A 55794-nucleotide genomic window follows, 5' to 3' on the forward strand; every position below is an offset into this window, starting at 1 on the left:
TGGATCATGACCACCCAGCTTGACCAACTCGAGGAACGCGTCCGCGGCGCCGTCGTCGACGACGCCGACAACGGCATCTTCCGCTGCCACCGCAGCATGTTCACCGACCCGGCCTTCTTCGAGCTGGAGATGAAGCACATCTTCGAGGGCAACTGGCTGTTCCTGGCCCACGAGAGCCAGATCAGCGAGCCGGGCGACTACTACACCGTGACCATGGGCCGCCAGCCGGTGGTCATCACCCGCGACAAGCAGGGCGAGCTGCACGGCCTGATCAACGCCTGCGCCCACCGCGGCGCCACCCTGTGCCGCCGCAAGCAGGGCAACAAGGGCACCTTCACCTGCCCCTTCCACGGCTGGACCTTCAAGAACGACGGCAAGCTGCTCAAGGCCAAGAACGAGAAGAACGGCGCCTACCCGGAGGGCTTCAAGCAGGAAGGCTCCCACGACCTCAAGCGCCTGCCGCGCTTCGCCAACTACAAGGGCTTCTTGTTCGGCAGCCTGAGCGATGACGTGCTGCCGCTGGAGGAGTACCTGGGCGAGACCACCAAGGTCATCGACAACATCGTCGACCAGGCGCCGGACGGCCTGGAGATCCTGCGCGGCACCTCGTCGTACACCTACAACGGCAACTGGAAGCTGCAGGCCGAGAACGGCGCCGACGGCTACCACGTCAGCTCGGTGCACTGGAACTACGCCTCGACCATGGAGCGTCGCAACTACGACGCCGGCGGCACCAAGGCGGTGGACGCCGATGGCTGGTCGAAGAGCCAGGGCGGCTTCTACTCCTACGAGAACGGCCACATGATGCTTTGGACCCGGCTGCTCAACCCCGAGGTGCGCCCGGTCTACACCCGCAAGGACGAGATCGAGGCCGAGCTCGGCGCGGCGCGGGCCGACTCCATCGTCAACCAGACCCGCAACCTCTGCCTCTACCCCAACGTCTACCTGATGGACCAGTTCTCCACGCAGATCCGCGTGCTGCGCCCACTCTCCGTCGACAAGACCGAGGTCACCATCTACTGCTTCGCGCCCAAGGGCGAGTCCGCGGAGAACCGCCGGGTGCGCATCCGCCAGTACGAGGACTTCTTCAACGTCTCGGGCATGGGCACGCCGGATGACCTCGAGGAATTCCGCGCCTGCCAGGACGGCTACCACGGCGCGCTGGCCGAGTGGAACGACCTCTCGCGCGGCGCCAGGCAGTGGATCGAGGGGGCCGACGAGAATGCCCAGGCGATCGACATGAAGCCGCTGCTCAGCGGGGCCTCCCCGGAAGACGAGGGCCTCTACGTGCTGCACCACAAGCACTGGGTCGAGGAGATGCTGCGCGCCATCGACAAGGAACGCAGCCAGTTTATCGCCACCGCGTCCGCCTGAGGAGAGAGACCATGAGCATCAGCTACCACGATATCCAGGCCTTCTTGTACCGCGAGGCGCGCCTGCTCGACGACCGCCAGTGGGACGCGTGGCTGGAGTGCTACCGCCAGGACGCCGAGTTCTGGATGCCGGCCTGGGACGACGACGACCAGCTGACCCGGGACCCCGAGGCCGAGATCTCGCTGATCTACTACCCGAACCGCGAAGGGCTCGAGGACCGGGTCTACCGGATCAAGACCGAGCGCAGCGGGGCGAGCACGCCGGAGCCGCGCACCACCCACCAGATCACCAACCTCGAGGTGCTGAAGGAGGAAGGCGACACGGTGAAGCTGCGCTTCAACTGGCACACCCTGAGCCACCGCTACAAGAAGACCGACAGCTACTTCGGCAGCGCCTTCTACACCCTGGACGTGTCGGGGGAGTCGCCGCTGATCACCAGAAAAGTCGTGCAACTCAACAACGACTACATCCACCAGGTCATCGACGTCTACCACGTCTGACGACGACGCAAGAGCATGAGCGGGACAGGGACGTCCCCTACAGAGCATCGAGCTCCAACAATAACTGACCCCTGGGAATCATCATGAAAAACGCCAAGAAGACCGCCCTCGCGACAGTGCTGGGCACCGTTACCCTCATGTCGGCATCCGCCGCCATGGCCGACAGCCATCCGGTCAAGGTCGGCCTGATGCTGCCCTACTCCGGCACCTACACGGCCCTGGGCGAGGCCATCACCAACGGCCTGAAGCTGGCCATCGAGCAGAACGGCGGCCAACTCGGCGGCCGTGACGTGGAGTACGTGCAGCTCGACTCCGAGGCCAACCCCTCCAAGGCGCCCCAGAACATGAGCCGCCTGGTCAAGGGCGATGGCGTCGACTTCGTCATCGGCCCAGTCCACTCCGGCGTGGCCATGGGCATGCTGCGGGTGGCCAAGCAGTCCGGCGCCATCACCATCATCCCCAATGCCGGCCTGGAGGCCGCCACCAACCAGCTGTGCATGCCCAACGTCTTCCGGACCTCGTTCAGCATGTGGCAGAACAGCTTCCCCATGGGCAAGGTTGCCCATGACCGGGGGCACCGCGAGGTCGTGACCATCACCTGGGACTACGCCGGTGGCAAGGAGGACGTGGCCGGCTTCAAGGAGGCCTTCGAGGCGGAGGGCGGGGAGATCGTCGAGGAGATCCTGGTGCCCTTCCCGAGCACCGAGTTCCAGAGCTACCTCACCCAGATCGCCAGCATCGCCCCGGACGCCGTCTACACCTTCTTCGCCGGCGGCGGCGGGGTCAGCTTCGTGCGCGACTATGCCGCCGCCGGCCTCAAGGAGAGCATCCCGCTGATGGGCTCGGGCTTCCTCACCGAGGGCAACATCGCGGCCATGGACGGTGCCGGCGAGGGCGTGCTGACCACCATGCACTATGCCGAGACCCTGGACAGCGAGGAGAACAGGGCCTTCGTGTCGGCCTATGAGGACGCCTACGACGTGACCCCCGACACCTACTCGGTGCAGGGCTATGACACCGGCGCCATGCTGGTCCAGGCGCTCGACGCGGTCGGCGGCAATACCGAGGACCGGGACGCCCTGATCGAGGCCCTGGCCAGTGTGGAACTCGAGAGCCCGCGGGGCCTGATGAGCTTCTCCGATTCCCACCACCCGATCCAGAACGTCTACCTGCGCGAGATCCGCGATGGCAAGCACGAGGTGGTCGGCGTCGCCGCCGAGCAGCTCGAGGTGCCGGACGACGCCTGCCAGATGTGAACCGGTGAACGTCTGACTTCCCGGGGCGAGCCAGGCTCGCCCCTTCCATCGCGGAGGAGATCGTCATGGATCTCGCATTCTTTGGTGTGCAGCTCCTCAACGGGCTGCAGTACGGACTGCTGCTGTTCCTGATCGCCAGCGGCCTGACCCTGATCTTCGGCATCATGGGCATCATCAACCTCGCCCACGGGGCCATGTACATGATCGGGGCCTACCTGGTCTGGGACCTGACCCTGCGGCTGGGCAACTTCTGGCTGGCGATCCTCATCGCCATTCCCATCGCCGTCGCGCTGGGGCTGGTCATCGAGCGGCTGTTCCTGGATACGCTCTACAAGCGCGACCACCTCTACCAGGTGCTGCTGACCTTCGGCCTGATCCTGGTGATCAACGAGGCGCAGCGCATCATCTGGGGCGGCGACGTCCACAGCGTGGCGATCCCGGCGCCCTTCGACGCCAGCCTGCAGCTTACCGACAACCTGCAGTACTCGGTCTACCGGCTGTTCGTGATGGGCGTCTGCCTGGCGCTGGCCGGCGTCATCTACTGGGTGATCCGCCATACCCGGCTGGGCATCATCATCCGCGCGGGGGCCGTGAACCGTGACATGGTGGAGGGCCTGGGCATCAACGTGCGCACCCTCTTTACCCTGATCTTCAGCGTCGGCGTGGCACTGACCGCCTTCGCCGGCATGATCGCCGCCCCGCTGACCTCCATCACCCCGGGCATGGGCGACAGCATCCTGATCACCTGTTTCGTCGTCGTGGTCATCGGCGGGATCGGCTCGATCAAGGGCGCCTTCTGGGGCGCCATCCTGATCGGCATGGCCGAGACCTTCGGCTCGGTGCTGATCCCGAGCATCGCCAGCATGGTGATCTACCTGATCATGGCCGCCGTGCTGCTGGTCAAGCCCCGCGGCCTGTTCGCTTGAGGAGAATGAGACATGTTGCATAGATATCCCAAGCGCGTCGCCGTCATCATGCTCGCCCTGCTGGCCATCGTCGCGATCTTCCCGCTCTGGGGCCCGGCGCTGTTCGGCGACCAGTCGGACTTCATCCTGGAGAAGCTGACCCTGATGGTGATCCTGGCGCTCTTCGCCATGAGCCTGGATCTGCTGGTGGGCATCGTCGGCCTGGTCAGCCTGGGCCACGCGCTGTTCTTCGGCCTGGGCGCCTATACCCTGGCGCTGGCCAGCCCCGATTTCGATGCGGCCTCGCTGTGGTGGATGCTGCCGCTGGTCATGCTGGTGGCCGCCGTCGCCGCCCTGGTGGTGGGCTTGCTGGTGATCCGCACCAAGGGCATCTTCTTCATCATGACCACCCTGGCCTTCGGCCAGATGCTCTTCTACCTGATCAGCACCGCGCCGTTCGCCGGCGGCACGGACGGGGTCTTCATCATGTTCCGCCCCACCCTGACGGCAGGGGAGACCAGGCTGCTCGACCTCGACAACCCCCAGACCTTCTTCTACTTCTGCCTGGGGATGCTGGTCGCCGGCTTCCTGTTCCTGCGCTGGCTGACCCGTTCCTACTTCGGCCAGGTGCTCGACGGCATTCACGACAACGAGCACCGCATGCAGGCGCTGGGCTATGCCACCGGCGGCTACAAGCTGGTCGCCTTCGTGATCGCCGGGGTCCTGGCCGCCATCGCCGGCATGCTGGCCGCCATGCAGTACGGCTTCGCCAACCCGGCCCAGCTCGGCTGGCACACCTCGGGGGAGGTGCTGATGATGCTGATCCTCGGCGGCATGGGCACCATCTTCGGCCCGATCCTCGGCGCCTTCGCCTACGAGATCCTGCTCTACGTCTACGAGCACCTGACCGTGCACTGGCCAATCCTGATGGGCCTGACCATCATCGCCGCGGTGTTGGTGCTGCCGCGCGGCATCGCCGGGCTGATCATCGCGCCGCCCTGGGCCCGCAGGAAGCCCACGGCCGTCGAGGAAGAGGAGGGCGTCGCAGCGCACCTCCAGCCCGCTACCATCCCGCAGAAGGAGGGGTAAGCCATGCGCCAAGAACCGATCCTGGCCACCCATGGCCTGACCCGCCGCTTCGGCGGCCTGGTGGCGGTCAACGGCGTCGACTTCGACGTCCGGCCGGGCGAGATCCACGCCATCCTCGGGCCCAACGGCGCGGGCAAGAGCACCCTGATCAACCTGCTGTCGGGGGAGATCCCGCCCTCGGAAGGCGAGGTGCTTTTCCACGGCAAGCCGATCCAGGGCAAGAGCGTGCGCCAGATCGCCCGCATGGGCATCGGCCGCAGCCACCAGAAGACCAACATCTTCCCGCGCCTCAACTGCCTGCAGAACTGCGAGCTGGCCGCCCGCATCCACCTGGGCGGCGTGTTCGGCAGCTGGCGTTCCCGCCAGCGGGCACGCCAGGTCAGCGAACGGGCCCTCGAGGTGCTCGAGACCTGCCACCTGGTCCACCGCGCCCATACCCCGGCCGCCGACATGAGCTACGGCGAGCAGCGCCAGCTGCAGATCGCCATGGTGCTGGCCACGGCGCCGACCCTGATGCTGCTCGACGAACCCATGGCCGGCATGGGCCGCGAGGAGACCGTCCAGGTGACGGAGCTGCTCGAGAGCCTCACCGACCGCTACACCCTGGTGCTGATCGAGCACGACATGGACAGCGTCTTCCGCCTGGCCGACCGCATCACCGTGATGGTGGACGGCTGCGTACTGGAGAGCGGGCCCACCGAGCAGATCCGCGCCAGCGAGAAGGTGCGTGACGTCTATCTCGGGCGCCACCACGAGGAGGCCACGGCATGACGGCACAACAGCAGATCACCCCGCTGATCGATGCCCACGGGCTGCATACCTACTATGGCGAGAGCCACATCCTGCACGGCGTCGACCTCACCCTGATGCCCGGCGAGACGCTGAGCCTGCTGGGGCGCAACGGCATGGGCAAGACCACCACGCTGAAGTCGATCCTGGGCTTCGTGCCGCCGCGGCGTGGCGAGGTGCGCATCAAGGGCGTCCCGGCGGCGAAGCGACGCCCCTGGCAGCTGATCCGCCAGGGCATCGGCTACGTGCCGGAAGGGCGCGGCATCTTCCCGGGGATCAGCGTGCGCGAGCACCTGGTGATGGCCGCCCGGCCCAACGAGCGGGGCGAGTCGCCCTGGACGCTGGAGCGCGTGCTGGACACCTTCCCGCGGCTCGGCCAGCGCATCAACCATGACGGCTCCTTCCTCTCCGGGGGCGAGCAGCAGATGCTCTCCATCGGCCGGGCGCTGACCCTCAACCCGGACCTGATGATCCTGGACGAGGCCACCGAGGGGCTGGCGCCGCTGATCCGCGACGAGATCTGGAAGATCATCCACGAGATCAAGGCCTCGGGCATCGCCACCATCATCGTCGACAAGAACATCGACAACCTGCTGGAGGTGGCCGAGAAGCACATCCTGCTGGTCAAGGGCGAAGTGGTCTACAGCGGCGACGCCCGGGGCCTGAAGGACGATCCCACCATCCTCGACACCCACCTCGGCGTCGCCTGAGGTGTGACGGAGAGACGTTGCATGCGACTTCACAAGGATTGGTCGATACCCGCGATCACCGCCGGCTTCGTGGCGGTGCTGGTCTCCTACTCCGGCCCCCTGGCGATCTTCTTCCAGGCGGCCCAGAGCGCCGAGATCTCGACGGCCATGATGACCTCCTGGGTCTGGGCGATCTCCATCGGCGCCGCCGTTTCGGGGATCGCGCTCAGCCTCTGGCTGAAGGTGCCCGTGGTCACCGCCTGGTCGGCCCCGGGCACGGCGCTGCTGGTCACGCTCTTCCCCGGCCTGTCGCTGAACGAGGCGGTGGGGGCCTACCTCACCGCGGCGGCGGTGATCTTCGTGATCGGCATCACCGGCTCCTTCGACCGCATCATCCAGGCGATCCCGCCGGGCATCGCCAGCGCCATGATGGCGGGCATCCTCTTCCAGTTCGGGGTCGGCGTCTTCGTCTCCCTGGAGTCGGTGCCGGCGCTGACCCTGGGCATGCTCCTGGCCTACCTGGTGTTCAAGCGGCTGACGCCCCGCTACAGCCTGGTGGCGCTGCTGGTGGTCGGCGTGGGCCTGGCCGTGGCCCTCGAGGGGGCCAGCCTGAAGGGGGTGACCGTGCAGCTGGCCCAGCCGACCCTCATCCGCCCCGAGTGGACCTGGAACGCCACCCTGAGCCTGGCCATCCCGCTGGTGCTGGTCAGCCTGACCGGGCAGTTCCTGCCGGGCATGGCGATCATGCGCAGTGCCGGCTACAACACCGCGGCCAGGCCCATCGTCACCGTGACCAGCCTGACCTCCTTCGTCACCGCCTTCTTCGGCGGGATCACCACGGTGATCGCCGCGATCACGGCGGCCATCTGCACCAGCAAGGAGGCCCACGAGGATCCCGACAAGCGCTATGTGGCCGGGGTGGCCAACGGGGTCTTCTACCTGATCGGCGGCACCTTCGCCGGTACCATCGTGCTGCTCTTCACCTCGCTGCCCGGCGAGTTCGTCGCGGTGCTGGCGGGCCTGGCGCTGATCGGTGCCATCACCAGCAACCTCAGCGCCTTCGCCGCCCACAAGGACCACCTGGAGGCCTCGGTGATCACCTTCATCGCCACGGCATCGGGCATGAGCTTCCTGGGGCTGGGGTCGGCCTTCTGGGGGGTGGTGGTCGGCGCGCTGGCCTATGCCCTGCTGCACCGGCCCCTGCCCGGCCTGGGGCGCCGGGCAATGCGGGATCCAGCCCGCAAGACATCCTGACCTCCACCCCCGAAACTTCAACAACAACGCGATCCAGAGGAGTCCGATGATGGACAAGATTCATGTGGCGATGGACGAGAGCGACGCCTCGCAGCGGGCCCTGGTGCTCGGCCAGCAACTGGCTCGGCAGCTGGCGGTACCGCTCTGCGTGACCTCAGTGGTGGCCAGCGAGGAGCGGGTCGAGGCCCGGCGCGCGGCACTGCAGTCGCGCCTGGCGGACCAGCCGGCGGGGGATGATGTCCCCGTCGAGGTGGCGGTCCACGATAGCGCCAAGGACTACCTGGGCCAGCTGGCCGGCCGGGAGGCGGTGGGGCTGTGCATGATGGCCCATGGCCGCCGCCCGGTGCCGGAGATGCTGATCGGCAGCGTCACCGCCGGCGTCGTGCGGCGTGCGGACCGGCCGGTCTACCTGTGCGGGCCGCGCTTCGATGCGAAGGCGCATCAACAGGTAAAAGTGCTGATGGTCTGCGTGGATGGCTCGAAGCTCTCCGAGGCGATCCTGCCCCATGCGGTGGCACTCTCCAAGCGGCTGGACGCCCGCCTGCAGCTGCTGCAGGTCATCGACACCGCGGCCGCCGCGGCGGTGCCGCTGGATGGCGGCCATGCCGACGTGATGGAGTCCGGCTATGTGCATGGCCTGGCGCGGCGCCTGCGCAGCGAGCAGGGCATGGAGGTGGACTGGGAAGTGCTGCACGGCGATCCGGCCGACGCCATCGTCAGCTACCTGGCGGACTGCCAGGACACCATGCTGGCCATGACCACCCACGGCCGCAGCGGGCTCTCCCAGGTGGTGGCCGGCAGCGTCAGCCACGAGGTGCTCCACGAGGCGCGCTGCCCGGTGGCGGTGCTGCGCCCGGCCGACATCGGCTGAGCCGATACCGCCAGAGCTCCTCCGGTATGACGGATGACCCGCCGTGATGGCGGGTCCTGTCTCTCAGGGGCGGCCGGGGTCCCGGCGCGCCTCGTCCCTGACCTCCCCGTCCTTGATTTCATAGTCGCCTTCCAGCACCTGCTGTTCGCGGTAGCGGCCGCCGGCGTCGCGCCCCTCTCGATAGCGGGTCTCGCGGTAGTGGACGCTGCCGTCCACGTCCTCGGCCCGGTCGGCGCGCATCTTCTCCATCTGCTTCTTCATGCGGTGGCGCAGGAAGGGCATCATCGCCCAGCCGATGAGCAGGAAGAACAGCCCCAGCACCATGGCGACGATCATCATGGCGCCGAACAGCAGCCAGGTGAGCAGCAGCTTCAGGCCGCCCAAGGGGCCGTCGGCGCGGGTCTGGCGGGCACGTGTCTGCCACTCTCGGGCGGCGCGCCAGGCGGCATTCTGCTGTGAATCGCGGCGCGGGTCATGGGGATCGGGCATACGGGACTCCGGTGTCTGAAAAGGGGCGCCGGCCCGGCCGGCACCCCGTGAATGACTGTCCCTTGGAAAGCGCGCGGGGCGCTTCGTTCCGAGGAGGGCTCAGGATGCGACCAGCCGCCACAGGGCGGCGGTCAGGATCCCGGCGGTGATCGCCGGCAACGGCTTGCGCAGCACCAGCATCACCCCCGCCGTGGCGACCAGGGCCATCCGGGCCCCGCCGTCGCCGTTCACCGCCATGGGGGTGATCACCGCCACCAGCACCGAGCCGGCCATGGCGTTGATGAAGCGCTCGACCCGCGGGCCGATGGGCACCCGGGCCATCACGAAGACCCCGCCGGCGCGGGTCAAGTAGGTGACCAGCGCCATGATCACGATGGCCAGCAGCACGCCACCGTTCGCGGCCGTCAGGGTCATGGCGCCGTCTCCCTGCCCGCGGGGGGCAGCAGCAGGCCCACCACGCCGCCCGCCAGCGCCCCCACGATCACGTGGGCATGGGGCGGCAGCCAGACCATCGCCGCCAGGGCCGCCAGGGCCGCGGCGCCCCAGGGCAGCAGCACGCCGAGGTCGCGCTTGTCGCCTACCAGCATGGCCAGAAGGAAGCAGCCCATGATGGCATCCAGCCCGAAGCGGTCCGGCTCGCTGATGCCGCTGCCGAAGGCCACGCCGAGGCCGGTGCCGAGCATCCAGGTGGACCACAGGGCCAGGCCCCCGCCGACCAGGATGCCCAGGCGCGCCGCCGTGGTTTCTCCGGTCATGGCCATGGCCCAGTTGGCATCGCTGAGCAGGATCAGGCTGGCGTAGCGACGCCCGCTGGGCAGGTCGCGCAGGTGGGGGTAGAAGGCGGCGCCCATCAGTAGGTGACGGGCATTGATCGCCAGGGTGATGGCCACCAGCGGCAGCAGCGGGATGGTGTCGCCCCATAGCTCCAGGGTCGCGAACTGGGCCGCCCCGGCGAACACCAGGCCGCTCATCAGCAGGGTCTCGGCCGCGGAGAGCCCCTGCTGCAGGGCGGCCACCCCGAAGGCCAGCCCGAAGACGATCACGAACAGCGACAGCGGCGCCATGCGCCGGAAGCCGTCGACGAGATGGCCAAGGGTCGGTCGCGAGGTGTCGGCCCGGGTCATGAGCGCCATAGCTCGGCGACGATCTCGTAGCTTCTCAGCCGGTCCTCGGCGGCGTAGACATCGGTATTGAGCATCAGCTCGTCGGCGCCGGTCAGCTCCAGGAAGCGCTCCAGCCCCTCGCGCACGGTCTCGGGCCCGCCGATCACCGCGGCGCCCAGGAACTGCTCCACCTGGGCCTGCTCCCTGGGTGACCAGTCCAGCGCCTCCACCGGCGGCAGGGCCCTGGTGCGCTGGCCGCGGATCATGCCCAGGAACTTGCGGCGGGCGGTGGAGGCGAGGTAGTCCGCCTGGAGGTCGTTCTCGGCGGCGATCACCGGCAGGCCGACCATGGCGTGGGGCCGGTCCAGCACTGCCGAGGGCCGGAAGTTGTCGCGATAGAGCCTGAGTGCTTCGAACAGCTGGGCCGGGGCGAACTGGGCGGCGAAGGCGAAGGGCAGTCCCTCCCGGGCCGCCAGGCGGGCGCTGAAGTCGCTGGAGCCGAGCAGCCAGAGCGGCACCTTCGTGCCCTGGCCGGGCACCGCCCGCACCCGCTGGCCCGGACGCTCGTCGTCGAGGAAGCCCTGCAGCTCCGCCAGTCGTTGGGGGAAGTCATCGACACCGGCATAGGGGTCGCGGCGCATGGCGGCCATGGTGGGGCCGTCGGAGCCCGGCGCGCGCCCCAGGCCCAGGTCGATGCGCCCGGGGTAGAGAGTCTCCAGGGTGCCGAACTGCTCGGCCACCACCAGCGGCGGGTGGTTGGGCAGCATGATGCCGCCGCTGCCCACCCGGATCCGCTCGGTGGCGCCGGCGATATGGCCGATCAGCACCGCGGTGGCGGCGCTGGCGATGCCCTCGATGCTGTGGTGCTCGGCCAGCCAGTAGCGCGTGAAGCCGAGCCGCTCGGTGAGCCGGGCCAGCGCCACGCTCTCCCGTAAGCTGTCGGCGGCGCTGCCGCCCTCGCGGATCGGGGCCAGGTCGAGCACGGAAAGGGGCGTGTCGGCGAGTCGGGACATGTCGTGGAGCGCTCCGGAAACGATTAACCTGCTGATTTTCTCCTAGCATCGGGGCGGCCGGGGCGGAATGCAATGCCCGAGCCGCCGAGGGGCAGGCCGACTGGCGGGCTGGGCCGGCCGTGGGTCGGCATGATAGCGTCCGGGCTCTCTGGTAGCATGATACTTGTACAAATCCTCGACAAAGGACGCGTCTTCATGGCGAATCACGGAGGACAGCGGGTCTTCGCCGTCTCGGCCCTGATCATCCTGGCACTGGTGGCGGTGGGCGCCGCCTTCCCTGACGGCTTCGCCGCCGCCGCCAGCGCGGCGCTCTCGACCACCACCCGGCTGTTCGGCTGGTTCTACCTCTTCTCGGTGTTCGGTTTCGTGCTCTTCCTGCTGGGCCTGGCCTTCAGCAAGTACGGCAAGATCCGCCTGGGGCCCCAGGACAGCTCGCCGAGCTTCAGCTTCTTCTCCTGGATCAGCATGCTGCTGGCCGCGGGCTTCGGCGTGGGGCTGGTGTTCTACGGCATGGCCGAGCCCATGACCCACTATATCGACCCACCCTACGGCGACGTGCCGGCCGAGAGCGTCGAGTCGGCGCGCTATGCGATCCAGTACAGCTACTTCAACTGGGGCATCCACCAGTGGGCGGCCTTCTCGGTGGTGGGGCTGATCATCGCCTACTTCCAGTTCCGCAAGGGGCAGGCCGGCCTGGTCTCCTCGGTGCTCTCCTCGGTGACCGCCAAGCACCCCAGGGTGCGTCCCTATGCCTCCTGGCTGGATATCTTCGCGGTGGTGGCCACGGTGATGGGGGTGGCCACCTCCCTCGGGCTGGGCGTGCTGCAGATGAACGGCGGGCTCAATGCCGTCTTCGGCCTGCCCGAGAACGCCCTGTGGCAGTTCATCATCCTGTTCGTGATGTTCCTCGCCTACATGGCCTCGACCTGGTCGGGCCTGGACAAGGGCATCAAGCGCCTCTCCAACCTCAACATGATCCTGTGCATCGGCCTGATGCTCTATGTGCTGGTCACCGGCCCCACGGTGGCGATCCTCGAGACGATCACCCTGGGCCTCGGCGACTACCTGCAGAACTTCATCGGCATGAGCCTGCGCATCTCGCCCTACAGCGACAGCACCTGGGCGAGCAGCTGGACGATCTTCTACTGGGCCTGGGTGATCGCCTGGTCGCCCTTCGTCGGCACCTTCGTGGCGCGGGTCTCGCGCGGGCGCACCATCAAGGAGTACGTGCTCGGCGTGCTGCTGATCCCGCCTCTGCTGGCCTGCCTTTGGATCGGCGTGTTCGGCGGTGCCGCCATCAACATGGAGCTCGGCGCCGACGTGGGCCTGGCCGCGGCCACTCAGGACAACATCACCGTGGCGCTGTTCGAGATGTTCGAGCTGATGCCCTTCTCCGGGGCGCTGTCGGTGGTGGCGATGCTGCTGATCTTCATCTTCCTGGTCACCTCCGCGGACTCCGCCTCCTATATCGTGGCGCAGATGACCGACGCCGGCTCCATCAACCCGCCGCTGTTCAAGCGGGTGGCATGGGGCGTGCTGATCGCCGCCATCTGCCTCACGCTGATCGCCGCCGGCGGCCTGACCGGGCTGCAGTCGGCCTCGGTACTCTCGGCGCTGCCGTTCACCTTCATCCTCTACATGATGGTGGTGGTGCTGGTCCGTGAGCTGCGCACCGACCGCAAGGCGATGCTCACCCAGCTCTACCGTCGCCATGGCGAGACCCCGGTGGGGGCGGATGCCTTCGAGGCCGAGTCACTGGGCGAGGAGGAGCGCCTGCGTCGGGCGCCCAGCGTGGTCAACCGGCGCGTCAAGCACTGAACCGGGCCATCGGCGGCGATCACCGTCGATGGCAGTGGCCAGCCGCCGCGGCAGGCCGTAAGCTCAGGGAACAATGGTGAAATCGGACTTCGACCATGACCCTCATCCGCACCGGCCGCGGCGCGCCACGTCGTGGAGCCACCCGTCGACGCCAGCGGCGCCGGCTCGACTGGGCCTGCTTCGATCGCTGGCTCGACCGGGTGGTGGTCGTGGCGGTGAGCATCGCCCTGCTGGTGGGCGTCGTGGCCTTGGTCCTTACCCTGTTACTCTAGCAGCCTGCAATGCCTCTCCTCTGACGGATAAAGGATGGTCAGCCCATGCTGGGATTCCTGCAGGGATTTTCCTATGGCCTCTTCCTGACCTGCCTGCCTTGGCTGCTGGTGGGGATGGTCAATCCGCGCCTGGCCGTGCCGGTCGAGCCGCCCGGCCGCTTGCAGGTCATCGTGCGCTACGCCCTGGTGGTACCCTTCATCAGCATGCTGCTGTGGCTGACCTCGCTGTGGGGCGGCTTCGGCCCGACCCTGACGGGCTGGCTGGTGGGACTGGTGGCGATTCCGGTGGCGCTGCCGCTGGAGCGTCGCCTGCGTGGCTGGCTCGCTCGGCGGCGTGAGAAGCGCCGGCAAGCGGGGCAGGCGACCGAGGCCGCGCGTCGCCGAGCCCAGCAGCAGCGCGAGGCCCACGAGGCCGACCTGGCGGTGCTCGACCCGGCTCGGCCACCGGCGGATGCCGACGACCTGGTGCTGGCCCTGTGCCGGGCCAAGCAGGGATTGATCGACGCCCGGCGCCCCGACCTGGCGGTCCAGGCCGACCGCGTCTACAGTCGCTACCGCCATGTGCTGGGCGTGTTGGGGAGCCGCTTCGACAGCGGCGAGCTGGCCTTCGCCCGCGCCCGGGGGCTGGTGGTCGAGGTCTGCCGCGGGGTGGTGGATACCCTCGACGCCATGGCCTCCCGGGCCAGCGGCGTGGCGAACGTGGACGGTGACTTCGTTCGTCGTCGCCTGAGTCGCGAGGGCCGGCAGCTGGGGGCGCAGGAGCGTGCCGCCCTGGTGCGGCGGCTGGAGCTGCTCGAGGAGACCGAGAAGGGGCTGCGCGAGCTGGCCGCGCGCAACGAGTCGGCGTTGACCGTCCTCGATGACACGGCCGTGTCCATGGCGCGCATCGAGACCGGGCGCCCCCAGGCCTCGGTCACCACCGAGCAGGCGCTGGAGGAGCTGCGCCGCTTCGTCTCCCGTGCCGACCGATACGGGCGTGGCAAGTCCTGAGGTCGGCCCTTCACACGCCAGTCGCTATCCTTCGAGAGGTGCCCATGACCCAGCAACCCGAACGTGGCCCCCGCCTGTCGCTGCCTCCGGTGGAGGAGATCGCCCATCAGCTGGACGGGAGCGCATCGCACGGCGGCGCAGACGACCCGTCGCTGGCGGCCCGGGCCGATGCCTTCGTCGACGAGCTGGTCGCCGGCGGCGATGCGGACGCCCTGGCGCGCCAGCGCCGCGCCATCGATGAGCTGGGACTGGAGCTGCAGCAGCAGGCCGCCCACCAGAGCGCCATGCTGCAGACCCCGCTGCGCCAGCTGGCTCACCACGGGGATGAGGGCGGCCCCGTGGCCAAGGCCCTGGTCGACCTGCGCGGCCGGATGCAGGAACTGGACCCCGCCCGGCACCGCCTGTCGCCGCGCCCGCTTGACCGCGTGCTGGCCCTGCTCCCGGGTGCCAGCAGTCGCCTGCAGCGCTACTTCCGCAAGTTCGAGACGGCCCAGCAGGCGCTGGATGCGATCATCGTCGACCTGGAAGGGGGGCGCGACATGTTGCATCGCGACAACCTCACCCTGGCCGACGACCAGCAGTCCCTGCGCGAGAGCCTCGACCAGCTGGAGCGCCAGGTCGCCCTGGGGCGGCTGATCGACGAGCGGCTGCAGACCGCCATCGCCCGTCGCGACGAGGAAGATCCCAAGCGGCGCTTCCTCGAGGAGGAGCTGCTGTTCCCGCTGCGCCAGCGCATCGTCGACCTGCAGCAGCAGCTGGCGGTGAGCCAGCAGGGCGTGCTGGCGCTGGAGGTGATCATCCGCAACAACCGCGAGCTGATCCGGGGCGTCGACCGCGCCATCAACGTCACCGTCTCGGCGCTCACCGTGGCGGTCACCGTCGCCCTGGCCATCGCCAACCAGCGCCTGGTGCTGGACCGCGTCGAGGCGCTCAACGCCACGACCTCGGAGATGATCGGGGGGACCGCGCGGGCGCTGCGCCAGCAGGGTGTGGACATCCAGCAGCGGGCCTCGTCGGCGATGCTCGACATGGAGGCCCTGGAGCAGGCCTTCGGCGAGGTAATGGGAGCCATCGACGACCTGTCCCGCTATCGCCGCGAGGCCCTGCCGAGGCTGGACGACCAGATCGATCGGCTGGCGGCCCTGGCCGGCCGGGGCGGCGAGGCCATCGACCGCCTGCAGCGCGGCAGAGAAGGAGAGGACGCCATTGGTCCCGATCGGCATGGCTGACCCTGCATCCCTTGCGCACTGGACTATGCTGCTCGAAGGCGCCGGGTCCGGCGCGCGACAGAGGGGGCAGGACAATGGCCGAGGTCAAGAACATCTTCGTGGTGGGGCTCAACGACTTCAACCGCCAGCGTCTCGAGACGCTACGCGGTGCCGGGCAGTGGCGTTTCCACGGGGTGATCGCCCCTGAGGCGGTCTATGACACGGAAGAATTCGACATCGCCGCCATGCTGGCGGAGGCCACGGCACAGCTCGAAGCCTTCGAGGGCACCATCGACGCCATCGTCGGCTACATGGACTTTCCCGTCTCGACCATGCTGCCGATCCTCTGCGAGCGCTTCGGCACCCGCAGCACTTCGCTAACGAGCCTGCTCAAGTGCGAGCACAAGTACTGGAGCCGCCGCGTCCAGCGCGAAGTGATTCCCGCCCATATCCCGGCGTTCGCCGCCTTCGATCCCTTCGACGATGAGGCGATGGCCCGCATCGGCGAGGCCGGGCTCTACTTTCCCTTCTTCGTCAAGCCGATCAAGTCCTCGGGCTCGCGACTGGGCTTTCGCATCGAGACGCCCGAGGACTTCTATCACGCCATTGAGCAGCTTCGGGACTCCATCGGGAGCATCGCCGACCCCTTCAACACGGTACTCGAGCATGCCCGGCTGCCCCCGGAGATCGCCGCCGTGGACGGCCACTACTGCATGGCCGAGGAGATCATCGGTGGCTGGCAGTGCACGGTGGAGGGCTACGTCTTCCAGGGGGAGGTGGTCAGCTACGGTATCGTCGACTCCCTGCGCTACCCGCAGGTGCTGAGCTTCTTCCACTACCGCTACCCCTCGGGACTGCCCGACGATGTCCAGGCCACCATGGTCGAGCTGACCGATACCGTCATGACCCATATCGGCTATGACAATGCCGCCTTCAACGTCGAGTACTTCTGGGACGAGGTCCAGGGGCGCATCTGGCTGCTGGAGATCAACACGCGCATCTCCCAGTCGCATTGCGACCTCTTCGAGAAGGTCGATGGCGTCAGCAACCAGCAGGTCACCATCGACCTAGGTCTGGGCCTGCGTCCCGACATGCCCCATCGCGAGGGCGAGTTTCCCATGGCGGCCAAGTTCTTCCACCGGGTATTCTTTACCGATGCGGTGGTGACACGGGTCCCCACCGACGCGGAGCTCGCGGAACTCCTGGCCGACTTCCCCGGTTGCCAGATCGCCGTGCAGGTGGAGGAGGGGCAGCGGCTCTCCTCCTTGCCCGAGCAGGACGCCTACAGTTTTGCGCTGGCCCATGTCTATCTGGGCGCGTCATCGGCCGAGCAGCTGCTTGCCGACTTCGATCGTCTGGTGGCGCGACTGGCGTTCGAGTTCGACGACGTCCAGGGCTGAGGAGATCCGGGGCCGGGCAAGGCCACACGGGACAAGGAGAGCAGGACCATGCGCATCGTCAACGATTTTCCCCGCCGAATCATGGAGGAAGAGACCTGGATCCCGTTGCCCGATGGCAGCCGGCTGGCGGCGCGCATCTGGCGGCCGGTAGACGCCGAGATCCATCCCGTGCCGGCGATCCTCGAGTACCTGCCCTATCGCAAGCGCGACCTCACTGCCGAGCGCGACGTCCAGAGCCATCCCTACTGGGCGGGCCATGGCTATGCCGGGGTGCGGGTCGACATCCGTGGCACCGGCGAGTCCGATGGCGTGCTCACCGACGAGTACCTGCCCCAGGAGCTGGACGATGGGCTGGAGATCCTCGCCTGGCTGGAGGCCCAGCCCTGGTGCACCGGCGACGTCGGGATGATCGGCATCTCCTGGGGCGGCTTCAACGGCCTGCAGATCGCCGCCCTGCGCCCGCCGCAGCTCAAGGCGGTGATCACCCTCTGTTTCACCGACGACCGTTACGCCGACGACATCCACCACATGGGCGGCTGTCTGTTGGGCGACAACCTCTCCTGGGCCTCGACCATGTTCGACGGCAACGCCTGCCCGCCCGACCCCGAGCTGGTAGGGGAGCGCTGGCGGGACATGTGGCTCGAGCGCCTGGACGGCAGTGGCCTGTGGCTCGCCCAGTGGCTCGAGCACCAGCGTCGCGATGCCTACTGGAAACACGGCTCGGTTTGCGAGGACTACTCACGCATCCAGTGCCCGGTCTATGCCGTCAGCGGCTGGGCCGACGGCTACTGCAATGCCGTCTTCCGGCTTCTGGCCGGGCTATCCGTGCCGCGCAAGGGGCTGGTGGGCCCCTGGGCCCACAAGTACCCGCACCTGGGGGTGCCGGGGCCGGCCATCGGCTTCCTGCAGGAGTCGCTACGGTGGTGGGACCGGTGGCTCAAGGGCATCGACACCGGGATCATGGACGAGCCCATGCTGCGTGTCTGGATGCAGGAGTCGGTGCCGCCCTCGGCGCGCTACGAGGAGCGCCCCGGGCGCTGGATCGCCGAGCCCGACTGGCCATCACCGAACATCCTGCCGACCTCCTTCCGACTTACCATCGGCCACGACCTGTTGCCGGAAGACGAGGGAAGCGAGGACGACGAGGCCTGCCTGGACATCCGTTCCCCGCTCTCGGTGGGGCTCTATGCCGGCAAGTGGTGCTCCTACAATGCGCCGCCGGACCTCCCCCACGACCAGCGCGACGAGGACGGTGGCTCGCTGATCTTCCAGACATCCCGCCTCAAGGCGCCGCTGGAGATCTGCGGGTCGCCGATGGTCGAGCTCGAACTCGCGGCCGACCAGCCGGTGGCCATGGTGGCCCTGCGCCTCTCGGATATCGGCGAGGACGACAAGGCCACCCGGGTCTCCTACGGACTGCTCAACCTGACCCACCGCGAGAGCGACGAATACCCCGAGCCGCTGGAGCCGGGGCGATGCTATCGGGTCAGGATCCCGCTCAAGCATATCGCCCAGCAGTTCGCCGCAGGACACGCCATCCGCCTGTCCCTCTCCACCAGCTACTGGCCGCTGGCCTGGCCGGCCCCCCAGCCGGTCAGACTGGCCATTCAGCCGAGCCGCTGCCGCCTGATCCTGCCGGTGCGGGCGCCACGACCCGAGGAGGACGCAGCCCTGCCGGCCTTCGGCGAGCCGGAAGGCGCGCCTCCCTTGGCCAAGACGCTGCTGCAACCGACCCAGGAGACCTGGCAGGTGATCCGCGACCTGGCCAACGACAGGACCACCCTGGAGGTGATCAACGACGAGGGGCGCTACCGGATCGATGATATCGACCTGGAGATCGCCGCCCGGGTTACCGAGCGTTATACCTACGCCTACGGTAGCTACGACAGCGTCAGCGGCTGGACGGAGTGGCAGCGCAGCTTCAAGCGCGGCGACTGGGAGGTCAGCACCCTGACCCGCACCCTGCTGACCAGCGACGCCGACAACTTCCGCATTCGGGCTACCCTGGACGCGTGGGAGGGGGATACCCGGATCTTTGCGCGGACCTGGGACGAGACCATTCCCCGCGATCTCGTCTAGTGCAGGAGGGGCTGCTATGGTGACGTCCTGATGCCACAGGGACGTCCCGCATGAGCCCGATCCCCGCTGCCGTGCCGACGACACCCCGCGCTTCGCGCAGGGAGATCCTCGGCTGGGCGATGTTCGACTTCGCCAACCAGGCCTATACGCTGCTGATCATCACCGTGGTGTTCGGTGAGCTCTTCACCACGGTAATCGTCGGTGATCGCGGCGACGGTTACCGCCTGGCCAACTTCCTGTGGAGCCTGGCGCTGGCGGTCAGCTATCTGCTGGTGGTGGTGACCGGCCCGCTGTGCGGTGCGGTGATGGACTATCAGGCCGCCAAGAAGGGCTTCCTGTTCGTCAGCTACCTGGCCACCGTGGCCACCACCGCCATGCTCTACTTCGTGGCGCCAGGCTATGTGGTGCTGGGCCTGCTGCTGATCGTGGTCTCCAACTATGCCTACTCCATGGGCGAGTCCTTCATTGCCGCCTTCCTGCCGGACCTCGGCCCGCCCGAGGACCTGGGCAAGATTTCCGGCTTCGGCTGGGCGCTGGGCTACGTCGGCGGGCTCTTCGCGGCGGGCTTCACCCTGGTGGTGCTGGGCGAGGCCACGGCGGAGAACTTCGAGCGCATCCGCTGGGTGGGGCCCTTCGCGGCGGGCTTCTTCCTGGTCACCGCCATCCCCACCTTCCTGTGGGTGAAGGAGCGCGGCACGCCTCAGCCCCCCGGCAAGCCCTATCGCGAGATCGCCCTGGAACGCGTCGCGACGACCCTGCACGAGCTGCGGCGCTTCCGCGACCTCGGCATCTTCCTGGTCTCGCTGCTCTTCTCCATGGCCGGCGTCTACATCATCATCGCCTTCGCCTTCATCTATGGCGCCCAGGTGATCGGCTGGGACGAGTCGGTCCGCAATATCATGTTCATCATCGTGCAGATCACCGCGGCGGTCGGGGCGCTGGGCTTCGGCTTCATCCAGGACCGCATCGGCACCCGGGTCACCTACCTCTTCACCCTGGGGCTCTGGGTAACGGCGATACTGGCCATCTGGGCCACGCCGGAGGTCACCGCCTTCCTGCATGCCCGGTTCGGGCTGGACTGGGAGGCCCAGCACCTCTTCCTGGTAGTGGGCTGCCTGGCGGGGCTCTCCCTGGGCTCCAGCCAGTCCGCCAGCCGCGCCCTGGTGGGGCTCTTCTCGCCGAGTCGCAAGGCCGCCGAGTTCTTCGGCTTCTGGGGGCTGGCCAACAAGCTCGCCGGGGTGATCGGTATCATCGGCCTGGGGCTGCTGCAGTCGCTGGTGGGGCTCAAGGCGTCGATCCTGCTCTGCGCGGTGCTCTTCGTCATCGCCATCCTGGTGTGCCTCTTCGTCGACCAGGCCCGCGGTCAGCAGGTGGCCCGCGACTGGGAGGCGCGCAACGGCAGGTGAGGCCGACGAGGGGCGGCTAGACTGAAGGCAAGACCGCGTTTCGCGGGGCCGGGAGGCTGCTGCCATGGATCCCGTCACACTGCGCGCCATCGAGCGCATCCTGGTCGTGCTGTTTGCCGGCATGGCCATCTATCTGGGCTACAGGCTGTTTCTGGCGGTACCCGCCCAGCGTGACAGCGACGGCAAGGTGACCCTGCCCGGCGGTGCCGAGGTGGTTCTGAACCGCGCCGCGCCGGGACTCTTCTTCGCCCTGTTCGGCAGCGTGGCCCTGGGCATCTCGCTGCACAGCGCCGTCCAGGCCACCTCGGCACCGGCCATGATGGCGGGCGATGCCGCGACGCTCACCAGCTACTCCGGACTCGCCCCGGAGGCCGGCGGGATCGACCCTATACTCGAGCAGGCCCAGCTGCGTCGTCTCTTCTTCACCCTCAATGCCTTGGGTGACGCCTCCTCCACGGAAGGCAGTCAGGCCGTGGCCGAGCGCGGCGATCTGCGCCAGGCGAAGCTGCGGCTGATGCGTCCTGCCTGGCTGGGTGCCTGGGGCGACTATGCCGCCTTCAGCGACTGGGCCAACGCCACCGATGCCCGGGGAGAACCGCCGGATGCCCGTTTCTCCGAGCCTGCAGCCCTCTACCATCAGGGCAGGGAACGGCCGTGAACGCCGGCTTGCGGTTTGGTCTGGCCCTGTCCTGCTGGCTGCTGGCCTCACCGGCCGCAGGCATGGCGACACTCTACAGCGATGCGACCCTGACGTACTGGTCGCGCATCACGCCGCAGGATATCCGCCGCGTGCATCACGAGAGCCTGCTGCCGGCCCTCGAGGCCGAGGAACGTGCGCAGCTGGCAGGCGTCGAGCTGGCTTTTCCGCTGCGCTGCCCCGTGCCTGCCAGCGAGCCCTTCTGTTACTACCAGCAGACCCTGGTCGATGGCCGGCGACAGGTGGTGATGTCGGTGGCCTCGCTGCGTCTGTTCGGCGACCTCGCCCTGTCCATGGCCTGGCTGCAGCTCGAGGGGCTGTCGATCGAGACGCCCGGCCAGTACCTGGCCATGCTGCGTCACCGACGGTCCGAGTCGTTTCCCGAGGGGCGCTACCCGCCGCCCATGGAGGCGCTGGGTGTGCCCGACGAGGTACGGGAGCGGACGGAGGTAATGGAGCTATACGGTAAGATATTCACTTCCTCGGTGGTGTTCGTGCTGCTCCACGAACTCGGCCACGCCCTGCACCGTCATCCGGGCTATGGGCCCGAGGTGTCCCGGGAGGCGGCCCGCCGTCACGAGGCCGAAGCCGACGATTTCGCTCTGGACGTCATGGCCCGGCTCGCCTATCCGCCGCTGGGCATGAGCGTCTTCTTTACGTTGCTGGCCCACTGGGAGCCCAATCGCTGGCACTTCGCCGACGAGGCGGCCTATCGGGCACACCTGGCCGAGGCCACCCACCCGCTGACGTCGGACCGGCTGCGCGGGCTGGCCTCGACCCTGGCCGGGCACAGTGACGCCTTCGCCCGGGCCGAGCCGGATTTCGTGGCGGCCCGCGAGCGGATCCTCGGCGTGGCCGAGGAGATCGGCCGCCTGGCAGGCTTCATGGACGACCGCGACATCCAGGAGGGCATCGTGCGGCTGGGTCGCGCCACCGACCCGGCAGTCCTGCAGCCCCGGCGAGCGGGCGAGCCGGTTGTCGACCGGGCGACTCCGGACGGCGTACGTCCCTTCGAGGGCACCTTCCTGGGCAAGCTAGGCGATGTCTCGGGGGAGCTGCCGGTGCGTCTGGTGCTCGAACGACAGGGCAGCCGTGTCCAGGGGGTGTTCACCTACGGGCTGGGGCTGGGCCATCTGGAGGGAGAGGTGCAGGCGGGGCGCCTGCATTTCGGCTGGACCCTCGGTCTGGAGCAGGGGCTGGGCGTGCTCGAGGTGACGTCAGGCGATGGACGACTGCACGGCAGTTGGGGGAGGGAGCGCTCCACCGACGATGGCGGCTATTGGGAACTGTGGCGCGAGGAGGCACACTGACTCCTCATCACCGGTTATCCGTGTCAGTGACAAGGTTTCCGGGCGTGGGGAGGCAAGGCATCTCGGCCAGGGGGTATCCTTGTCGGTAGGCAGATTATGCCGGCATGGGCGCCGACGTTGTCGCCGGGGCGATACAGGGAGGACGGCAAATGAGCGACGAAGACGTCTCGCGGCGTGCCGGCCTGGGCATGATGCTGCTGTTCTGGGTGCTCCTCCTGGGGGGTGGGTCCTGGTGGTTCCATGGCTACCTGGAGGCGCAGCGGAACCCCAATGCCCACCTCGCCAATGTCGCGGTGGGGGAGGGCGAGCCGGTGGTGCTGGAGCGCAACCGCACCGGCCACTTCGTGGCCACCGGGCGCATCAACGGCCAGCCGGTGGAATTCCTGCTCGACACCGGCGCCACCTATGTGGCGGTCCCGGCCGAAATGGCCGCGAGGCTGGGGCTCGAGAGTACCGGCAGCGCCTGGTTCAATACCGCCAACGGCCGGGTGCGCGGCGAGCTGACGCTGCTCGACGAAGTGAGCCTGGGCGGGTACTCCGCCCGGGACGTGCGCGGGTCCATCAGTCCGGGCCTCACCGGTGAGGCCGCCCTGCTGGGCATGAGCTTCCTCGACCGCTTCGACATCGAGATCCGTGATGCGCGCATGGTGCTGCGCCCCGCGGAGCGGCCCTGAGGCACTCATGGCCAAGACGAAGCGTGGTCGCTGCGCCGACGAGCCCAAGCAGATCCCCGCAGCCGGATGGCTGGATATCGCATGGCGCGTCAAGCAGGAGACCCTTCAGGACCTCGTCGCCATGATGGCCGCCGGCATCGCCTTCAATGCCATGCTGGCGCTCTTTCCGACGATCGCCGCGATCATCTCGATCTGGGCGCTGGTGATGGACCCTCAGGACCTGGCGAGCCAGATCGTGGAGCTCAGCCGCTACCTGCCGCCCGAGGCCTCCAGCCTGATCAATGATCAGGCCCGCAAGATAGGCGAGAGCACCGGTACTGGCCTCAGCCTGACGGCCCTGGGCAGCGTGGCAGTGGCCATGTTCGTCGCCTCCAAGGGCGTGCTATGGATGGTGTTGGGGCTGAACGTGGTGTATGGCGAGGTGGACCGCCGGGGGTCGCTGCAGCGTGGCTTGATCGTCGCGGCGCTGACGCTGGGGTTGATGCTGGTCCTGCTGATCAGCATCGCCTTTATCGCCTTCTTTCCGCTGGCCATCGGCATGCTGGGTCTCGATACACTGCTGGTCACGGTAATCGTGTGGCTGCGCTGGCCGGTGCTCCTGCTGGTGATGATGCTGGTCATCGCCGTGTTTTATCGCTTCGGGCCCGACAGGCGGCCGCCGCGCTGGAAGTGGATCAGCGTCGGCTCCGTCGTCGCAACGCTATTATGGCTGATCGGTTCGGCCGCCCTGTCGTTCTACTTCAGCCGCGTGATCAATCTGAGCGAGGTCTATGGCTCGCTGGGGGCGGTGGTGATGCTGATGCTATGGTTCTGGCTGTCGGCGTTCGTCGTGTTGCTGGGCGCAGAGTTCAACGCGGAAATGGAGCGCCAGACCTATCGCGATACCACCGTCGGCGCCGCCCGCCCGCCGGGGGATCGAGACGCCTACGCTGCCGACACCCTGGGCCACAAGTGGCCCTGGCGACGCATCGGCCGGAAGCGCAATTCCTCCGATAACGATGCCACCGATCAAGGAGATACCCCATGACATTGCCCGAGCGACTGGGCCTCGACCTGCCTATCCTCCAGGCCCCCATGGCGGGCGCCCAGGGCAGCGAGCTGGCCATTGCCGTCTCCCGTGCCGGCGGCCTCGGGGCCCTGCCCTGCGCCATGCTCTCGCCCGAGGCGATGGCGGAGGAGCTCGAGACACTCCGCTCCGCGACCTCGGGGCCGGTCAACGTCAACTTCTTCTGCCACACGTCCCCGGCACCCGACCCTGCGCGTCAGGCGCGCTGGCACGCGGCGCTGGCGCCCTGGTATGCCGAGTTCGGCCTCGACATCGAGGCGGTGCCGGCCGGTGCCGGGCGGCGTCCCTTTGACCATGCAGCCTGCGATGTCCTCGAGCCCTTCCGTCCGGCGGTGGTGAGCTTCCACTTCGGTCTGCCGGCGCCGGAGCTGCTCGCGCGGGTCAAGGCCTGGGGCGCGATGGTGCTCTCCACGGCCACCACGGTGGAGGAAGCGCGCTGGCTCGAGGCCCACGGGGCCGATGCGGTGATCGTCCAGGGGCTCGAGGCCGGCGGCCATCGGGGCCTCTTCCTGACCGAGGACCTGACCACCCAGGTGGGGACCCTGGCGCTGCTGCCCCAGGTCCGGCAGGCGGTGGAGGTACCGGTGGTCGCCGCCGGCGGCATCGCCGATGCCCGGGGCGTGGCGGCCGCGCTGGCGCTTGGCGCCGAGGCCGTCCAGGCCGGCACCGCCTTCCTCTGCTGCCCGGAATCCCGCGCCTCGGCCATCCATCGCCGGGCGCTGATGAGCGAGGCGGCCCGCCATACGGCGCTCACCAACCTCTACAGCGGCCGTCCGGCCCGAGGCATCGTCACCCGGCTGATGCGCGAGCTGGGGCCGATCAGCGAGGCGGCGCCGGCCTTTCCGCTGGCCACCGCGGCCATCGCCCCGCTGCGGGCCGCCGCCGAGGCGCAAGGGAGTGGCGATTTCTCGCCGCTGTGGGCCGGGCAGAACGCCAGCCGCTGCCGTGAGGTCCCCGCCGCCGAGGTGGTACGCGAGCTGGCCCGAGGCCTGCCGCGCTGACGCTACCTCCTCGGCCCTGATACCATGGATGCATGAACAGTATTCCTGGCGCCGCGCCGGTCACCGCTTCCCTGGACGACCCGCGCTACTATCTGGCGAACTTCCGCTTCGTGCTGACGTGGGTCGCCGAGCGCCATGGTGACCTGCTGGACGCGGCCGAGCAGGGCTTCCTGGCGGATTTCGCCGGCCTGCCCGAGGCCTCTCAGGCGCTGCTGGTGCGCATGGTGATGCGCAAGGGGGAGCACTTTCGCACCTCGCGCCTGCGCTATCCCGAGATCGGCGATCCCGAGGCGGCCCTCGCGCCCCTGGTCGAGGCGGGCCTGGTCGAGGCCGCCCCCGAACTTGGACTGGCAGAGCTGTTCCGTCAGCTGCGCCTTCCCGAGCTGCGCCGCGCCCTGGCCGGCGAGATCGCCGCCGCGGGACTGCCCGCCGCCACCGGCAAGGCCGCGCTGCACGAGGCGCTGGCGCCGCGGCTCAGCGAGCCTCGCCCGCTCGACGACTGGTGGCCCGAAGCGCCGGACCGGGTCGTGCGCCTCGCCGTGATGGCGACCTGCGACCGGCTGCGGCTGATGTTCTTCGGCAACCTGCGCCAGGACTGGGCGGAGTTCGTGCTCACCGAACTCGGCCTGCAGTGCTTCGAGCGGGTGGCGATCACCCCCGACTCCCGGGCCTTCCGGCGCCGCACGGAGGTGGATGCATACCTGGCCCTGCACCGCCTTCGCGAGCGGCTCGAGGTCGGGGAGGCGGTATCGGCACTGCGTGCCGAACTGCCCGCGCCGCTGGCCGACAACGCCTGGCTGGCGGCGCGGCATCGGCGACTCTGCGTGGCGCTGGGGCGCCAGGCGGAGCGGGAGGGGCTGGGCGAGTCGGCCCTTGCCCTCTATGCCGGGGCTGGCTGGCCGGAAGCAGGCCAGGTGGGCAGCGTCGAGGCGCGCATCCGCCACCTGCGCCTGCAGGAACGACGTGGGGAGCACGCCTCGGCCCTGGCGCTGGCCGAGCCCCTGGCCCAGGCTCCGGCCAGCGAGGAGGAGGTCCAGGCGCTGGGACGGCTGGTGCCGCGGCTGCGCCGTCGGCTGGGGCTTTCCCCGCCGGCGTCATGCCGTGAGCCGGACCCTCGACCGTGGACCCTGACCCTGCCGCCCGGCCCGGTGGAGGCCACGGTGCGCGACCACCTGCATCGCGAGGCGGCACCGGTGCACTATGTGGAAAACACCCTGCTCACCGGGCTCTTCGGGCTGCTCTGCTGGGAGGCGCTCTTCGCGCCCCTGCCCGGGGCCTTCTTCCACCCCTTTCACCACGGCCCGGCGGACCTCTACCGCGAGGACTTCGTGGCCCGCCGACGTACCCTGTTCGATGCCTGCCTGGCCCGGCTCGACGATGGCGGGTATCGCGAGGTGATCCGTGCCACCTGGCGAGAGAAGCAGGGGCTGGCCTCGCCCTTCGTGCACTGGGGAGTGCTCGACGAGGGGCTGCTCGACCAGGCGCTGGCCTGCCTGCCGGCCGCCCACCTGCGGGCCTGCTTCGAGCGGCTGCTCGGTGACCTCAAGGCCAACCGGGCCGGCCTGCCGGACCTGATCCAGTTCCTCCCCGAGGCCTCGGAAGGCGAGCCACGCTACCGGCTGATCGAGGTCAAGGGGCCGGGCGACCGGTTGCAGGACAACCAGCGGCGCTGGCTGGCCTTCTTCCATGCCCGGGGCATGCCCGCCGTGGTCTGCCATGTGCGCTGGGCGATGGACGGCGAATGAGCGAGGTGACGTGCTATCGCGTGGCGGTGCGGACGCTGTGCGACTTCACCGCCCGGGAGGGGGACCTGGACCACCGCTTCACTCCGGCCCCCAGCGCCCGGGAGGGCATCGAGGGCCATGCCCTGGTGTCAAGGCGGCGGGGCGAGGGATACGAGGCCGAGCTGCCGCTCTCCGCCTGCTTCGAGGGGCTCAGGGTGGGCGGCCGCGCCGACGGCTTCGACCCGGCGGCCAACCGCCTGGAGGAGGTCAAGACCCACCGCGGTCGTCTGGAGCGCATGGCCGACAACCAGCGGGCCCTGCACTGGGCCCAGGTCACCGTCTACGGCGCGCTGCTGTGTGCCGAGCGCGGCCTTGCCTCGCTGACCCTGGCGCTGGTCTACCTGGACGTCACCACCGGCCGGGAGACCGTGTTGACCCGTGAGGCGAGCGCCAACGAGCTGCAGGCCTTCTTCGCGACCCAATGCCGGCGCTTCCTGTCCTGGGCGGCGCAGGAGGTCCGGCATCGCGAGCGTCGTGACGAGGCGCTCGGCGAGCTCGCCTTTCCCCACGACCGCTTCCGTCCCGGCCAGCGTGACCTGGCGGAGAGCGTCTACAAGGCCGCCAGCACCGGCCGTTGCCTGCTGGTCCAGGCCCCCACCGGCATCGGCAAGACCCTCGGTACCCTCTTCCCGCTGCTCAAGGCCATGCCCCGCCAGGGACTCGACCGCGTGGCCTTCCTGACCATGAAGACGCCGGGGCGCCGGCTGGCGCTGGATGCCCTGCTCGCCCTGGGTGCCGAGGAGGGGACCGCCCCGAGCTCGGACGCCGAGCCCGCGCCGCTGCGGGTGCTTGAGCTCATCGCCCGGGACAAGGCCTGCGAGTATCCCGACCGGGCCTGCCACGGCGAGGCCTGCCCGCTGGCGGCGGGCTTCTACGACCGACTGCCGGCGGCACGACAGGCCGCGGTGGCGCGTGGCTGGCTGGACCGCGAGGCGCTGCGCGAGGTGGCCCTCGACCACGGCGTCTGCCCCTACTACCTGGGGCAGGAGCTGGCGCGCTGGTGTGACCTGGTCGTCGGGGACGTCAACCACTGGTTCGATGCCAATGCCCTGCTGCATGGGCTCGCCCGGGCCAACGGCTGGCGCCTGGGCCTGCTGGTGGACGAGGCCCACAACCTGGTGGAACGGGCCCGGGGCATGTACAGCGCCGAGCTGGACCAGCACCGCCTCGCCCGTCTGCGCCGAGAGGCGCCCGGGGCCCTGACGCGTCCCCTGGGGCGCCTGGCCCGGCAGTGGCAGACGCTGGTCGAGGAGGCGGGGATGAGCGAGGCCGGCGAGCCGGGCCGACCGGCCTACCGGGTGCTCGACGGCCTGCCCGAGGGGATGGTCGCGGCCCTGCAGGGGGTCGCCAGCGCCATCACCGAGTACCTGGGGGAACATCCCGACCAGGCCTCCCTCGCGCTCGAGGAGCTGCTCTTCGAGGCGCTGGCCTTTACCCGCCTGGCCGAGCGCTTCGGCGAGCACTCGCTGTGCGACCTGGCCCGTCACGGTCGCGGCCGTGCCGTGCTGGGGCTGCGCAACCTCGTGCCGGCGGACTTCCTGGCGCCGCGCTTCGCGGCGGCCCGGTCTGCGGTGCTCTTCTCGGCGACCCTGAGCCCCGCCCACTACCATCGGGACCTGCTGGGCCTGCCGGCCGCCACGGTCTGGCGGGAGGTCGCCTCGCCGTTTGCCGCCGAGCAGCTCGAGGTACGCATCCGCGCCGACATCTCCACCCGGCTGCGCGACCGGGAGGCGTCGCTGGCGCCCATCGTCGCCGAACTGGCCGAGCAGTACCGCCGTCGGCCGGGCCACTACCTGGCCTTCTTCAGCAGCTTCGCCTATCTGGAGGCGGCCCGGGCACGGCTGCAGGAGGCCCATCCGGAGATTCCCGTGCGCGCCCAGACCCGGGGCATGCGCGAGGAGGCACGGGACGCCTTTCTTGCCGGCTTCGCGCCGGGCGGGCAGGGGATCGGCTTCGCGGTGCTGGGCGGGGCCTTCGCCGAGGGCATCGACCTGCCCGGTGAGCGGTTGATCGGGGCCTTCATCGCCACGCTGGGGCTGCCGCCCTTCGACGACTTCAACGAGGCACTCAAGGTGCGGCTGGCGGCGCGCTTCGGCCGTGGCGACGACTACGCCTACCGCATCCCGGGGCTGATCAAGGTGGTGCAGGCGGCGGGCCGGGTGATCCGCGGCCCCGACGACGAGGGCACGGTGGTGCTGATGGACGACCGCTTCGCTCGCCGCGACGTGCGGGACCGGCTGCCGGGGTGGTGGAGCATCGAGTGATCGCGCCTCACCGCTGCCAGCGCGGAATCTCCTCCACCCGGGTGGTGATGTCCTCGTCCGCCTCGTAGAGGGCCTCGAGCTCCCGGGCGGCGTCCTGGATGGTCTGGATCTGCTGCGTCTCGTTGCCGAATGCCTCGAGCTGGCGCAGCAACGCCTGCTCGTCGTGGGGGCGGAAGGTATCGATGGTGTGCTGGGCCTGCTCCCGGGGAATGCCCAGGCCGATCAGGGCGTCACGGGTCAGCTCGAGGCTGGCGGGCAGCAGCTCGCGCACGATATGGGTGACCCCGGCCCGCATCAGCAGGTGGGCGTGGTGGCGGTTGCGTGCCCGGGCATAGAGCCTCAGGTGGGGAAACTGACGGCGCACCTGGCCGACGATGCGCATCGAGGCCTCGGGGTCGCCCACTGCCATCACCATCACCCGGGCCCGGTCGGCCCCGGCCGCCTTGAGCAGGTCGATGCGCGAGGCATCCCCGTAGTAGACCTGGTTGCCGTAGCGGCGCACCACCTCGACCTGGTCGGCGTTGATGTCGAGCACCGTGTAGGGGATCTTCAGCCCCTGCAGGGCACGCCCCATGATCTGCCCGAAACGGCCGAACCCGGCGATGATGATCTGCGGGGCGTCGTCGGGCAGGGTATCGAAGGCGCGCTTGGGCCGGGGGCGGGTGAAGAGGCGGCGAAGGCCGTGCACATGCAGCTGGAAGAGCAGCGGGGTGGTCACCATGGAGAGCGAGATCACCAGGATCAGCAGGCTGACCAGCTGGGTGTCGAGCAGGGCGGCGGCCGCCGCCGCGGAGAGCAGCACGAAGCCGAACTCGCCACCCTGGGAGAGCAGCACCCCCAGGTTGAGTCCGTCCTTCCAGCCGGTGCCGTGGACCCTTGCGGCGACCAGCATGGCCAGCGCCTTGAGCAGTACCAGCCCCAGGGTCAGGCCGAGCACGACCAGCGGCATCTCGCCGAGCAGGCGGATATCGGCCGTCATGCCCACCGCCATGAAGAACAGCCCCAGCAGCAGGCCGCGATAGGGTTCGATATCGGCCTCGATGTTGTGGCGGTACTTGGAGTCGGCGAGCAGCACGCCGGCGATGAAGGCCCCCAGGGCCATGGAGAGCCCGGCCAGTTCCATCAGCAGGGCGGCGCCGATCACCACCAGCAGGACGGTGCCGGCGAACATCTCACGGCTGCGGGTGGCCGCGGCATAGTGAAACAGCGGGCGCAGCAGGTAGCGGCCGCCGACGATCAGGCCGAGGAAGGCACCGATGGCCACCAGCACGCCCTTGAGCAGGGGCATGACGCCGTCCGCCATCAGGGCGTCGGCGGCCAGCATGGGAATGATCGCCAGCACCGGGATCGCCGCCAGGTCCTGGAACAGCAGGAGGGCGAAGGCATTGCGGCCGTGGCGGGTCTGCAGTTCCCGGCGCTCGCCGAGCAGCTGCAGTACCAGTGGCGTGGAGCAGAGCCCCAGGCTGAAGCCCACGACCAGTGCTGCGGCGGGGGAGAGCCCCAGCCACCAGGCGGCAAGCGAGAGCAGGGCCGTGGTGATGACTACCTGCAGGCTGCCGAAGCCGAACACCGCCTTGCGCATCACGCGCAGGCGCGAGGGCTTGAGTTCCAGGCCGATCACGAACAGCAGGAAGACGATGCCGACCTGAGAGAACTGCAGCACCGCCTCGGCGTCGGCCACCAGGGCCAGGGCCGAGGGACCGATGACCACCCCCGCGGCCAGGTAACCCAGGACCTCGCCCAGCCCCAGGCGCTTGAAGACCGGCACGATCAGCACCGCCGCCGCAAGGAAGATCAGCGCATTGAGCAGCAGGTCGGTGGCCAAGGGACCTCCTTGCGATTGGCGGTGGGGAGCCCCATCCTAACCGATGGAAGCCACGTCGTGGTCATGCAAGCGTCGGGCCAGGTGAGCGGGCTCGACAACGAGAGGCCCCAGTCCCGGAGGCCCTGTCAGAAGGAGAGCGTCATGCGACTCAATGCCGATTTCAGTCGCCGCGCGGTGGTCACTCCCGACCAGTACCGCTGGGTGGAGTCACCCACCCCGGGGGTCGAGCGGATGATGCTGGACCGGGTCGGCGACGAGGTGGCCCGGGCCACCTCCCTGGTGCGCTATGCGCCCGACAGCACCTTCCCGACCCATGAGCACGGCGGCGGCGAGGAGATCCTGGTACTGGAGGGCGAGTTTGCCGACGAGCATGGCCGCTACCCCGCGGGCCATTACCTGCGCAACCCCATCGGCACCGCACACGCCCCGCGGGTGGGCGAACAGGGCGCGGTTATCTTCGTCAAGCTGCACCAGTTCTCGCCGGACGACACCGCACAGAAGGTCATCGATACCCGCGCCGAGACGTGGCGGCCCGGGCTCGTCGACGGGCTCGAGGTGCTGCCGCTTCACGACTTCGAAGGCGAGCACGTGGCGCTGGTGCGTTGGGCGCCGAACACCCGCTTCCAGACCCATGACCACTGGGGCGGCGAGGAGATCCTGGTCCTCGAGGGCACCTTTCACGACGAGCATGGGGCCTATCCCGCCGGCAGCTGGCTGCGCAGCCCCCATCGCAGCCAGCACACGCCCTTCACGGGGGAGGATGGTGCGCTGATCTATGTCAAGGTCGGGCACCTGCTGCCCGAATGAGTGGCGAGACCGTTACCCGTGCTGACAAATCGCTACGGGTCGCGATTGTGCGTTTCGCCGCCGCTGTGCTACCTCTAAGGGCGGCATTTCGCCGAATGGAAATGGACAAGGAGACGTCGCATGGGTATCGAAGTAGGTGGCCTGCTGGGCCTGATCTGGCTGATCATCGTCATCTGGGCCATCGTCAAGGTGGCCAAGAGTTCGGCCGGCGGGCTGTCCAAGCTGATCTGGATCCTGGTCCTGCTGTTCTTCCCGTTGATCGGGTTGATCATCTGGTTCCTGTTCGGGCCCAAGGGGTAGCGGTTCCCCGGCCTTCCACCCTCCTCGTCGGCGGGCGCTTCGCGGTCCCTCCGGGCCGCGAGTGTCCCGCGAGGCAAACCGACTTCTCCCGGGCTCAGCCCTGGCTCGCCTCGCGGGCGACCTCCGTCAGCGTGCGTCCCGACACCACGGACTCGGGTTCGGTCGAGGTGGGGTTGCGCCTTGCATCGGCGACCTCGTCGTCCATCTTCACCAGCAGCCAGCCTTCTCCCTGCCCCAGGGGCGTGCGGATCAGCGCATAGCCCCCGCGCAGCTTCTTGCCTTCCAGCCAGACGGTCGCTACCCCCAGTCTAGTTGTCCCGAGGCTCGCCACGATCACACTTGACGCACTCGAGGGCGAGGCCGAGTCGCGAGCGTCGCCCGGCCTCGGTGGTCACCCAGGGGCGTTCGGTCCAGGGCGGCTGGTGGCGCACGTGCTGGTTGTGGCCGCAGGCGAGTTCCGCGACCCAGTGGCCTTCCTCGTCGAGGTGATAGCCGATGATGGGCTGCTGCATGGCGGGAGGCTATCGTCGGCGTGGCGGGGCCTTGTAATGGCCCGGTACCTTAACCCGTTCGCCGTTGGGCAGGTCGCGGACATGGGCGGGCACGAAGACCCGCGTGATCACGCTTCTGGCGTTGCGCTCGGTCATGGGTGAACCCTCCGTGTCATCCCTGGATGTCGTACCCCACGTTAGCGCTCGCGCCCATCGGGAATCAATGCCGGTCCGGTGCCCCGTCCGGCGTATCGCACTCACCGGGTATCGCCCGGGGCCAGCGGCCCCGGGCGGCCTGGCTCAATGGCTCCTCGGCCCTGCAGGGGTGCGTGCGTTTCCCTGGTGCAGCCGGGTGAAGCGGACCGGTGGACTGTACTTCTCGCCGGCGGGGGCGCGCTCGGGGGCGGGCCGGACCCGCCAGCCTCGCGAGGTCGCCCACTCCTTGAGTTCCCGGTAGTCGAGCAGCGGGTAGTCCCGCGAGTAGGGATTGGGGGCCGTTGACGGGAAGGCGAAGGCCACATGGGGATAGCGGGCCAGGGCGTCTTCGCTGTCATGGGCGCTCAGCGCCCGGTCCAGGGCGGACTGCCACGCCCGCGACTCGCGATGTGCTACGGCTTGGGTTGCTTGCATCGGATTGCCCTCCGTTGTTTTGCCTGTTGCCGGGCCATGAAAAACGCCCCGCCCGGCATGGCCGGACAGGGCGTCATCATCTGGGGTGGCGGCAGGCCGGTGGGCGCGGGCACGTCGCGTCTCACGGGTCGCGATGGGCTTCTCCATCATGACGAGGCCTCCCTCCATCCTTGCCGGGACGGACGGCCCCGGCCTTGCGTCTACGGGATCAGTCCCAGCTCAGTGCGCCGCCCACCTGGTACTCGGTGACGCGGGTCTCGAAGAAGTTCTTCTCCTTGCGCAGGTCGATGATCTCGCTCATCCACGGGAAGGGGTTCTGCGCCCCGGGGAACTGCTCCTTCAAGCCGATCTGGGCCAGGCGGCGGTTGCAGATGAAGTGCAGGTACTCCTCCATGATCGCCGCGTTCATGCCCAGCACGCCGCGGGGCATGGTGTCCCGGGCGTAGGCGATCTCCAGCTCGGTGCCCTCGAGGATCATCTGGGTTACCTCGTCCTGGAACTCGGGCGTCCACAGCTGCGGGTTCTCGATCTTGATCTGGTTGATCATGTCCACGCCGAAGTTCAGGTGCATGGACTCGTCGCGCAGGATGTACTGGAACTGCTCGGCCACCCCGGTCATCTTGTTGCGCCGGCCCATGGAGAGGATCTGGCTGAAGCCGCAGTAGAAGAAGATGCCCTCGGTGACGCAATAGAAGGCGATCAGGTTGCGCAAGAGCTCCTGGTCGGTCTCGGTGGTGCCGGTGTTGAAGTCGGGGCGCGCAAGCGACTGGGTATGCTTGAGGCTCCAGGCGGACTTGGCGGCCACCGAGGGCACCTCGCGGTACATGTTGAAGACCTCGCCCTCGTCCATGCCCAGCGACTCCACACAGTACTGGTAGGCGTGGGTATGGATCGCCTCCTCGAAGGCCTGGCGCAGCAGGTACTGGCGGCACTCGGGGTTGGTGATCAGGCGATAGAGCGCCAGCACCAGGTTGTTGGCCACCAGCGAGTCTGCCGTGGAGAAGTAGCCCAGGCTGCGCTCGACGATGCGTCGCTCGTCCGCGGTGAGCCCCTCGGCGCTCTTCCAAAGCGCGATGTCGGCGTTCATGTTCACTTCCTGGGGCATCCAGTGGTTGGCGCTGCCGTCCAGGTACTTCTGCCAGGCCCACTCGTACTTGAAGGGCACCAGCTGGTTGAGGTCGGCGCGGGCATTGATCATCTGCTTGTCGTCGACCTCGATGCGCGCCGCACCCATCTCCAGCTCCTCGAGGCCGGCGGCCACGTCGAGCTCCTCCAGCGACCGGCGGGCACGGGCCAGGCGGTCCTCGTCGGCCGCGGCGTAGCGACCGGCACTCTCCTTCACGGCCTCTTCACGCACGGCGTCGGCCCGGGGCTCGGCGGCGGGCTGCGGCGCGGGAGCCGGCTTGGGTTGCTCGGCGACCGCGGTCTCGTCCTCGTGGAACTCGTCCCAGTTAAGCATCTCTATCCACCTTTCGATCTCTGGTCGATGAGCCGGAAGAAACGGGATGTTCCTTCCAGCTTCCGGCTTACAGCGTCCGGGGTTATTGGCAGGCCTCGCAGCCCAGTTCGTCGATCTCGCCGGCACTCGGTGCGCGTTGGCCGCCCTTGCCCTGCAGGAAGTCCTCGACGCCTCTCGGCTCCCGGCGGGGAGGCTCGGCGGCCGGTCCAGGGCTGGCCGAGGGAGCAGGAGCGCCATTGCTCACGGCATTGAGGGTGCCGCGGTCGACGGTGGACTTCTCCACCGAGGTGGCGCCCAGGGCGCGCAGGTAGTACGTGGTCTTCAGGCCGCGGAACCAGGCCATGCGGTAGGTCACGTCGAGCTTCTTGCCGGAGACCCCCTTGATGTAGAGGTTCAGCGACTGGGCCTGGTCGATCCACTTCTGGCGGCGTGCGGCGGCCTCGACCAGCCACTTGGGCTCCACCTCGAAGGCGGTGGCGTACTTGGCCTTGAGGTCGTCCGGGATGCGGTCGATGGGCTGGGCCGAGCCGTCGTAGTACTTGAGGTCATTGATCATCACCTCGTCCCAAAGCCCGCGTGCCTTGAGGTCGTTGACCATGGGCGCGTTGACCACCGTGAACTCGCCGGAGAGGTTCGATTTCACGTAGAGGTTCTGGTAAGTGGGCTCGATGGACTGGGTCACACCACAGATGTTGGAGATGGTGGCGGTCGGGGCAATCGCCATCACGTTGGAGTTGCGCATGCCCTGGCCGGCGATCTTGTCGCGCAGTCGGTCCCAGTCCTGGGTGACGCTCTCGTCGAGTTCGATGTACTTCTCGCCGCGCTCGGTCTTGAGCTTCTGGATGGAGTCGATGGGCAGGATGCCCTGGCTCCACAGCGAGCCCTCGAAGCTCCGGTAGGGGCCACGTTCGGCGGCCAGGTCACTGGAGGCCTCGATGGCATGGTAGCTGACCAGTTCCATGGAGCGGTCGGCGAACTCGACGGCCGCGTCACTGGCGTAGGCGATGTCCTGGGCGTAGAGCGCGTCCTGGAAGCCCATGATGCCGAGCCCCACCGGACGGTGCTTGGCGTTCGAGTGGCTGGCCTGGGGCACCGCGTAATAGTTGATGTCGATGACGTTGTCGAGCATGCGCACGGCGGTGCGCACGGTCTTCCTCAGCTTCTCGCCGTCGAGCCTGCCGTCGACCACGTGCTGGGCCAGGTTGACCGAGCCCAGGTTGCATACCGCGATCTCGTCGGCCGAGGTGTTGAGAGTGATCTCGGTACACAGGTTGGAGGAGTGCACCACGCCGGCATGCTGCTGGGGGCTGCGCAGGTTGCACGGGTCCTTGAAGGTGATCCAGGGGTGGCCGGTCTCGAACAGCATCGAGAGCATCTTGCGCCACATGTCCTTGGCGCGGACCCGCTTGTAGAGCTTGAGCTCTCCCGTGCGGGTCATCGCCTCGTACTCCTCGTAGCGCTGCTCGAAGGCCGCGCCGTAGAGGTCATGGAGGTCCGGGCAGGTGGCGGGGGAGAAGAGCGTCCACTCGCCGTCATCGAAGACCCGCTTCATGAACAGGTCGGGCACCCAGTTGGCGGTGTTCATGTCGTGGGTGCGGCGGCGGTCGTCGCCGGTGTTCTTGCGCAGCTCCAGGAATTCCTCGATATCGAGGTGCCAGGTCTCGAGGTAGGCGCAGACCGCCCCCTTGCGCTTGCCGCCCTGGTTGACCGCCACGGCGGTATCGTTGACCACCTTGAGGAAGGGAACGACGCCCTGGGACTTGCCGTTGGTGCCCTTGATCCAGGAGCCGAGTGCGCGGACCGGGGTCCAGTCGTTGCCCAGGCCGCCGGCCCACTTGGAGAGCAGGGCGTTGTCGCGGATGGCGCTGTAGATGCCGTCGAGTTCGTCGGGCACGGTGGTCAGGTAGCAGCTGGAGAGCTGGCTGCGCACGGTGCCGGCGTTGAACAGGGTCGGCGTGGAGGCCATGTAGTCGAAGCTCGAGAGCAGCTCGTAGAACTCGATGGCCCGCGCCTCGCGGTCGTCCTCGCCCAGCGCCAGGCCCATGGCGACCCGCATGAACATCACCTGGGGCAGCTCGTAGCGCACCTCGTCGCGGTGGATGAAGTAGCGGTCGTAGAGGGTCTGCAGGCCCAGGTAGGTGAAGGCGTTGTCGCGATGGTGGTCCAGGGCCTCGCCCAGGCGGTCGAGGTCGAACTCGGCCAGCGCCGGGTCGAGCTGCTCGAACTCGATGCCCTTGGCGATATAGGCCTTGAAGGCCGGTGCATAGAGCTCGGCCATCTCCCCGTAGGTGGCCTCGTCGGCGATGCCGAGGAAGGAGAGCGCCTCGCGGCGCAGGTTGTCCTGCAGCAGCCGGGCGGTGACGTAGGTGTAGTCGGGATCCTTCTCCACCAGGGTGCGGGCGGTCATCATCAGCGCCTGGGAGACGCCGTCCACGGTGACCCCGTCGTAGAGGTTCTTCAGCGAGTCGTCGACGATCTTCTGGGCATCGACGTTGGCCAGCCCCTCGCAGGCATCCGACACCAGGGTCTCGATGCGGCCCAGGTCCAGCGGACGCGTGCTGCCGTCGGCAAGGGTCACGTTGAGGCTGGGATGAGGCTTGACGATGTCACCGCCGGCCGCGGCGCGCGCCCGGGCGTGCGCCTCGCGGTAGAGCACGTAGGCCCGGGCGACCCGCTGCTCGCCGGCGCGCATCAGTGCCAGCTCGACCTGGTCCTGGATGTCCTCGATGTGCAGGGTGCCGCCGTCGGGCATGCGGCGCAGGAAGGCCTGTTCGATGCTCTCGGTGGACTGGCGGACGAAGTCGCGTACCCGCGAGGAGGTGGCGGCGTTGTCACCCTCCACGCCGATGAAGGCCTTGCTCATGGCGACGGCGATCTTGTCGGCATCGAAGGCCACGACGTCGCCGTTGCGCTTGATGACGCGCAGGGCCTTGGGTGCGGTGACGGAAACGGACGGCTCGTCCGGTGTGACAGTGATATCCATGGCGCCGGGGGTCCCTGACTGGTGAGTCGAATGGTCGTAAGGCCGCCTCTCGGGCGACGGTTGACAGGCATGGTGTCGGTTGCTAAGGCACATGATGTAGTGTTCGTGCCGGGTCGAGACACAAGATAGTGTGCTTTTCGGGCCCCATCAAGTGGATAACCTGTGGATCGGCTGTGGCCATCCGGGGGGCAGAATGAGGTCCCTCGCCAGGCCCCGTCGTTAGGCCTCGGAGACACTTGCTGTCGTCATGCGGAGACGGGAAGGCGGAATGCCGGATTTCGGGTATCCTTTAGCCATTGGCGTTGGCTCTCTACAACGGGAGCCCCGCGACCGCTCACCTGCCCGCCAGGATGGAACAGAGGATGGACGACAGCTTGCAAGCCCAGGAACAGGATCATGTGCTGATCATCGAGGATGACGAGCGGCTGGCCGGCCTGACCCGCGACTACCTGGAGGCGAACGGTTTCCGGGTCACGGTGGAGGCCGACGGCGCCCGCGGGGTGGAGCGGATCCTCTCCCTGCAGCCGGACCTGGTGATCCTCGACCTGATGCTGCCTGGCGAGGATGGCCTGTCGATCTGCCGCCGGGTGCGCAGCGAATACCCCGGCCCGATCATGATGCTCACCGCCCGCACCGACGACATGGACCAGGTGCTGGGCCTGGAGATGGGCGCCGACGACTACGTGCCCAAGCCGGTGCAGCCGCGGGTGCTGCTGGCGCGCATGCGCGCCCTGCTGCGGCGCGCCGAGCCGGCCGAGGCCGGCGAGGAGACCCGGCTGACCTTCGCCGACCTGGTCATCGACAACGCCACCCGCGAGGCCTGGCTGGATGGCGAGCGCATCGACCTGACCAGTGCCGAGTTCGACCTGCTCTGGCTGCTGGCCAGCAACGCCGGCCGGGTGCTGACCCGCGAGGAGATCTTCGACCGCCTGCGCGGCATCAAGTACGACGGACAGGATCGTTCCATCGACGTGCGTGTCTCGCGCATTCGCCCCAAGATCGGCGACGATCCCAACCAGCCGCACCGCATCAAGACGGTGCGCAGCAAGGGCTACCTCTTCGTCAGGGATGGCTGAGCCATGCGTCGGACCCTGGCCGACAGCACCTTCCTGCGCGTCTATGTCCTGCTGGCGCTGGCGCTGCTGCTGACCTTCGGCCTGGCCCTGCTGGGACTGGCCATGGTCGATCAGGTGCGGCGCGAGCACTATCGCGAGCAGCTGGTCGAGCCTCCCATGCGGGTGCTGACCGCCTGGGTCGATTCCCTGCCCGAGGTCGGGCGCGAGGCGTGGCTGGCGAGCCGCTCCGGGCAGCTCGACATGACCCTCCGGTTGGTGTCGGTCGACGACCTCTCCCTGAACTACTTCTCCCGCTCGCGCCTCGAGCGTGGCCGCGTGCTGGTCATGCCCCGTGGCGAGCACGGCTGGCGCCTGCAGCGCCTGCTGCCCGGTGGTGAGCAGCTGCTGGAGGTCGATGTGGCGAGCCTCAGTGAGCAGCAGCTGCGCGGGCTTACCGAGCTGCTCGCCGAGTGGCTCGCCCAGGTGTCGGGTGGCGAGCGCCGGGCCCAGCTGGAGCGGGTCGCCGGTGACGGCATTCCCCTGCAGCTGAGCGAGTCCCCGCCCGAGGGGCTGGATAGCCGCCAGCTGGCGCGCCTGGCCGAGGGGGAAGTGGTGATCCGGCTGCTGCCCGGGCGCTGGTCCATGGCGATGTACCGGCTGCTGCCCGGCAGCGATCCGCAGACCCGCTGGCTGGCCATCGGCCCGGTGAAGGCCTTCGAGCCGCTGCCGGTCTCGCTGCAGCTGCTGCTGCTGGTGCTGCTGCTTGGCGTGCTGGCGGCGATCATCTACCTGATCGTGCGTGGCGTGGAGGCCCGCATGGCGCGGCTGGAACTGGCGGCGACCCGCATTGCCGGCGGACGCCTTGATACCCGCGTCAAGGTCGAGAGCGGCGACTTCCTGGGGCGCCTGGGGATGGCCTTCAACGGCATGGCCGCCCAGGTGCAGTCGCTGCTGCGCGCGCAGCAGGACATGATCCGCGCCGTCTCCCACGAGCTGCGCACCCCCGTGGCGCGCATCCGCTTCGCGGTGCAGATGGTCGAGGACATGACCGACGATCCGGCGATCCGTCGGCAGCTGGAGGGCGTCGATGGCGACATCACCGAGCTCGACGAGCTGATCGACGAGATCCTCACCTATGCCCGGCTGGGCAGCGAGACGGCCAATGGTGCCGAGCTCGAGACCTCGCTGGTCGACTGCCGCGCCATGGCCGAGCGGGTCATCGAGGCGCTGCGACCGCTGCATCGTGACATTCTCATCGAACTGGACGCGGGACCGGAGGTGGAGGTCCAGGCGGAGCCGCGCTACCTGCAGCGGGCGCTGCAGAACCTGGTGGCCAATGCCTGTCGCCATGCCCGTGGCCGGGTCATTATCCGCCTGCAGAGCGAACCTCGGCTGGTGCGCCTGGACGTGGAGGATGACGGCCCCGGCATTCCCGCCGCGGCGCGCAGCGAGGTCTTCAAGCCCTTCGCCCGCCTGGACGACAGCCGCACCCGCCGCTCCGGCGGCTATGGCCTGGGGCTCTCGATCGTGCAGAAGGTCATGGCCTGGCACGGCGGCAGCGTGATGGTGGATGCCAGCGCCACGCTGGGCGGGGCGCGCTTCACCCTGCTGCTGCCGCGGCGCAACGCTACGCCGGCCTGATCCCCTCCAGCACCGCGAAGGAGGTCTCCCGGGCGGTGCGCAGGAAGTCGTCCATCCAGGGCGCGCCGCGGGTCTCCTCGCGGATGGCCGCGAACAGCGTACTCCATACCCCCTTCTCGCCCAGGGGCACGGCCTTGACGTAGTCGCGCTCCAGGTACTCGGTGAGGGCCCAGTTGGGCAGGGCGCAGACGCCGCGTCCACTGGCCACCAGCTGCATCATCATGATCGTCAGCTCGGCGGTGCGCACTTCCTTCGGCCGCACCCCGGCGGGGTCGAGGAACTGGGTGAAGACGTCCAGCCGGGAATGCTCCACCGGATAGGTGATCAGGGTCTCCTCGGCCAGCGCCTCGGGGGTGACGAAGGGGCGGCCCGCCAGGGGGTGCTGGCGGGCCACCGCCAGCAGGCCCTCGTAGCGGAACAGCGGCTCGTAGTGGATGCCGGGCAGCGGCTGGGGGTCGGCGGTGATCACCAGGTCGAGCTGTTCGCGGGCCAGCGCCGGCAGGGGATCGAAGTGGTGGCCGCCGGGGATGTCGATCTCCACCTCCGGCCAGTGGTTGCGGAAATGGTCGATGGTGGGCATCAGCCACTGGAAGCAGCTGTGACACTCGATGGCCATGTGCAGACGCCCCTGCTCGTTGCCGGCGAGCCGGGCCAGGTCGCGCTCGGCCATGCGCACCAGCGGCAGGACCTGCTCGGCCAGGGTCAGCAGGCGCGTCCCGGCCCGGGTGAACTCCACCGGCCGAGTCTTGCGCAGGAACAGCGGGCTGCCCAAGCGCTCCTCCAGGTCCTTGATCTGGTGGGAGAGGGCCGACTGGGTCAGGTGCACGCGTTCGGCAGCCTCCACCAGGGAGCCGGCATCGCGCAGGGCGACCAAGGTGCGCAGGTGGCGAAGTTCGAGCATTCGAGTGAGCCTGATTCATCTTAAAGATTAGGGAGTTTAGTTTGATTCACATCGGCTGGCCAGCGAGACTTCCCGGCATCATTCATGCAGAAAGGACGTCATCATGACGCTGGCTCATGTCATCGGCTATCCGCGCATCGGCGCGGACCGCGAACTGAAGCGTGCCACCGAGGCCTACTGGCAGGGAGGGCTCGACCGCCAGGCTCTGGAGGCCACCGGGCGCGAGCTGCGCCTGGCCAACTGGGCCGCCCAGCGCGAGGCAGGACTCGACCTGGTGACGGTGGGGGACTTCGCCTTCTACGACCAGGTGCTCGACGTCTCGGTACTGCTGGGGGCGGTGCCGGCGCGTTTCGGTGCCGAGGAGGAGGTGGCACGCGGCGAGGTGTCGCTGGACACCGCCTTCCGCATGGCCCGGGGACGGGCCCCCAGCGGCGAGCCGGCCGCGGCCTGCGAGATGACCAAGTATTTCGATACCAACTATCACTACCTGGTCCCGGAACTGCACGCCGGCCAGACCTTTCGCCTGGCCAGCCGCCGCCTGTTCGATCAGGTGGACGAGGCCCGGGACGCCGGCTATCCGGTCAAGGTGGCCCTGACCGGTCCGCTGACCTGGCTGTGGCTGGGCAAGGGACGCGGCGAGGCCCGCGAGGATTTCGACCGACTTTCGCTGCTCGACGGTGTCCTCGATGTCTATGCCGAGGTGCTGGAGCGGCTGGCCGGGCAGGGCGTCGAGTGGGTCCAGCTCGACGAGCCGGCGCTGGTGCAGGACCTGCCCCTGGCCTGGCGGCAGGCCTTCGAGCGCGCCTACCATCGCCTGCAGGCCGCCCCGGTCAAGCTGTTGCTGGCAAGCCCCTTCGGTGGCCTGGGCGACAACCTCTCCCTGGCGGTGGGCCTGCCGGTGGATGGCCTGCACATCGATGCGGTGCGGGCCCCGGCGCAGCTGGAGGCGGTGCTGGATCGCCTGCTGCCCCACAAGGTGCTCTCGGTGGGGGCCATCGACGGGCGCAACGTCTGGCGCGCCGACCTGGCGCTGTGGCGAGAGCGCCTGGCCACGGCACGCATGCGCCTGGGCGAGCGGCTGTGGATCGCGACGAGCTGCTCGCTGCTGCACGTGCCGGTGGACCTGGCCGCGGAAACCACCCTGGACGCCGAGCTCAGGAGCTGGCTGGCCTTCGCCCGGCAGAAGCTTGACGAGACGGCGACCCTGGCGCGCCTGCTGGATGGCCGCGCCGGCGCGGCAGACCGCGACCGCGTGGAGGCCGCCAGCCGGGCCCTGCAGTCGCGTCGCGAGGCGCCTCGCCTGCAGCGCCCCGAGGTGGCCGAGCGGCTGGCCGGGGTCACGGCGGACGATACCCGGCGCCGGTCCCCCTTCGCCGAGCGTGCCGTGGCCCAGCAGCGCCATCTCGCGCTGCCGCTGTTCCCCACCACGACGATCGGCTCCTTCCCCCAGACGGCGGAGATCCGCGCCGACCGGCGCGCCTTCAAGGCCGGCGAGCTCTCGCGCGAGGCCTATGAGGCGCGGATGCGCGAGGAGATCGCCCGGGTGGTGGCCCGCCAGGAGGCGCTGGGCATCGACATGCCGGTGCACGGCGAGCCCGAGCGCAACGACATGGTGGAATACTTCGGCGAGCAGCTCGACGGCTATGCCTTCACGCGCTTCGGCTGGGTGCAGAGCTACGGGACACGCTGCGTCAAGCCGCCGATCCTCTTCGGTGACGTGGTCCGCCCGGCGGCGATGACGGTGCGCTGGAGCGAATATGCCCAGTCGCTTACCGACAGACCCATGAAGGGCATGCTCACCGGGCCGGTCACCCTGCTGCAGTGGTCCTTCGTGCGCGACGACCAGCCCCGGGAAACCACCTGCCGGCAGATCGCCCTGGCGCTGCGCGACGAGGTGGTCGACCTCGAGGCGGCGGGCATCCGCGCCATCCAGATCGACGAGCCGGCGCTGCGCGAGGGGCTGCCGCTGCGCCGCGCCGAGTGGCAGGGCTACCTCGACTGGGCCGTGGCCTGCTTCCGCCTGGCCGCCTCGGGGGTGCGCGACGAGACCCAGGTCCACACCCACATGTGCTACTCGGAGTTCAACGACATCATTGCCTCCATCGCGGCGCTGGATGCCGATGTCATCACCATCGAGACTTCGCGCTCGGCCATGGAGCTGCTCGATGCCTTCCAGGACTTCGCCTACCCCAACGCCATCGGGCCGGGGGTCTACGACATCCACTCGCCCAACATCCCCGAGATGGCCTGGATGGTGGCGCTGATGGAGAAGGCCGCCGAGCGCATCCCGGTCGAGCGGCTCTGGGTGAACCCGGACTGCGGCCTCAAGACCCGCGGCTGGGCCGAGGTGGAGCCTGCCCTGGCGAACATGGTCGAGGCGGCGCGGGAGCTGAGGCGTCGCCATGGCTGACGCCCAGCGTTGAGCCGGGTGCCGGCGCGCCGGGGCAGGGCGGCTGGTATGCTCCCGGGGTAAATCGCCGACACGCAAGGAGCCGCCATGTCTCGTCATACCGTTTCCGCTGCCCGTCCCCTCGCCCTGCTGGGGGCGGCCCTGTGGCTTGCCGGCTGCGCCGCCTCCCCGGACGGCGCGGCGACACGCCCCGAGGTCAGCGATCGTGGGGCCTCCCGCGAGGATGCGGTGTCCGAGGGGGCGCTCGCCGCGCCGCTGATGCCCTCGGCCTTCTTCCCCGGCGATGCCGGGGCGCTGACCGCCTGGCGCTGCACGCCTGCCCAGGACCTGGTCACCGCGGCGACCGAGGAGGAGCTGCGACTCTGGTCCGCCCATGGGGCCTACCGGCTGCCGCCGGCGGTGGTGGCCAGCGGTGCCCGCTACCAGCAGGGCGAGCTCAGCTTCTGGAACAAGGGCGACCAGGCAGTGGTGGAGAGCGCCACCGGGCGGCTCGACTGCACCCGCGACCTGTCCCAGGACGTGCTCACCCGTCGCCAGCGGCCGGGCACCATGTTCCACGCCCGCGGCAACGAGCCGGGCTGGGTGGTGAACCTGGCCAGCGACCGGCCCGAGGCGACCCTGGTGCTGGACTACGGCGAGCGCGAGATGACCCTGCCCTACCGGGTGACCACCCTGGACAACGGCGAGGGACGCATGATCCTGGCCAGTGGCCGGGCCGATACGCCCTTCGAGCTGCGCCTCGAGGCACGCGCCTGCTTCGACAGCATGAGTGGTCAGCCCTTCCCGGCGCGGGTCACCCTGAGCATCGACGGCGAGCAGTATCGGGGCTGCGGCCAGGGCATCGCGCCCTGAAACGCCTGGGCGCTACTGCGCTCCACAGCTCGCGCGGGGCCCCCGTGCGCCGGCTCGGTCGTATCCTCAATGAGCATCCGGTCAACGCCGGTAACTGCGCTCCGGCCGCACGCGCCCCGTGTTCGCTCGCGACGCGCCCAGAAGCTTCAGCCTGCCTTTCGATTTTATAGAACGGAAGCGGCGGAACTTTGCGCTTTTCGTTGCAGTTCGTGCACGTAAAATGGCGATCAGTCACTCGAGACCGAATCGAAGGAGATCGCCATGACCACCCGTGCCCTTGTCCTCACCGCGTCCATCCTCGGCGAGAAGGGCCAGTCCATCGCCCTGGCCGAACACTTCCAGGCCCGCGCCACCGAACGCGAGGGACTGGCGGTGACCCACCGAGACCTGGTCGCCGAGGCGCTGCCGCACCTCGAGGCCAGTGAGCTGGGCGCCTGGCAGGTGCCGGCCGAGGAGCGCTCGGCCGAGCAGCGCGAGCTGGCTGAGCGCTCAGACGCCCTGATCCGTGAGCTTCTCGACCACGACGTCCTGGTGCTGGCGGTGCCCCTCTACAACCTGGGCATCCCCTCCCAGCTCAAGGCCTGGTTCGATCGGGTGCTGCGGGCCGGCGAGACCTTCCGTTACACCGAGAGTGGTCCGCGGGGACTGGTCGAGGGCAAGCGGGCGGTGATCCTGGCGGCCCGCGGCGGCCAGTATGCCGGCACCGAGATGGACAGCCAGACCCCGCACCTGAAGGGCATGCTGGGGCTGATCGGCATCACCGAGGTGGATGTGGTGTTCGCCGAGGGGCTCAACATGGGCAAGCGCGACGCGGCGATCGAGGAGGCGCGTCAGGCCATCGACGGTCTGGTGGCCCGCCTCTGACCGTCACCGCCGACAGCGCGAGAACCAGCGGGGGTAGCCGGATGGCCACCCCCGTTTGCATTGCTGTCGGTCGTCAGCACTGGCCGGGCGTGCCGACCAGCCACTGACGGGACACGAAGTCGCTGGTGCACAGCCCTGGCTCCGGAGTGAGGATGCGGGATCCCAGCCGGGAGAGGGCATCCCGGTTGCCGCGGGAAGGGGAGGGCAGCTGCTCGGAGACCTCGACCGGCTGCCAGTCGCCGTCGTCGCGGGTGGCCAGGGTGAAGGCGAAGGGGTGGAAGCCCGGAAAGCCGAGCCGCAGGTCGGTGGCGACCAGGGTCTCGACACCGTCTCGCTGGCGGGTCTCGTAGCGCAGGAAGGGCCCGGCGAACCAGTCGAGGCGCCGGCCGCGTGCGCTGTCGAGTGCCGTGGCCTCCAGGTCGGCGCCGCGGGCATAGGTCTCCAGCGCCGGGGAGCGGTCACCGTCGAACACGCCCACCAGGGCCTCGTGGTGGTGCTCGCCGTCGGCCACCGTGACCCGCCACAGCAGGGTATTGAAGGGTGTCGGCTGGACGAGTCGCGGCGCCTGCTGCAGGCCCTGCTCGGCCAGCACCGGGGCGATGCGCGCCTCGACCAGCTGCTTGGCCCCGACCGCGAACACCAGGTAGGCGCAGGAGAGGGCCAGCCCCCAGCGGGGTGCCCGTTGCGCCCTGCCGGTGGCCAGCGCCACCCCCACGCCAGCCAGCAGCGGCAGGCTGTAGAGCGGGTCGATGATGAATACGACGGGCCAGGCTGCGGGACGCACCTCCAGCGGCCACCAGAGCTGGGTGCCGTAGGTGGTCAGGGCGTCGAGCAGCGGGTGGGTCAGCAGGATGAGCCCGAAGAAGAGCCCCCAGCGGCGCAGGGAGATGTCCCGGGCCGGGGCAAGGCGCGCCGAGAGCAGGGCCAGGGCGGTGGCCAGCCCCGCCAGCACGAACAGCGAGTGGGAAAAGCCGCGGTGCTCGGTGACGTTGGCCACGGCATCGCCGTAATCGATGACCACGTCCAGGTCGGGCAGGGTGCCGAGGGCCGCGCCGAGGAGGACCGCCTTGCGGCCCAGCCGCCGGCCGAGCACGGTGCCGCCGATTGCCGCGCCCAGTGCGGCCTGGGTAATCGAGTCCATCAGGAGATCCTTGGTCAGCGGTAAGCCTTTCCTGTGACGCCCGGGTATGCCGGGGGTTCCCCCGGGCGGCGCTCAGTCAGGCCGTGCCCAGGGCGGTGAGGCGGCCAGGATGCGTGCCTGCACCGGGCAGTCGTCGCGGTGGGCGCCCGGCAGGTAGCCGGTGCTCATCAGCAACTCGCCCACGATCTCCGGGCCGGTGAAGCGGAAGGTGCGCCGGAAGAGGCGCACCCAGGCCGCATGGTCCAGCGGATGGTGGTGGTCGAGCCAGGCGCGCAGGCTGCCGTGCTCGGCCTGCAGCGCCTGCACCACCCCGGCATTGTGAATCACGGCATCGACCTTGAGACGGTTGCGGATGATGCCGGCATCGGCCAGCAGCCGCGACCGCTCGGCGTCGCCATAGCCGGCGATGCGGTCGATGTCGAAGCCCTCGAAGGCGGCCCGGAAGGCCTCGCGCTTCTTCAGCACGGTAAGCCAGGAGAGCCCCGCCTGGTTGATCTCCAGCACCAGGCGCTCGAAGAGGGTCGCGTCGTCGTCCACCGGGAAGCCGTATTCGTGGTCGTGATAGGGCCCGTGGAACGGATGCCCGGGGGCCAGGTCGCAGTAATGGCTCATGCTGTCGCTCCGGGGTGGCAGGGGGGCCGGGAGATGGCCGACAATCGTGCCGATACCTTATACCGGGGAGTGCCCATCATGACATCACCGCTACGCCTGACCCTCGCCGGCGCCCTGCTGGCCGCCATCGCCATCCCCGCCTGGGCCGAGACGCCCGTGGTGGAGATGCACAAGGACCCGAACTGTGGCTGCTGCACCGCCTGGGCCGAGCACCTGGAGGCCGAGGGCTTCGAGGTCACACAGCACGAGACCCGTGACATGCGGGCGGTGAAGATCGAGCACGGCGTCTCGCCCGAGCTCGCCTCCTGCCACACCGCGGTGGTGGACGGCTACGTGATCGAGGGCCATGTGCCGGCCGCCGATATCCGTCGCCTGCTGGACGAGCGCCCCGACCTGGCGGGCCTGGCGGTGCCGGGCATGCCCCATGGCTCCCCCGGCATGGAAACGGGTCGCCAGGACGACTACGCGGTGCTGGGCTGGCGGCATGACGATCGCACGCCGGAGATCTTCAGCGAGTACACTCACTGATCCGAACTGACCCAGCGATAGAGAGGGGCGCTGGGGACAAGCCTTGGAGGAGGTCCTACGCCAGGGATGGCGTCGGTAGCGTACAGGGAGGTATTCACAGCGCCTCCGGAAAGGCTTGTCGCCAGTAAAGCCCCGTTCCGCTAGATAGTTTCGCTGTAAACGACAAGGAGTTGGCCATGCAGTACTTGCATACCATGGTGCGCGTCAGCGACCTCGACGCCTCGCTGCACTTCTACTGTGACCTGCTCGGCCTGACCGAGGTGCGTCGCAAGGAGAGCGAGAAGGGCCGCTTCACCCTGGTCTTCCTGGCGGCCCCGGAGGACGAGGCCCGTTCCGCCGAGCTCAAGGCGCCGGAGCTGGAGCTGACCTGGAACTGGGATCCCGAGGAGTATGGCGGGGGGCGCAACTTCGGCCACCTGGCCTACCGCGTGGACGACATCTATGCCCTCTGCGAGCACCTGCAGGCGAACGGTGTGACCATCAACCGTCCGCCCCGGGACGGCCACATGGCCTTCGTCAGGAGCCCCGACGGCATCTCGGTGGAACTGCTGCAGAAGGGTGAGCCCCGGGAGCCAAAGGAGCCCTGGGTCTCGATGGAGAACACCGGGACCTGGTGAGGAAGAACGGATTTCCTGCTGCGCTCGATATGCTGGCAGCCGGCGGTGCCGAAGCGTCGGACCGTCGCCATCCTCATGTAGCAGGCTACACTCCGGTAGCTGCGCTCCGGCGTCGACCAGCCTCTCTTCGCTCGCGACGGAAATCTATCCTTCCTCGTTGAAAACTTGGCAAACAGCATGACGACGGTGTGGGTCAAAGGTCGAGGGTCAATCTGGCCGCCAGGCCATCCGTCCACTGCCCAGGAAGACCAGCGCCAGGGCGCCGAACAGGAAGAAGCCCTGCAGCTCCAGGGCCCAGCCGCCGTTGTCCTTGAAGGCGGTGATCTCCCCCATGTGCACCAGGAAGATGGCCGCCACCATGTTGGCGGCCATCAGCAGCCCCGCCACGCGGCTTCGCCAGCCGACCAGCGCCATCAGCGGCGCCACCACCTCGCCGACCAGCACGCCGTAGGCGAGCACGGTCGGCAGGCCCTGGCCGGCCAGGGTGTTGCCGATCCAGGTCAGGCTGCCCGGGTTGAGCAGCTTGGTCAGCCCGTGAGGCAGCAGCAGGCCGGCCACGGTGAGTCGCAGGATCAGCTTGCCGAGGGCATCGTTGTGGAGCGCGTGAAGCATGCGGGGCCTCATGGGGGAACAAGGAGCGGTGGAGTGGGGAATTGTCTCGATGCCCCGGCTGGGGCAAGCTTGGCGCCTGGGCAATCGCCTCGTGCCTCAAGGAAGATACCATGATGATCAAACCGTTACGCAACACACTGCTGCTCGCGGCCGGCGCCCTGCTGCTCGCCGCCTGCAGCAGCCGCCCGGCTCCCCAGCTCGACGAGCCCGCGGCCCGGCTCGAGGGACCGGTGGTCGACCAGCGCTGGAACCTGCTGCTGGTGGGCACCAATGAGCGCCTCGAGATGCCGGAGCGCCCCCATTTCGTGATCGACCGCGATGGCCGGGTGAGCGGCAGCGACGGCTGCAATCGGCTGACCGGCCGGGCCGCGCTGGGCGAGAACAACCGCATCGCGTTCTCGGACCTGGCCACCACCCGTCGCGCCTGCCCCCAGGCCGAGGATGCCGCCCGGGTGACCGGCATGCTGGAAAACGCCTACCGCTACCTGATCGACCACGACCGGCTGGTGTTCTTCGGGCCCGACCAGCGGGTGCTGGGCGGCTGGCGCCGCGTCGACTGACCCGATAGCGACCGACCCGTAAACGACAAGGGCCCGCCAGTGGCGGGCCCTTGCGGCTGGGGGAGTGGATTACGATCAGAGCGCGGCGATCTTCTCGCGCTGCTCGACCAGCAGGCGGCGCGAGGCCTTAAAGTCCGCTAGCTTGCCGCGCTCCTTCTCGACCACCGCCTCGGGGGCCTTGGCGACGAAGCTCTCGTTGCCAAGCTTCTTCTCGATGCCGCCGATCAGCTTGTCCTGCTTGTCGATCTCCTTGGCCAGGCGGGCGAGCTCGGCCTGCTTGTCGATCAGGTCGGCCATGGGCACCAGCACCTCCATCTCGCCCACCAGCTGGGTGGCCGAGAGCGGGGCCTGCTCGGGGTCGTCGAGCCACTCGACGCGCTCCAGCTTGGCCAGCTTGGCGAGGAAGGGGCGGTTGGCCGCCAGCCGCCTGGCGTCTTCCGCGCTGCCCTTGGTGAGCAGTACCTCCAGCGGCTTGCCCGGGGCGATGTTCATCTCGGCGCGGATGTTGCGAACCGCGACGATCACGCCCTTGAGCCACTCGATATCGCGCGTCGCCGACTCATCGACCTTGCCGTCATCACTCTCGGGCCAGGGCTGGACCATCAGGGAGTCCCCCTCGCCCTGGCAGGTGCCGGCCAGCGGGGCGACGCGCTGCCAGATCTCCTCGGAGATGAAGGGCATCATCGGGTGGGCCAGGCGCAGGATCGCCTCCAGCACGCGGACCAGGGTGCGGCGGGTGCCGCGCTTGGCGTCCGCGGAGGCAGCCTCGTCCCACAGCACCGGCTTGGAGAGCTCCAGGTACCAGTCGCAGTATTCGTTCCAGACGAAGTCGTAGAGCGCCTGGGAGGCATGGTCGAAGCGGAACTCCTCCAGGGCCTTCGTCACCTGGGCCTCGGTCTGCTGCAGGCGCGAGACGATCCAGCGGTCCGCCAGCGACAACTCGACCGGCTCACTGCACTGCCCTTCGAGAGAGAGCCCGGTGTCCTCGCCCTCGGCATTCATCAGCACGTAGCGCGAGGCGTTCCACAGCTTGTTGCAGAAGTTGCGGTAGCCCTCCAGGCGGCCCATGTCGAATTTGATGTCGCGCCCGGTGGTGGCCTGGGAGAGGAAGGTGAAGCGCAGGGCGTCGGTGCCGTGGGGCTCGATGCCCTCGGGGAACTCGTCACGGGTCGCCTTGGCGATCGCCTTGGCCTTCTGCGGCTGCAACAGGCTGGCCGTGCGCTTCTCCACCAGGGTCTCGAGGTCGATGCCGTCGATCAGGTCGATGGGGTCGAGCACGTTGCCCTTGGACTTGGACATCTTCTGGCCCTGGCCGTCGCGCACCAGGCCATGTACGTAGACCTGCTTGAAGGGCACCTCGCCCATGAACTTGCCGGTCAGCATGATCATCCGGGCGACCCAGAAGAAGATGATGTCGAAGCCGGTGACCAGCACGCTGGAGGGGTGGAAGGTCGCCAGTTCCGGGGTCTCTTCCGGCCAGCCCAGGGTGCCGAAGGTCCAGAGCCCCGAACTGAACCAGGTGTCCAGCACGTCCTCGTCCTGGGTCAGTTCAAGGTCGGCGGGAAGGCCATGCGTCTCGCGGGCCTCCTGCTCGCTTCTCGCCACGTAGACGTTGCCCTCGGCGTCGTACCAGGCGGGAATGCGGTGGCCCCACCACAGCTGTCGGGAGATGCACCAGTCCTGGAGGTCGCGCATCCAGGCGAAGTACATGTTCTCGTAGTTCTTCGGCACGAACTGGATGTCGCCCTTCTCCACGGCCTCGATGGCGGGCCTGGCCAGGCTCTCCACGGCCACGAACCACTGGTCGGTGAGCAGCGGCTCGATGACGTCACCGGAGCGGTCGCCATAGGGCAGGGTGTTGCTGACCGTCTCCACCTGCTCGAGCAGGCCGGCGGCGTCCATGTCGGCGACGATACGCTGCCGTGCCTCGAAGCGGTCCAGGCCGGCATAGGCCTCGGGCAGGGTCGGGTCGACATCGGGCAGCGGCCGGCCCTGGATGTCGAAGGCCTCGGCGCGGGCGAGGATGGACGCGTCCTGGGTGAAGACGTTGATCAGCGGCAGGTCCTGGCGGCGGCCCACCTCGTAGTCGTTGAAGTCGTGGGCCGGGGTGATCTTCACGCAGCCCGAGCCCTTCTCCATGTCGGCATGCTCATCCGCCACGATCGGGATACACCGCCCCACCAGCGGCAGCTCCACGAACTTGCCGATGAGCGACGCATAGCGCGCATCCTCGGGGTTGACCGCCACCCCGGTGTCGCCGAGCAGGGTCTCGGGGCGGGTGGTGGCGACGACCAGGTAATCCTTGCCGTCATCGGTGGTGACGCCGTCGGCCAGGGGGTAGCGGAAGTGCCAGAAGCTGCCCTGCTGGTCGCGGTTCTCGACCTCGAGGTCCGAGATGGCGGTATGCAAGGTCGGGTCCCAGTTGACCAGCCGCTTGCCGCGGTAGACCAGGTCCTCCTCGAAGAGGCGCACGAAGACTTCCTGCACCGCCCTGTAGAAGCCGTCGTCCATGGTGAAGCGCTCGCGCGACCAGTCGACGCTCGCCCCCATGCGGCGCAGCTGGCGGGTGATATGGCCACCGGACTCCTGCTTCCACTCCCATACCTTGTCGATAAAGGCTTCGCGCCCCAGGTCGTGGCGGGTCTTGCCCTCTTCCGCGGCGACCTTGCGTTCCACCAGCATCTGGGTGGCGATGCCGGCGTGGTCAGTGCCCACCTGCCAGAGGGTGTTGTGCCCCTGCATGCGCCGCCAGCGGATGAGGGTGTCCATGATGGTGTCCTGGAAGGCATGGCCCATGTGCAGGCTGCCGGTGACATTGGGCGGCGGAATCATGATGGAGTAGGGCTCGCCCTCGCCCGAGGGGGCGAAGCGGTTGTCGGCTTCCCAGCGCTCGTACCAGCGGGATTCGATCTGCTCGGGTTGGTAGGTCTTGTCCATGGGCATTCCGGGTCGAGGAGGTGGCACCGACCCATGGCAGGGCGCCTCGAGGGTGCTGCCAGGGTGCCGGGGATGCTGAAAAATGGGCCCGATTATAGCGTGATGCCGGGGGAGGCGTCAGCCCGCCTGGCCCTTGAGCTGGTGCGGGGTGACCGGATAGCCGCGCTTTCGGTAGGTCTGCCAGCACTCGCGCTTGGCGGTGAGCACGTCCTGGTGCTGGTTGATGATCTCGGCGACCCGCTCGAAGCGCGAGAACCATTCGGGGATTCCGGGATGAAGGTTGAGCAGCGCCTGGGGCGGTTCGCCGTCCATCGGCAGGTCCTGCCAGCCGATGGTCACCGGCACGCCGTCCGCTGTCTCGCTTCCCGCCAGTGCGTGAGGCACGTAGGCATCGTCCCGGAAGGTCCAGAGCCGGTCGTCCAGCTCCCGGGCCATGGCCTCGTCCTCGGCATGCAGGTGCAGCCGGTAGCCCTTGCGATAGATCGTCTCGGCCAGCCGGCAGGCGAAGAGCAGCCGGGCCTCGAGCGTGGTATCGGGGAGGATATAGAAGTCAACTTGGGTCATGGGTTATCGCAGAGCAACTCGTCGCGGGGCTGATCCGGCGACAGGGCACGAGGGGGCGCTGTGAACCCTTCCCTGGGCGCTACCGATGCCATCCCTGGCATCGGACCCCCTCTTCGCCCTGTCCCCGGCGCCCTTGAGCGGAAGGAGGCGTAAACTCGGGTGGCTCAGGCCAGGCGCGTCAGCCAGCCGCGGGTGTCCTCGCTGCGGCCGTACTGCAGGTCGAGCAGGCGGGTGCGCAGGCGCTTGGCCACCTCGTTGTCGCCCTGGGCGGAGAGGCGGATGCGGTCACTCTCGGTGACCAGCTCGCCCACCGGGGTGATCACCGCGGCGGTACCGCAGGCGAAGATCTCGGTGATCTCGCCGGAGGCAGCGCCCTCGCGCCACTCCTCGATGCTGATCGGGCGCTCCTCCGGGGTCAGCCCCTCGTCCCTGGCCAGGGTCAGCACCGAGTCGCGGGTCACGCCCTCGAGAATGGTATCGGTGAGGCGGGGGGTGACGATGCGGCCGTCGCGGAACACGAAGAACAGGTTCATGCCACCCAGCTCCTCGACCCACATGTTCTCGGCGGCGTCGAGGAAGGCGACCTGGCTGCATTCATGGGCCGCGGCTTCCTTCTGGGCGGCCAGCGAGGCGGCGTAGTTGCCGCCGCACTTGGCGTAGCCGGTGCCCCCCGGGGCGGCGCGCTTGTAGTGCGAGGAGAGCCAGATGGATACCGGCTTCACGCCGCCCTGAAAGTAGGCGGCCGCCGGCGAGGCGATGACGTAGTAGTCGACCTCATGGGACGGGCGTACGCCGAGGAAGGTCTCGCTGGCGATCATGAAGGGGCGCAGGTAGAGGCTCGATTCTTCGGCCTCGCTGGCCGGGGTCGGCACCCAGGCGTGGTCCCGGGCGAGCAGGGCCTTGAGCGAGTCGATGAAGTCCTCGTCGGAGAGCTCCGGCAGGGCCAGGCGACGGGCGCTGCGGCGAAAGCGCTCGGCGTTCTTTTCCGGACGGAAGGTCCAGACCGAGCCGTCGGCGTGGCGGTAGGCCTTGATGCCCTCGAAGATCTCCTGGCCGTAGTGCAGCACCGCGGCGGCCGGGTCCAGCGTCAGGGGGCCATAGGGGCGCACCTCATGGCCGTGCCAGCCGGCATCGAGGGTCCAGCGGACATGGGCCATATGGTCGGTGAAGTAGCGACCGAAGCCTGGGTTGTCGAGGATGTCATTGCGGATCGTTTCCGCGGTGGGGCGGGTGGAGGGGCTCACGGAAAAGCGTTCAAGGGACACGGCAAGAGGTCTCCGCTACTGGCGGGGCGCATCCGGGCGCCCGCGGCACGAAACAGGTTACCGGGCCGGCGAGGGCCCGGTGCATGGAAGTCGACATCCCACATGAAAAGGTCACCACCGCAAAAAGGCAACCCTGCCGGGCGCGAAATCAGTCGTCGGTGATCTCGACCTCGTTATCGGTCTCGCGGTCCAGCAGGTACTGGGTCAGCAGTCCCACCGGGCGGCCGCTGGCGCCCTTCTCCTTGCCGGAGGTCCAGGCCGTGCCGGCGATGTCCAGGTGCGCCCACGGGAACTTGTCGGCGAAGCGGGAGAGGAAGCAGGCGGCGGTGATGGTGCCCGCCGGGCGGCCGCCGATGTTCGCCAGGTCGGCGAAGTTGGAGTCGAGCTGCTCCTGGTACTCGTCCCACAGCGGCAGGTGCCAGGCGCGGTCCCAGGCGGTCTCGCCGGCATCCAGCAGGTCCAGCGCCAGGTCGTCGTCGTTGGCGAGCAGGCCGGTGGCATGGTGGCCCAGGGCGATGATGGCGGCGCCGGTGAGGGTGGCGATGTCCACTACGCTTGCCGGCTCGAAGCGCTCGGCGTAGGTCAGGGCGTCGCACAGCACCAGGCGGCCCTCGGCGTCGGTGTTGAGCACCTCCACGGAGAGTCCCTTGAGGGTCCTGATGATGTCGCCGGGCTTGGTGGCACGGCCGTCTGGCATGTTCTCGGCGGCGGCGACGATGGCCACCAGATTGATCTTCGGCCGGATGGCCAGCACCGCGGTGACGGTGCCGAACACGCTGGCCGCCCCGCACATGTCGAACTTCATCTCGTCCATGGCCTCGCCCGGCTTCAGCGAGATGCCGCCGGTGTCGAAGGTGATGCCCTTGCCGACCAGCACGTGGGGCGACTCGTCGGGGTCCTCGGCGCCCTGGTACGTCATGACGATCAGCCTCGAGGGCTGCTCGCTGCCGCGGCCGACGGAGAGCAGGCTGTGGGCGCCCAGGCGTTCCAGGGCCTCCTCGTCGAGGATCTCCACGGAGAGCGCCCCGCCGGAGCCCTGGCCAAGCGCCTCGGCCTGCTCGGCCAGGTAGCTCGGGGTGCAGATGTTACCGGGCAAGTTGCCCAGGGTGCGGGTGGTGGCCACCCCCTGGCCGATCGCGTCGCCGATGCGCCCGCCCTGGCGGGCCGCGTCGGCATCGCCCTGCTCGCTGACCAGCAGGGTGACGCGGGCGAGCTGCGGTGCGGGGGCCTTCTCGGACTTGAACGTATCGAAACGGTAGACGGCGCGATGGGCGGCCTCGGCCACCATGCGGGCCTTCCAGTCGCAGGCGCGCTCGGGCACCGGCACGTCGGTGAAGGCCACGGCGACGTCCTCGACGGGCAGCGCTGCCAGGGCGGTGAAGGCGGCATCGAGCGCCTTGCGGAAGGCGCCTTCCCGGCACCTTTCGCGCTCGCCGAGG

Annotated in this window: 52 protein-coding genes (1 of these 52 only partly in view); 33 read left to right on the forward strand and 19 right to left on the reverse strand. The window is 68.8% G+C overall.

Annotated elements, in window-relative coordinates:
* Positions 1–3 precede the first annotated feature (3 nt).
* The 9 genes from QLQ86_RS08850 to QLQ86_RS08890 all read left to right on the forward strand — a co-directional run bounded on the left by QLQ86_RS08850 (position 4) and on the right by QLQ86_RS08890 (position 8727).
* On the forward strand, positions 4–1374 hold the full coding sequence (locus QLQ86_RS08850) for a Rieske 2Fe-2S domain-containing protein (protein ID WP_282816686.1): 1371 nt from the start codon (positions 4–6) through the stop codon (positions 1372–1374).
* Positions 1375–1385: 11 nt separating this feature from the next.
* Positions 1386–1874, forward strand: a complete 489-nt coding sequence (gene benB / locus QLQ86_RS08855) for a benzoate 1,2-dioxygenase small subunit (protein ID WP_282816640.1) — start codon at positions 1386–1388, stop codon at positions 1872–1874.
* Positions 1875–1957: 83 nt separating this feature from the next.
* Entirely contained in the window at positions 1958–3130 is a 1173-nt protein-coding gene (locus tag QLQ86_RS08860; RefSeq protein ID WP_282816641.1) for an ABC transporter substrate-binding protein, read from the forward strand.
* Positions 3131–3195: 65 nt separating this feature from the next.
* Positions 3196–4056 carry a branched-chain amino acid ABC transporter permease gene (locus QLQ86_RS08865; RefSeq protein ID WP_133637121.1) on the forward strand — a complete coding sequence of 287 codons (861 nt, stop codon included), beginning with the start codon at positions 3196–3198 and terminating at the stop codon, positions 4054–4056.
* Positions 4057–4068: 12 nt separating this feature from the next.
* On the forward strand, positions 4069–5124 hold the full coding sequence (locus tag QLQ86_RS08870; protein WP_282816642.1) for a branched-chain amino acid ABC transporter permease: 1056 nt from the start codon (positions 4069–4071) through the stop codon (positions 5122–5124).
* A 3-nt stretch (positions 5125–5127) separates the two neighbouring features.
* The gene (locus tag QLQ86_RS08875; protein WP_282816643.1) at positions 5128–5895 is read left to right on the forward strand and encodes an ABC transporter ATP-binding protein; all 768 of its coding nucleotides are present in this window, start codon (positions 5128–5130) and stop codon (positions 5893–5895) included.
* Positions 5892–6623: an ABC transporter ATP-binding protein gene (locus QLQ86_RS08880; protein ID WP_282816644.1), complete on the forward strand. Its 732-nt coding sequence runs from the start codon at positions 5892–5894 to the stop codon at positions 6621–6623. The genes QLQ86_RS08875 and QLQ86_RS08880 overlap by 4 nt, the downstream gene beginning before the upstream one ends.
* A gap of 21 nt (positions 6624–6644) precedes the next feature.
* The gene (locus tag QLQ86_RS08885) at positions 6645–7856 is read left to right on the forward strand and encodes a benzoate/H(+) symporter BenE family transporter (RefSeq protein ID WP_282816645.1); all 1212 of its coding nucleotides are present in this window, start codon (positions 6645–6647) and stop codon (positions 7854–7856) included.
* Between the two features lie 49 nt (positions 7857–7905).
* Positions 7906–8727 (forward strand): universal stress protein, encoded by an 822-nt coding sequence (locus QLQ86_RS08890; RefSeq protein ID WP_282816646.1) that lies wholly within the window; start codon positions 7906–7908, stop codon positions 8725–8727.
* 63 nt (positions 8728–8790) lie between these two features.
* Here the strand turns inward: QLQ86_RS08890 and QLQ86_RS08895 are convergent, their stop codons facing one another.
* The 4 genes from QLQ86_RS08895 to QLQ86_RS08910 form a co-directional block, all read right to left on the reverse strand.
* Complete coding sequence (locus tag QLQ86_RS08895; protein ID WP_282736379.1) at positions 8791–9216, reverse strand: hypothetical protein; 426 nt, start codon at positions 9214–9216, stop codon at positions 8791–8793.
* 99 nt (positions 9217–9315) lie between these two features.
* The gene (locus QLQ86_RS08900) at positions 9316–9630 is read right to left on the reverse strand and encodes an AzlD family protein (RefSeq protein ID WP_282816647.1); all 315 of its coding nucleotides are present in this window, start codon (positions 9628–9630) and stop codon (positions 9316–9318) included.
* Positions 9627–10349, reverse strand: coding sequence for an AzlC family ABC transporter permease (locus QLQ86_RS08905; RefSeq protein ID WP_326521273.1), 723 nt, complete (start codon positions 10347–10349; stop codon positions 9627–9629). Before QLQ86_RS08905 ends, QLQ86_RS08900 begins: the two co-directional genes overlap by 4 nt.
* Positions 10337–11332 carry an LLM class flavin-dependent oxidoreductase gene (locus tag QLQ86_RS08910; protein WP_282816648.1) on the reverse strand — a complete coding sequence of 332 codons (996 nt, stop codon included), beginning with the start codon at positions 11330–11332 and terminating at the stop codon, positions 10337–10339. The genes QLQ86_RS08905 and QLQ86_RS08910 overlap by 13 nt, the downstream gene beginning before the upstream one ends.
* Before the next feature lie 195 nt (positions 11333–11527).
* On the opposite strand from QLQ86_RS08910, the gene QLQ86_RS08915 reads away from it, so the two are divergent.
* The 14 genes from QLQ86_RS08915 to QLQ86_RS08980 all read left to right on the forward strand — a co-directional run bounded on the left by QLQ86_RS08915 (position 11528) and on the right by QLQ86_RS08980 (position 29301).
* Complete coding sequence (locus tag QLQ86_RS08915; RefSeq protein WP_282816649.1) at positions 11528–13150, forward strand: BCCT family transporter; 1623 nt, start codon at positions 11528–11530, stop codon at positions 13148–13150.
* Positions 13151–13245: 95 nt separating this feature from the next.
* The gene (locus QLQ86_RS08920; RefSeq protein ID WP_278032636.1) at positions 13246–13422 is read left to right on the forward strand and encodes a hypothetical protein; all 177 of its coding nucleotides are present in this window, start codon (positions 13246–13248) and stop codon (positions 13420–13422) included.
* A 45-nt stretch (positions 13423–13467) separates the two neighbouring features.
* On the forward strand, positions 13468–14412 hold the full coding sequence (locus QLQ86_RS08925) for a cobyrinic acid a,c-diamide synthase (RefSeq protein ID WP_282816650.1): 945 nt from the start codon (positions 13468–13470) through the stop codon (positions 14410–14412).
* 44 nt (positions 14413–14456) lie between these two features.
* On the forward strand, positions 14457–15641 hold the full coding sequence (locus QLQ86_RS08930; protein WP_282816651.1) for a toxic anion resistance protein: 1185 nt from the start codon (positions 14457–14459) through the stop codon (positions 15639–15641).
* 74 nt (positions 15642–15715) lie between these two features.
* Positions 15716–17020 carry an ATP-grasp domain-containing protein gene (locus tag QLQ86_RS08935; protein WP_282816652.1) on the forward strand — a complete coding sequence of 435 codons (1305 nt, stop codon included), beginning with the start codon at positions 15716–15718 and terminating at the stop codon, positions 17018–17020.
* A gap of 48 nt (positions 17021–17068) precedes the next feature.
* Positions 17069–19099: a CocE/NonD family hydrolase gene (locus QLQ86_RS08940; RefSeq protein ID WP_282816653.1), complete on the forward strand. Its 2031-nt coding sequence runs from the start codon at positions 17069–17071 to the stop codon at positions 19097–19099.
* Between the two features lie 50 nt (positions 19100–19149).
* Positions 19150–20505, forward strand: coding sequence for an MFS transporter (locus QLQ86_RS08945; RefSeq protein ID WP_282816654.1), 1356 nt, complete (start codon positions 19150–19152; stop codon positions 20503–20505).
* Between the two features lie 64 nt (positions 20506–20569).
* Positions 20570–21163, forward strand: a complete 594-nt coding sequence (locus tag QLQ86_RS08950) for a hypothetical protein (RefSeq protein ID WP_282816655.1) — start codon at positions 20570–20572, stop codon at positions 21161–21163.
* Entirely contained in the window at positions 21160–22512 is a 1353-nt protein-coding gene (locus tag QLQ86_RS08955) for a hypothetical protein (protein WP_282816656.1), read from the forward strand. Before QLQ86_RS08950 ends, QLQ86_RS08955 begins: the two co-directional genes overlap by 4 nt.
* A 149-nt stretch (positions 22513–22661) precedes the next feature.
* Positions 22662–23186 carry a retropepsin-like aspartic protease family protein gene (locus tag QLQ86_RS08960; protein WP_282816657.1) on the forward strand — a complete coding sequence of 175 codons (525 nt, stop codon included), beginning with the start codon at positions 22662–22664 and terminating at the stop codon, positions 23184–23186.
* 7 nt (positions 23187–23193) lie between these two features.
* Positions 23194–24213: a YihY/virulence factor BrkB family protein gene (locus tag QLQ86_RS08965; protein WP_282816658.1), complete on the forward strand. Its 1020-nt coding sequence runs from the start codon at positions 23194–23196 to the stop codon at positions 24211–24213.
* Complete coding sequence (locus tag QLQ86_RS08970) at positions 24210–25253, forward strand: NAD(P)H-dependent flavin oxidoreductase (RefSeq protein ID WP_282736366.1); 1044 nt, start codon at positions 24210–24212, stop codon at positions 25251–25253. Before QLQ86_RS08965 ends, QLQ86_RS08970 begins: the two co-directional genes overlap by 4 nt.
* Positions 25254–25285: 32 nt before the next feature.
* Positions 25286–26998, forward strand: a complete 1713-nt coding sequence (locus tag QLQ86_RS08975) for a VRR-NUC domain-containing protein (RefSeq protein WP_282816659.1) — start codon at positions 25286–25288, stop codon at positions 26996–26998.
* Positions 26995–29301, forward strand: a complete 2307-nt coding sequence (locus tag QLQ86_RS08980; protein ID WP_282816660.1) for an ATP-dependent DNA helicase — start codon at positions 26995–26997, stop codon at positions 29299–29301. Before QLQ86_RS08975 ends, QLQ86_RS08980 begins: the two co-directional genes overlap by 4 nt.
* Before the next feature lie 7 nt (positions 29302–29308).
* Here the strand turns inward: QLQ86_RS08980 and QLQ86_RS08985 are convergent, their stop codons facing one another.
* Entirely contained in the window at positions 29309–31126 is a 1818-nt protein-coding gene (locus QLQ86_RS08985; RefSeq protein WP_282816661.1) for a monovalent cation:proton antiporter-2 (CPA2) family protein, read from the reverse strand.
* Positions 31127–31267: 141 nt separating this feature from the next.
* Between QLQ86_RS08985 and QLQ86_RS08990 the strand changes: the two genes are divergently transcribed.
* Both QLQ86_RS08990 and QLQ86_RS08995 read left to right on the forward strand, forming a co-directional pair.
* A complete protein-coding gene (locus QLQ86_RS08990) occupies positions 31268–31933 on the forward strand; it encodes a cupin domain-containing protein (protein ID WP_282816662.1) in 666 nt (221 codons plus the stop codon).
* Between the two features lie 120 nt (positions 31934–32053).
* Complete coding sequence (locus QLQ86_RS08995; RefSeq protein WP_282736361.1) at positions 32054–32233, forward strand: PLDc N-terminal domain-containing protein; 180 nt, start codon at positions 32054–32056, stop codon at positions 32231–32233.
* A 94-nt stretch (positions 32234–32327) separates the two neighbouring features.
* On the opposite strand, the gene QLQ86_RS09000 is transcribed toward QLQ86_RS08995, so the two are convergent.
* The 6 genes from QLQ86_RS09000 to QLQ86_RS09025 form a co-directional block, all read right to left on the reverse strand.
* Positions 32328–32564, reverse strand: a complete 237-nt coding sequence (locus QLQ86_RS09000) for a hypothetical protein (RefSeq protein ID WP_282736360.1) — start codon at positions 32562–32564, stop codon at positions 32328–32330.
* Positions 32542–32745, reverse strand: coding sequence for a DUF3565 domain-containing protein (locus QLQ86_RS09005; protein ID WP_282736359.1), 204 nt, complete (start codon positions 32743–32745; stop codon positions 32542–32544). The genes QLQ86_RS09000 and QLQ86_RS09005 overlap by 23 nt, the downstream gene beginning before the upstream one ends.
* 9 nt (positions 32746–32754) lie before the next feature.
* The gene (locus tag QLQ86_RS09010; RefSeq protein WP_282736358.1) at positions 32755–32880 is read right to left on the reverse strand and encodes a hypothetical protein; all 126 of its coding nucleotides are present in this window, start codon (positions 32878–32880) and stop codon (positions 32755–32757) included.
* Positions 32881–33024: 144 nt separating this feature from the next.
* On the reverse strand, positions 33025–33354 hold the full coding sequence (locus tag QLQ86_RS09015; protein WP_282736357.1) for a hypothetical protein: 330 nt from the start codon (positions 33352–33354) through the stop codon (positions 33025–33027).
* Between the two features lie 208 nt (positions 33355–33562).
* The gene (locus tag QLQ86_RS09020; RefSeq protein WP_282736356.1) at positions 33563–34813 is read right to left on the reverse strand and encodes a ribonucleotide-diphosphate reductase subunit beta; all 1251 of its coding nucleotides are present in this window, start codon (positions 34811–34813) and stop codon (positions 33563–33565) included.
* Positions 34814–34895: 82 nt separating this feature from the next.
* On the reverse strand, positions 34896–37796 hold the full coding sequence (locus QLQ86_RS09025) for a ribonucleoside-diphosphate reductase subunit alpha (RefSeq protein ID WP_282816663.1): 2901 nt from the start codon (positions 37794–37796) through the stop codon (positions 34896–34898).
* Between the two features lie 362 nt (positions 37797–38158).
* On the opposite strand from QLQ86_RS09025, the gene QLQ86_RS09030 reads away from it, so the two are divergent.
* A complete protein-coding gene (locus tag QLQ86_RS09030) occupies positions 38159–38872 on the forward strand; it encodes a winged helix-turn-helix domain-containing protein (protein ID WP_278032655.1) in 714 nt (237 codons plus the stop codon).
* A 3-nt stretch (positions 38873–38875) separates the two neighbouring features.
* A complete protein-coding gene (locus QLQ86_RS09035) occupies positions 38876–40492 on the forward strand; it encodes an ATP-binding protein (RefSeq protein WP_282816664.1) in 1617 nt (538 codons plus the stop codon).
* Here the strand turns inward: QLQ86_RS09035 and QLQ86_RS09040 are convergent.
* Positions 40479–41393, reverse strand: a complete 915-nt coding sequence (locus tag QLQ86_RS09040; RefSeq protein ID WP_282736353.1) for a LysR family transcriptional regulator — start codon at positions 41391–41393, stop codon at positions 40479–40481. The genes QLQ86_RS09035 and QLQ86_RS09040 overlap by 14 nt on opposite strands.
* A 103-nt stretch (positions 41394–41496) precedes the next feature.
* Here QLQ86_RS09040 and metE point away from each other — a divergent pair, with 103 nt between their 5' ends.
* The 3 genes from metE (at position 41497) to QLQ86_RS09055 (ending at position 45519) form a co-directional block, all read left to right on the forward strand.
* A complete protein-coding gene (gene metE / locus QLQ86_RS09045) occupies positions 41497–43803 on the forward strand; it encodes a 5-methyltetrahydropteroyltriglutamate--homocysteine S-methyltransferase (RefSeq protein ID WP_282816665.1) in 2307 nt (768 codons plus the stop codon).
* 87 nt (positions 43804–43890) lie between these two features.
* The gene (locus tag QLQ86_RS09050) at positions 43891–44655 is read left to right on the forward strand and encodes a COG3650 family protein (RefSeq protein ID WP_282816666.1); all 765 of its coding nucleotides are present in this window, start codon (positions 43891–43893) and stop codon (positions 44653–44655) included.
* Positions 44656–44916: 261 nt separating this feature from the next.
* Entirely contained in the window at positions 44917–45519 is a 603-nt protein-coding gene (locus QLQ86_RS09055) for an FMN-dependent NADH-azoreductase (protein ID WP_282816667.1), read from the forward strand.
* Between the two features lie 73 nt (positions 45520–45592).
* Here the strand turns inward: QLQ86_RS09055 and QLQ86_RS09060 are convergent, their stop codons facing one another.
* Positions 45593–46660, reverse strand: coding sequence for a metal-dependent hydrolase (locus tag QLQ86_RS09060; protein ID WP_282816668.1), 1068 nt, complete (start codon positions 46658–46660; stop codon positions 45593–45595).
* Between the two features lie 72 nt (positions 46661–46732).
* Entirely contained in the window at positions 46733–47272 is a 540-nt protein-coding gene (locus QLQ86_RS09065) for a DNA-3-methyladenine glycosylase I (RefSeq protein ID WP_282736348.1), read from the reverse strand.
* A 78-nt stretch (positions 47273–47350) separates the two neighbouring features.
* On the opposite strand from QLQ86_RS09065, the gene QLQ86_RS09070 reads away from it, so the two are divergent.
* Positions 47351–47800, forward strand: coding sequence for a DUF411 domain-containing protein (locus QLQ86_RS09070; RefSeq protein ID WP_282816669.1), 450 nt, complete (start codon positions 47351–47353; stop codon positions 47798–47800).
* Positions 47801–47976: 176 nt separating this feature from the next.
* The gene (locus QLQ86_RS09075; protein ID WP_282816670.1) at positions 47977–48417 is read left to right on the forward strand and encodes a VOC family protein; all 441 of its coding nucleotides are present in this window, start codon (positions 47977–47979) and stop codon (positions 48415–48417) included.
* 207 nt (positions 48418–48624) lie between these two features.
* Here the strand turns inward: QLQ86_RS09075 and QLQ86_RS09080 are convergent, their stop codons facing one another.
* Positions 48625–49029: a DoxX family protein gene (locus QLQ86_RS09080; protein WP_282816671.1), complete on the reverse strand. Its 405-nt coding sequence runs from the start codon at positions 49027–49029 to the stop codon at positions 48625–48627.
* Positions 49030–49139: 110 nt separating this feature from the next.
* Between QLQ86_RS09080 and QLQ86_RS09085 the strand changes: the two genes are divergently transcribed.
* Positions 49140–49589: an META domain-containing protein gene (locus tag QLQ86_RS09085; RefSeq protein WP_282816672.1), complete on the forward strand. Its 450-nt coding sequence runs from the start codon at positions 49140–49142 to the stop codon at positions 49587–49589.
* Positions 49590–49664: 75 nt separating this feature from the next.
* On the opposite strand, the gene QLQ86_RS09090 is transcribed toward QLQ86_RS09085, so the two are convergent.
* From QLQ86_RS09090 to QLQ86_RS09105, 4 genes are all read right to left on the reverse strand, one after another.
* Positions 49665–52526, reverse strand: coding sequence for a valine--tRNA ligase (locus QLQ86_RS09090; protein WP_282816673.1), 2862 nt, complete (start codon positions 52524–52526; stop codon positions 49665–49667).
* 117 nt (positions 52527–52643) lie between these two features.
* Positions 52644–53090, reverse strand: coding sequence for a DNA polymerase III subunit chi (locus QLQ86_RS09095; RefSeq protein WP_282736342.1), 447 nt, complete (start codon positions 53088–53090; stop codon positions 52644–52646).
* Between the two features lie 164 nt (positions 53091–53254).
* Positions 53255–54355 carry a branched-chain amino acid aminotransferase gene (locus QLQ86_RS09100; protein WP_282736341.1) on the reverse strand — a complete coding sequence of 367 codons (1101 nt, stop codon included), beginning with the start codon at positions 54353–54355 and terminating at the stop codon, positions 53255–53257.
* Positions 54356–54503: 148 nt separating this feature from the next.
* On the reverse strand, positions 54504–55794 hold the 3' portion of the coding sequence (locus tag QLQ86_RS09105; RefSeq protein WP_282816674.1) for a leucyl aminopeptidase. The gene runs 230 nt beyond the window's last position; only the last 1291 of its 1521 coding nucleotides appear in the window; its start codon lies beyond the right edge, outside the window — the gene reads right to left on this strand; it ends in the stop codon at positions 54504–54506.

This window comes from Halomonas rhizosphaerae (genome assembly GCF_030012485.1).
GTDB classification, from domain to species: Bacteria; Pseudomonadota; Gammaproteobacteria; order Pseudomonadales; family Halomonadaceae; genus Halomonas; species Halomonas rhizosphaerae.

What these genes read in the sequence shown, in the direction of transcription:
- benB (WP_282816640.1), top strand. Translation starts at nt 1,386, where the DNA reads ATGAGCATCAGCTACCACGATATCCAGGCCTTCTTGTACCGCGAGGCG.
- QLQ86_RS08860 (WP_282816641.1), top strand. Translation starts at nt 1,958, where the DNA reads ATGAAAAACGCCAAGAAGACCGCCCTCGCGACAGTGCTGGGCACCGTT.
- QLQ86_RS08865 (WP_133637121.1), top strand. Translation starts at nt 3,196, where the DNA reads ATGGATCTCGCATTCTTTGGTGTGCAGCTCCTCAACGGGCTGCAGTAC.
- QLQ86_RS08870 (WP_282816642.1), top strand. Translation starts at nt 4,069, where the DNA reads ATGTTGCATAGATATCCCAAGCGCGTCGCCGTCATCATGCTCGCCCTG.
- QLQ86_RS08875 (WP_282816643.1), top strand. Translation starts at nt 5,128, where the DNA reads ATGCGCCAAGAACCGATCCTGGCCACCCATGGCCTGACCCGCCGCTTC.
- QLQ86_RS08880 (WP_282816644.1), top strand. Translation starts at nt 5,892, where the DNA reads ATGACGGCACAACAGCAGATCACCCCGCTGATCGATGCCCACGGGCTG.
- QLQ86_RS08885 (WP_282816645.1), top strand. Translation starts at nt 6,645, where the DNA reads ATGCGACTTCACAAGGATTGGTCGATACCCGCGATCACCGCCGGCTTC.
- QLQ86_RS08890 (WP_282816646.1), top strand. Translation starts at nt 7,906, where the DNA reads ATGGACAAGATTCATGTGGCGATGGACGAGAGCGACGCCTCGCAGCGG.
- QLQ86_RS08895 (WP_282736379.1), bottom strand. Translation starts at nt 9,216, where the DNA reads ATGCCCGATCCCCATGACCCGCGCCGCGATTCACAGCAGAATGCCGCC.
- QLQ86_RS08900 (WP_282816647.1), bottom strand. Translation starts at nt 9,630, where the DNA reads ATGACCCTGACGGCCGCGAACGGTGGCGTGCTGCTGGCCATCGTGATC.
- QLQ86_RS08905 (WP_326521273.1), bottom strand. Translation starts at nt 10,349, where the DNA reads ATGGCGCTCATGACCCGGGCCGACACCTCGCGACCGACCCTTGGCCAT.
- QLQ86_RS08910 (WP_282816648.1), bottom strand. Translation starts at nt 11,332, where the DNA reads ATGTCCCGACTCGCCGACACGCCCCTTTCCGTGCTCGACCTGGCCCCG.
- QLQ86_RS08915 (WP_282816649.1), top strand. Translation starts at nt 11,528, where the DNA reads ATGGCGAATCACGGAGGACAGCGGGTCTTCGCCGTCTCGGCCCTGATC.
- QLQ86_RS08920 (WP_278032636.1), top strand. Translation starts at nt 13,246, where the DNA reads ATGACCCTCATCCGCACCGGCCGCGGCGCGCCACGTCGTGGAGCCACC.
- QLQ86_RS08925 (WP_282816650.1), top strand. Translation starts at nt 13,468, where the DNA reads ATGCTGGGATTCCTGCAGGGATTTTCCTATGGCCTCTTCCTGACCTGC.
- QLQ86_RS08930 (WP_282816651.1), top strand. Translation starts at nt 14,457, where the DNA reads ATGACCCAGCAACCCGAACGTGGCCCCCGCCTGTCGCTGCCTCCGGTG.
- QLQ86_RS08935 (WP_282816652.1), top strand. Translation starts at nt 15,716, where the DNA reads ATGGCCGAGGTCAAGAACATCTTCGTGGTGGGGCTCAACGACTTCAAC.
- QLQ86_RS08940 (WP_282816653.1), top strand. Translation starts at nt 17,069, where the DNA reads ATGCGCATCGTCAACGATTTTCCCCGCCGAATCATGGAGGAAGAGACC.
- QLQ86_RS08945 (WP_282816654.1), top strand. Translation starts at nt 19,150, where the DNA reads ATGAGCCCGATCCCCGCTGCCGTGCCGACGACACCCCGCGCTTCGCGC.
- QLQ86_RS08950 (WP_282816655.1), top strand. Translation starts at nt 20,570, where the DNA reads ATGGATCCCGTCACACTGCGCGCCATCGAGCGCATCCTGGTCGTGCTG.
- QLQ86_RS08960 (WP_282816657.1), top strand. Translation starts at nt 22,662, where the DNA reads ATGAGCGACGAAGACGTCTCGCGGCGTGCCGGCCTGGGCATGATGCTG.
- QLQ86_RS08965 (WP_282816658.1), top strand. Translation starts at nt 23,194, where the DNA reads ATGGCCAAGACGAAGCGTGGTCGCTGCGCCGACGAGCCCAAGCAGATC.
- QLQ86_RS08970 (WP_282736366.1), top strand. Translation starts at nt 24,210, where the DNA reads ATGACATTGCCCGAGCGACTGGGCCTCGACCTGCCTATCCTCCAGGCC.
- QLQ86_RS08975 (WP_282816659.1), top strand. Translation starts at nt 25,286, where the DNA reads ATGAACAGTATTCCTGGCGCCGCGCCGGTCACCGCTTCCCTGGACGAC.
- QLQ86_RS08980 (WP_282816660.1), top strand. Translation starts at nt 26,995, where the DNA reads ATGAGCGAGGTGACGTGCTATCGCGTGGCGGTGCGGACGCTGTGCGAC.
- QLQ86_RS08990 (WP_282816662.1), top strand. Translation starts at nt 31,268, where the DNA reads ATGCGACTCAATGCCGATTTCAGTCGCCGCGCGGTGGTCACTCCCGAC.
- QLQ86_RS08995 (WP_282736361.1), top strand. Translation starts at nt 32,054, where the DNA reads ATGGGTATCGAAGTAGGTGGCCTGCTGGGCCTGATCTGGCTGATCATC.
- QLQ86_RS09005 (WP_282736359.1), bottom strand. Translation starts at nt 32,745, where the DNA reads ATGCAGCAGCCCATCATCGGCTATCACCTCGACGAGGAAGGCCACTGG.
- QLQ86_RS09010 (WP_282736358.1), bottom strand. Translation starts at nt 32,880, where the DNA reads ATGACCGAGCGCAACGCCAGAAGCGTGATCACGCGGGTCTTCGTGCCC.
- QLQ86_RS09015 (WP_282736357.1), bottom strand. Translation starts at nt 33,354, where the DNA reads ATGCAAGCAACCCAAGCCGTAGCACATCGCGAGTCGCGGGCGTGGCAG.
- QLQ86_RS09020 (WP_282736356.1), bottom strand. Translation starts at nt 34,813, where the DNA reads ATGCTTAACTGGGACGAGTTCCACGAGGACGAGACCGCGGTCGCCGAG.
- QLQ86_RS09025 (WP_282816663.1), bottom strand. Translation starts at nt 37,796, where the DNA reads ATGGATATCACTGTCACACCGGACGAGCCGTCCGTTTCCGTCACCGCA.
- QLQ86_RS09030 (WP_278032655.1), top strand. Translation starts at nt 38,159, where the DNA reads ATGGACGACAGCTTGCAAGCCCAGGAACAGGATCATGTGCTGATCATC.
- QLQ86_RS09035 (WP_282816664.1), top strand. Translation starts at nt 38,876, where the DNA reads ATGCGTCGGACCCTGGCCGACAGCACCTTCCTGCGCGTCTATGTCCTG.
- QLQ86_RS09040 (WP_282736353.1), bottom strand. Translation starts at nt 41,393, where the DNA reads ATGCTCGAACTTCGCCACCTGCGCACCTTGGTCGCCCTGCGCGATGCC.
- metE (WP_282816665.1), top strand. Translation starts at nt 41,497, where the DNA reads ATGACGCTGGCTCATGTCATCGGCTATCCGCGCATCGGCGCGGACCGC.
- QLQ86_RS09050 (WP_282816666.1), top strand. Translation starts at nt 43,891, where the DNA reads ATGTCTCGTCATACCGTTTCCGCTGCCCGTCCCCTCGCCCTGCTGGGG.
- QLQ86_RS09055 (WP_282816667.1), top strand. Translation starts at nt 44,917, where the DNA reads ATGACCACCCGTGCCCTTGTCCTCACCGCGTCCATCCTCGGCGAGAAG.
- QLQ86_RS09060 (WP_282816668.1), bottom strand. Translation starts at nt 46,660, where the DNA reads ATGGACTCGATTACCCAGGCCGCACTGGGCGCGGCAATCGGCGGCACC.
- QLQ86_RS09065 (WP_282736348.1), bottom strand. Translation starts at nt 47,272, where the DNA reads ATGAGCCATTACTGCGACCTGGCCCCCGGGCATCCGTTCCACGGGCCC.
- QLQ86_RS09070 (WP_282816669.1), top strand. Translation starts at nt 47,351, where the DNA reads ATGACATCACCGCTACGCCTGACCCTCGCCGGCGCCCTGCTGGCCGCC.
- QLQ86_RS09075 (WP_282816670.1), top strand. Translation starts at nt 47,977, where the DNA reads ATGCAGTACTTGCATACCATGGTGCGCGTCAGCGACCTCGACGCCTCG.
- QLQ86_RS09080 (WP_282816671.1), bottom strand. Translation starts at nt 49,029, where the DNA reads ATGCTTCACGCGCTCCACAACGATGCCCTCGGCAAGCTGATCCTGCGA.
- QLQ86_RS09085 (WP_282816672.1), top strand. Translation starts at nt 49,140, where the DNA reads ATGATGATCAAACCGTTACGCAACACACTGCTGCTCGCGGCCGGCGCC.
- QLQ86_RS09090 (WP_282816673.1), bottom strand. Translation starts at nt 52,526, where the DNA reads ATGGACAAGACCTACCAACCCGAGCAGATCGAATCCCGCTGGTACGAG.
- QLQ86_RS09095 (WP_282736342.1), bottom strand. Translation starts at nt 53,090, where the DNA reads ATGACCCAAGTTGACTTCTATATCCTCCCCGATACCACGCTCGAGGCC.